This window comes from Curtobacterium sp. MWU13-2055, from assembly GCF_023242305.1.
Lineage (GTDB): Bacteria > Actinomycetota > Actinomycetes > Actinomycetales > Microbacteriaceae > Curtobacterium.
The window spans coordinates 57,672-114,981 of the sequence record NZ_JALLIO010000006.1 but is presented as its reverse complement, the minus strand read 5'-3'; the positions used below and the strand labels follow the sequence as shown (position 1 = coordinate 114,981).

The following is a 57,310-nucleotide window of genomic DNA, read 5'->3' as shown; positions in this document are numbered from 1 at the left end:
ATCAGCAGGAACTCGCTCGGCACGGGCGAGTCGATCGCCCCGAGCGTGTTCTGCAGGTTCGAGGCGAAGCCGAACAGCAGCGCCGCCAGCGTGGCCTTGATCGGGTCCCAGCGACCGAAGATGACGGCGGCCAGGGCGATGTAGCCAGCGCCGGCCGTCATGTCCTTCGTGAACGGCCCGACCGCGTCGAGCGTGAAGTACGCACCACCGAGGCCGGCGATCGCGCCGGCGAGCGACACGTTCCAGAACCGGGTGCTCGTGACGTTGATGCCCACCGTGTCGGCCGCCTGCGGGTGCTCGCCGACCGCGCGGAGGCGCAGGCCCCAGCGGGTCTTGAACAGGCCGAAGGTGACGACCGCGACGGCCACGTACGCCAGGTAGACGATGACGCTCTGCTCGAAGAACACCGGACCGATGACCGGGATCTGGTGCAGCAGCGGGATCTCGAACTTCGGGAACCGGACGCCGACGTTCAGCGTGGTCTCGTTCGGGGACAGCACCTGCGAGTACAGGAAGCCGGTCAGCCCCGAGATGAGGGCGTTGATGACGACGCCGACGATGACCTGGTCGACGAGGTACTTGATGCTGAACGCGGCCAGGATGAACGAGACGAGCACACCGGCGACGAGCGCGCCGACGAGTCCGACCCACGCGGAGCCGGTGAGCGACGCGATGAGCGCCGAGGTGAACGCACCCGCGAGGAACTGGCCCTCGATGGCGATGTTGACCACGCCGACCCGCTCGGAGATGACGCCGCCGAGGGCACCGAACACGAGCGGGACGCTCAGCCCGAGTGCGCCGACCAGCAGGCCGGGCAGCGGGATCGTGGCGCCGGCCGCTGCCCACGTCAGGAAGCCGACGACGAAGACGATCGCGAAGACCGACGTGACCCAGAGCGGGACGTGCCGGTAGGCGCGGACCTCGACGAAGGCGTAGACCGTGGCGATCGCCAGGAGCACGACCACGACGTAGCCGGTCGGCGCCGCCGACAGCGGGACGTTCGGCAGCGCGACGAAGTCGCCGGCGTTCGCGAGCCGGAAGGTGGTCGTGCCGGCGCGGCTGAGCAGGACGAAGAACACGACCGCGAGCAGCGTGAACACCGCGTACCCGATCGGGAGCTTCCAGCTGCGGGTCGTCTCGACCGGACGGTCGGAGAGGGGCGACGCGGGCGCCGCGGTGGGGCTGAGGGTGCTCACGCGGCGACCGCCTTCTTGCTGTTCTTGCTCGTCTTCGTGCGCTGGCGGGCTCCCGGCTGCGGGATCCGGAAGATCGCGCGGACGAGCGGCGGCGCCGCGATGAACAGGACGATGAGGGCCTGGATGACACCGACGATGTCGATCGGGATGCCGTTGGCGGCCTGCATGGCGTAGCCACCGTTCTTCAGCACGCCGAACAGGATCGCGGCCCAGAACACGCCCCACGGCTTCGAGCGGCCGAGCAGCGCGACGGTGATCGCGTCGAAGCCGATGCCGGCGTCGATGCCCGAGGTGAAGCCCGTCGTGACCGCACCCTGCACCTGGTAGGCACCGGCGATGCCGACGAGGGCACCGGAGATGACCATCACCCAGATCGTCAGTGCCGGCACGCTCATGCCGGCGACGCGGGCGGCGCGGGGGTTCTCACCGATGGTGCGGAACCGGAAGCCGAGCGACGACTTGTTGACGAGCCACCAGACCACGACGACGGCGATGATCGCGACGATGAAGCCGAGGTCCACGCCGTACCGCTCGCCGAAGAGCTGCGGCAGGAGGGCACTGTCCTTCGTGGCCGGGGAGATCGGGTTGCTGCTGCCCGGAGCCTGCAGCAGACCGGGGGTCCGTAGCAGGTAGCTGACCAGGTAAAGCGCGACGTAGTTGAGCATGATCGTGACGACCACCTCGTTCGCACCCGTGCGCGCCTTGAGGACACCGACGATCCCTCCCCAGACCGCACCGCCGACGATGCCGGCGACGATCGTGAGCGGGATGTGGATCGCGGCGGGTCCGTCGAACGAGAACCCGACCCAGCCGGCGGCCGCGGCCCCCATCAGGATCTGGCCCTGGCCGCCGATGTTGAACAGCCCGGCGCGGAAGGACAACGCGATCCCGAGGCCGGCGACGACGAGCGGCACCGCGTAGTCGATCGACCGGGTGAGCGGGGCGATCGCCTGCTGGAAGCTGGTGGCGCCGAAGTTGACCACCGAGCCCTGGAACAGCGAGGCGTAGGCGCCGCCGACCGCGGTGCCGATGGCCTGGAGCATGTCGGCGGGACGGGCGAAGAAGTAGCCGGCCGTGGCGCGGACGTTCTCGTCGGTCAGGGCGATGAGGATGCCGCAGGCGACGAGGGCGAGCACGACCGCGAGGACCGTGACGAGCACGGAGCCGTTCAGGATGCTCTGCATCGCGGCGTGCCAGCGGTCGGTACCGGGGGCGCCGTTGCGGCGCTCGGTGTCGTCCGCCGAGTCCGTCATCAGGTGCGGGGTCTCCGGGGCCTCCTGCAGGCGGTCGTCGGTGAGCGGGGCGTCTGCCTCGGTGCCGGCGGTGGGCTGCGTGTTGTCGGGCGTGGGGGTGGTCACGCTGCCAACTCCGTTCCGGTCGTGGATGTGGCTTGGATCTCGCCGGCCGAACCGGTCATGCGGCCAACTCCGTTCCGGTCGTGGATGTGGCTTGGATCTCGCCGGCCGAACCGGTCATGCGGCCAACTCCGTTCCTTCTGGGATCTCGCCGGCCATCATGAGGCCGAGGACGTCTCGCGGGGTGGTCGCCGGCACGATCCCGACGATGCCGCCGCGGTACATGACGGCGATGCGGTCGGCCAGTGCCACGACCTCGTCGAGCTCGGTGGAGACGACGATGACGGGCACACCGGTGTCGCGGGTGGCGACGATGCGCTTGTGCACGAACTCGATCGACCCGACGTCGATGCCGCGCGTGGGCTGCGCGGCGACGAACAGCCGGAGCTCGCGGCTGAGCTCCCGGGCGAGGACGATCTTCTGCTGGTTGCCGCCGGACAGCCGACCGGCAGCGGTCGCGCGGCCCGGCGTGCGGATGTCGAACTCGGCGATCTTCTCGTCGGCGAAGGCGTCGCGCTCGGCGGCACGGATGGTGCCGGCGCGGACGAACGCGTCGTGGTCGGACCGGTCGAGCATGAGGTTCTCCGCGATCGTGAACTCGCCGACCAGGCCGTCCTCCTTGCGGTCCTCGGGGACGAAGCCGACGCCGGCGTCGAGCACCTGCTTGACGCTGCGGCCGGTGAGCTCCTTGCCGTCCAGCGTGATGCGGCCGGCGTGGACGGGCTCGAGACCGAGGATCGCCTCGGTGAGCTCGGTCTGTCCGTTGCCCTGCACCCCGGCGATCGCCAGGACCTCGCCGCGACGGACCGAGAACGACACGTCGTCGACGAGCACGATGCCGGACGGGTCGGTGACGGTGAGGCCCTCGACGACCAGGGCGTCCTCGCCACCGGTCGACGGCGTCTTGTCGACGACGAGGGAGACGGCGCGGCCGACCATCATCGCGGCCAGCTCGTTGTTGGTCGCCGCGGGCGAGGCCTCTCCTACGACCTTGCCGAGCCGGATCACCGTGATGCGGTCGGCGACCTCGCGGACCTCGCGGAGCTTGTGGGTGATGAAGACGATCGCGGTGCCGGCCTCGCGGAGCTGCCGCATGATGCCCATCAGCTCGTCGGTCTCCTGCGGGGTGAGGACGGCCGTCGGCTCGTCGAACACCAGCACGGAGGCGTCGCGGGAGAGCGCCTTGATGATCTCCACACGCTGCTGGACGCCGACGGGCAGGTCCTCGATCTTGGCGTCGGGGTCGACGTCGAACCCGAAGCGGTCGGAGATCTCCTTGACCCGCTTGCGGGCGCCGGCCAGGTCGAGCCGGCCGCCGAAGGTGGTCTGCTCCTGACCGAGCATGACGTTCTCGGCGACGGTGAAGACGGGGACGAGCATGAAGTGCTGGTGCACCATGCCGATGCCGGCGCGCATGGCGTCACCGGGGCCGTCGAAGTCCTGGACCACGTCGTCGAGCAGGATCTCGCCCTCGTCGGCGTCGTACAGGCCGTAGAGGACGTTCATCAGGGTGGACTTGCCGGCGCCGTTCTCACCCAGGAGGCAGTGGACCTCACCCGGCTCGACGGTGAGCGAGATGTGGTCGTTGGCGACCAGGGCGCCGAACCGCTTGGTGATGCCGCGGAGTTCGAGCTTCATGTTCGGGAGTCTATTTCTGTCTCGAGTGCGCCACGCGGGCGCACGACCTCGAGTGCGCCACGCGGGCGCACGGTCTCGCGTGCACCGCTCGGGCGCACGAGAACGCGGGCGAGGGAAGCCCCTCGCCCGCGTTCGTCGGGTCAGGACTGGGTCTTGACCTTGATCGAGCCGTCGATGATGCCGGCCTTGATGTCGTCCAGTTCGCCCTGGAGGCCCTTGTCGACCTTGGACTCGTAGTCGTGGAACGGCGCGATGCCGACGCCCTCGTTCTCGAGCGTGCCCACGTACGGGGTCTTCGAGAACTTCTTGTCGGCCGCCTGCTCGACGACGTCCTTCACGGCCGGGCGCATGCCCTTCTCGACCGAGGTGAAGGCGATGTCCTTGTAGCGCGGGTCGGCCTCGTAGAGGTCGCTGTCCGCACCGATCAGGACGGAGCCGTTGTCGGCGTCCTTGATGGCCTCGGCAGCCGACTGGTAGATCGGACCGCCGACGGGCAGGATCACGTCGGCGTCCTGGTCGAGGAGCGTCTGCGCGACCGACTTGGCCTGCGTGCCTGCCTCGAAGCCACCGGTGAAGGAGCCCTTGCCGGTGTCGACGTTCCAGCCCTTGACCTGGACGTCCTTGTCCTTCTGCTCGTTGTAGTACTTCACGCCGTCCGCGAAGCCGTCCATGAAGATGGTGACGGTCGGGATCTGCATGCCGCCGAAGGTGCCGACGACGCCGGTCTTCGAGTAGGACGCCGCTGCGTAGCCGGCGAGGAACGCGGCCTGCGAGGTGTCGAACGTGATCGGCTTGACGTTCTTCGCGTCGATCGAGCTGTCGTCGATGATCGCGAAGTCGGTGTCGGGGTTCGCCGCGGCCTGCTTCTTCGTGGCGTCGGCGAGGTTGAAGCCGACGGTCACGACGAGGTTGCAGTTCTGGCCGATGAGCTGCTGGATGTTCGAGTCGTAGACGGTGGCGTCCTTCGACTCGGCTTCCTTGTAGGTGGCACCGAGGTCCTTGGCGGCGTCCTTCATGCCCTCGTAGCCGAGCTGGTTGAACGACTTGTCGTCGAAGCCACCGGCGTCGGAGACCATGCAGGGGCGGAAGTCGGTCTTCTTGGCGGTCGTCGTGTCGGACGGCGCCGAGGCGCAGCCTGCGAGGACGGCGGCGGTGCCGAGGAGCGCGAAGCCGCTGAGGACGACGCGTCGGGTACGAGATGTCACGGGTGGGTTCCTCCGGGGAGCGTGCCCGGACCACGTGCGTTCCGGGCGATCGTGGCGACAGTACACGACCGCCCGGCCGGTACAGGACCCGTTCTGAGCACCGGACGGATCAGTTACGGGATCGCGACCGCGCCGAAACGCGCCCGTAACGCGGGGTCACGCTCGGACCCCCAGTTCGAGGGGGTTGTCGGTGGAGCGCTACAGGACGTCGCCGCGGCCGCTGATCTTGAGAGCATCCACGACGCCCTTGACCCGCTGCGCGTTCGCGCTGGTCGTCACGAGCAGCGCATCGGGGGTGTCCACGACGACGATGTCCTCGACCCCGATGAGCGAGATGAGCCGCTGGCTGTGCGAGATCACGATGCCGCTCGACGAGTCGGCGAGGATCCGGGCGCCGTCACCGAGCACGGCGAGGTTGTTCGGACGACCACCGGACTGCAGCTTGGCGAGCGAGGCGAAGTCGCCGACGTCGTCCCAGTCGAAGTCACCGGGCACGACCGCCATGCGTCCGGCCGCGGCAGCAGGCTCGGCGACCGTGTAGTCGATCGCGATCTTCTCGAGCGTGGGCCACACCGCGTCGACGACCGCGCCGCGGGCCGAGGTGTCCCAAGCGTCCGCCAGCTCGTTGATGCCGGCCAGCAGCGTCGGGTTGTTCCGGCCGATCTCCTCGAGCAGCACGTCGGCGCGGGCGATGAACATGCCCGCGTTCCACAGGTACGTGCCCTGTTCGATGTACGAGCGTGCGGTGTCCAGGTCGGGCTTCTCGACGAACGACCGGACGGCGTGCGCGGTCGGTGCGCCCTCGATGTCCAGGGTGTCGCCGTGCGCGTGGATGTACCCGAAGCCGATCGCGGGCTCGGTCGGCGTGATGCCGATGGTGGTGATGTACCCGGCGCGGGCGACGGCGACGGCCTCGCGCACGGAACGGCGGAAGCCGCGGGCGTCGCCGATGACGTGGTCGGCGGCGAAGGAGCCGATGACGACGTCGGGTTCGCGGCGCACGAGGATCGCCGCGGCGAGCCCGATGGCCGCCGTGGAGTCCTTCGGCTCGCTCTCGAGCACCACGTTGTGGTCCTCGACTCCCGGCAGTTGCGACTCGACGGCGACGCGGTGCGCCCGTCCGGTCACGACCATGATCCGCTGTTCGCCCGCGAGCGGGGCGAGCCGGTCCCAGGTCTGCCGGAGCAGCGAGGTGCCGGAGCCGGTCAGGTCGTGCAGGAACTTGGGTGCGTCCGCGCGCGACAGCGGCCACAGGCGCGATCCGATGCCCCCTGCGGGGATGATCGCGTAGAAGTCTTCGAGAGCGTCAGCCACGCGCTCACCGTACCGGTCCTGCCGCGCGGATCCTGGGTGGTCTCCGCACGATTCCCGCATGCGGGCTCCCGCAGGGCAGTGACGCGCGTGCGCGCGGCGACGACGTTGCGTTGTTCACCCGTCGCCTCCGCCCCGTTCACGTCGTCGGCCCCGCGGGGTCACGTCACGCCCGGAGCATGGGAAACACCATGAGCGCACGCAGCGTGGAGCGCGGCACGTCCCCCCGGACCGTCGCCGTCGTGACCGAGAGCTTCCTGCCCACCCTCAACGGCGTGACCACCAGCGTCCTGGCGGTCCTCGACCACCTGGAACGCCGAGGCCACCGCGCGGTCGTGATCGCGCCGGACACCCCGGGGCTCGCGCAGTTCCGGTCGCGCAGCAGTGTCGAGCGCTACCGCTCCTTCGACGTGCACCGGATCCCCGCCGTCGCGTACCGGCAGTTCCCCGTCGCACTCCCCCACCCCGTCCTCGACACGATCCTCGCCGCCTCCGGCGCCGACGTGCTCCACGCCGCGAGTCCGTTCCTGTTGGGTGGGCGCGCGATCACGGCAGCCGGGAGGCTCGGCATCCCTTCCGTCGCTGTCTTCCAGACCGACGTGGCCGGTTTCGCCCGCCGCAACGGCTTGACGGCGACCGTCCCGTTGGTCCGCAGGATCCTCGGCCGCATCCACGCTGGCGCCTCGCTGACGCTCGCGCCGTCGAGTGCGACCGCCGCGATGCTCGCCGAGGACGGGGTCCCCCGCGTCGCACGCTGGGGGCGCGGGGTCGACACCGAGCTCTTCCACCCGGCCCGACGGGAGTCCGCCCACGTCCGAGCGCTCCGACGCCGGATCGCGCCGCACGGCGAGACGATCGTCGGCTACGTCGGGCGACTGGCGCCGGAGAAGGAGGTCGAACGGCTCGCCGAGCTCGGCGGGATCCCCGGCATCCGCGTCGTCGTGGCCGGCGGTGGACCGTCCCGCGCGCTGCTCGAACGGCGACTGCGGCACCTCGACGTCACCTTCACCGGACCGTTGCGCGGCGACGCCCTCGCTGACGCGTACGCCTCGCTCGACCTCTTCGTGCACACCGGTCCGGCCGAGACCTTCGGGCAGACCCTCCAGGAAGCGCACGCCTCGGGGCTGCCGGTGATCGCGCCGGCGTCGGGTGGTCCGCTCGACCTCGTCGCCCCCGGACTCGACGGCGAGCTCTACGACACCGACGCACCGCAGGCCCTGCGACAGGCGGTCCTGCGGCTCCACCACGACCGCGCACTCGCGGAACGGATGGGATCGGCGGGCCGTCTCCGGGTCGAGGGCACCACGTGGGAGGCCGTCGGCGACCAGCTCCTGGGGCACCACGACACGGCCAGGAACATCGGCGCGCCGCCCGTCGGTCGGGGCCTGCGGGCCGGTCGGGACGAGAAGGTCAGCACCCGCGCATAGGATGGGACGTGTTCCACACGAACACGAACGGCAAGGGCTCGCCGATCGGGCGAGCCCGTCCTATGGAAGGACGAGCTCATGGCTGAGCCCACCGGCGGCGGTACGGCGACCGCCGTCCCCGAAGTCACGATCGAGGCGCCCCGCGCCTCTCGGAAACTCGAGGGCACGCTGTACCGCGGATCGACCGGCATGTGGTCGTGGGTCCTGCACCGGATCACCGGTGTCGCGATCTACTTCTTCCTGCTCGTGCACATCCTCGACACGGCACTCGTGCGCCTCTCACCCGAGGCGTACAACGCGGTCATCGGCACGTACAAGACCCCGATCATGAACCTCGGCGAGATCGCCCTGGTGATGGCCATCGTGTTCCACGCGTTCAACGGGCTCCGGATCATCCTCGTCGACTTCTGGTCCAAGGGGCCGAAGTACCAGCGGGCCATGTTCTGGGTCGTCATCGTCCTGTGGGCGATCGCGATCGCGGGCTTCCTGCCCCGCCAGCTCATGAACCTCTTCGCGGACTTCAACTAGAGGGGCACCTGATGACCACGCAGATCGTCGAACCTCCCCGTTCCGCCTCGGCCGCTCGCCGCTCCACCAACTGGGAGAAGTGGGGCTGGATCTACATGCGCGGCTCGGGCGTCCTGCTCGTCGTGCTGATCTTCGGCCACCTCTTCGTCAACATGGTGGCGGGCGAGGGCGTCAAGCAGATCGACTTCGCCTTCGTCGCCGGCAAGTGGGCCAACCCGTTCTGGCAGGTGTGGGACTCCCTCATGCTCGTCCTGGCGCTCATCCACGGCTCGAACGGCATGCGCACGATCGTCAACGACTACGTGTCGAAGCCGGGCATCCGGAAGACGCTCCTCGCCGCGATCCTCATCGCGTGCGTCGTGCTGATCGTCCTCGGCCTGCTCGTCTGCTGGACGTTCGACCCGTGCCCCGCCGGCGCAGCCGCCGCGGACCTGCCCTCCTTCTGCCCGGCGCAGTAGCACCATCGCCGCTGCCGACCGCCTTCCCACCGTCTACGGAAAGACCCCTGTGACCGAGACCACCGTGCACCACCACCAGTTCGACATCGTCATCATCGGCGCAGGAGGCGCGGGCATGCGTGCCGCGATCGAGGCCGGCCCGAAGGCGAAGACGGCCGTCATCTCGAAGCTCTACCCGACCCGCTCGCACACCGGTGCGGCGCAGGGCGGGATGGCCGCGGCCCTCGCGAACGTCGAAGAGGACTCGTGGGAGTGGCACACCTTCGACACGATCAAGGGCGGCGACTACCTGGTCGACCAGGACGCCGCCGAGATCCTGGCGAAGGAAGCCATCGACGCCGTCATCGACCTCGAGAACATGGGCCTGCCGTTCAACCGCACGCCCGAGGGCAAGATCGACCAGCGTCGTTTCGGCGGCCACACCCGCGACCACGGCAAGGCACCGGTCCGTCGCGCCTGCTACGCGGCCGACCGCACCGGCCACATGATCCTGCAGACGCTGTTCCAGAACTGCGTCAAGCTCGGCGTCGAGTTCTACAACGAGTTCTACGCGCTCGACCTCATCATGGTCGACGTCGTGGGCGAGGACGGCGTCACGCGCAAGCAGCCGGCCGGCGTCGTCGCGTTCGAGCTCGCCACGGGTGAGCTGCACGTGTTCCACGCCAAGGCGATGATCTTCGCGACCGGCGGCTTCGGCAAGATGTACAAGACCACCTCGAACGCGCACACCCTGACCGGCGACGGCGTCGGCATCGTGTGGCGCACGGGCCTGCCGCTCGAGGACATGGAGTTCTTCCAGTTCCACCCGACCGGCCTCGCGGGCCTCGGCATCCTGCTGACCGAGGGTGCTCGTGGCGAGGGTGCGATCCTGCGCAATGCCTCCGGTGAACGCTTCATGGAGCGCTACGCCCCCACCATCAAGGACCTCGCCCCACGCGACATCGTCGCCCGGTGCATGGTGCAAGAGGTTGCCGAGGGCCGCGGTGCCGGCCCGAACAAGGACTACGTCCTGCTCGACTGCACGCACCTCGGTGCCGAGGTCCTCGAGACCAAGCTCCCGGACATCACGGAGTTCGCCCGCACCTACCTCGGCGTCGACCCCGTCGTCGAGCCGGTGCCCGTCATGCCGACCGCGCACTACGCGATGGGTGGCATCCCGACGAACACCGACGCACAGGTGCTCTACGACAACACCACCGTCGTCCCCGGCCTCTACGCCGCCGGCGAGTGCGCGTGCGTCTCGGTGCACGGCTCGAACCGTCTCGGCACGAACTCGCTCCTCGACATCAACGTCTTCGGCAAGCGCTCGGGCAACAACGCCGCCGAGTGGGTCAAGACCGCCGAGTTCCTCCCGCTGCCCGAAGACCCCGCTGCCGGCGTCCGGGCGATGCTCGACCAGTTGCGCGCCTCGACCGGCACCGAGCGCATCGCCGTCCTGCGCAAGGAGCTGCAGGACGAGATGGACAAGAACGCCCAGGTGTTCCGCACCGACGAGTCCCTCGCCCGCGTCACCGAGACCATCCACACGCTCCGGAACCGCTTCATGCAGGTCTCCGTGCAGGACAAGGGCAAGCGGTTCAACACCGACCTGCTCGAGGCCGTCGAGCTCGGGTTCCTGCTCGACCTGGCCGAGGTGGTCGTCTACTCGGCCCGCAACCGCAAGGAGAGCCGCGGCGGCCACATGCGCGACGACTACCCGAAGCGCGACGACGAGAACTACATGCAGCACACGATGGCGTACCTGACGGGCGACCCGCACTCGTCACTCGCCGACGACCACATCACGCTGGACTGGAAGCCGGTCGTCGTGACCCGGTACCAGCCGATGGAGAGGAAGTACTGAGATGACCGACACCCTGGTCTCCGACGCACCCCGGACCGACACCACCGACGCGCCTCCCGGGTCCTTCTCCGTCACGCTCATCATCCGGCGCTTCGACCCGGACGTCGACGACGAGCCGCGCTGGCAGGACTTCGACGTCATGATGCTGCCGACCGACCGCATCCTCGACGCCCTGCACAAGATCAAGTGGGACCAGGACGGCTCCCTGACGTTCCGACGTTCCTGCGCCCACGGGGTCTGCGGCTCGGACGCGATGCGCATCAACGGCCGGAACCGGCTGGCGTGCAAGACCCTGATCAAGGACCTCGACGTCTCGAAGCCGATCTACGTCGAGGCGATCAAGGGCCTGCCGCTCGAGAAGGACCTCGTCGTCGACATGGAGCCCTTCTTCAAGTCCTTCCGCGAGGTCCAGCCGTTCCTGCAGCCGAAGACGGCGCCCACCCCGGGCAAGGAGCGCATCCAGTCGGTGGCCGACCGCGCACGCTTCGACGACACCACGAAGTGCATCCTCTGCGCTGCGTGCACCTCGTCGTGCCCGGTGTTCTGGACCGACGGGCAGTACTTCGGCCCGGCCGCGATCGTGAACGCGCACCGCTTCATCTTCGACTCGCGTGACGACGCCGCCGAGGTCCGCCTCGACATCCTCAACGACAAGGAAGGGGTCTGGCGCTGCCGGACCACCTTCAACTGCACCGACGCCTGCCCCCGTGGCATCCAGGTGACGAAGGCGATCTCCGAGGTCAAGCAGGCCGTCATGCGGGGCCGCGCCTGACACTCGGGGTCGTCCAAGACTCGACATCGACTCCACCGATAGGCTCCGCTCCATGACGTTCGCGGCCACCCGCCCCATCCTCGACCAGCTCGGCTACACGATCCGCTACGTGCAGCTCCCCGGAGAGACCCTGCACGAGCCGCCGGTCGAGGGTGCGCTCCGCGTGGTCCCGTCCGAGGCGTCCGACGAGTTCGCGCTCGAGGTCGTCGACTACGGCACGGCTCGTCGCCTCGCCACCGCGCGCGGTGAGGAGGACGCGGTCGAGATGCTCCGTCGGTTCCTGAACCGGCCGTTCCCGGCTCCGCGCGACATCGCCCGGCACGAGCTCGACGGGCTCCGTGACCGTGCGGCGTCGACGTACCCGCAGCTGGCGCAGCAGGTGTCGCAGGCCGGAGAACAGGGGTTGACCATCCAGATCCCCGCGGGCGTCCCCGTCGACCGCATCGGTGGTCCGGACGGCTACCTGCTGCACCCGCTCGACACCCCGCTGCCGAGCCGGTCACTGCCGCCGCACGTCGCCGGCGTCCCGGAGACCCACCGCTACCTGGTCGAGCGCCCGTTCATGGTGAACGTCCGCTTCGTGCAGCCGTGGTTCGAGCAGCCGGGCGGCGCGCTCCGCTTCCAGATCGCCGACCCCACGGTCACCGTGCGCGACCTCGTCGTCGACGGTGCACTGGCTCGACTCCGCGTGGTCTGACCCCGCGCACGCCGCAGATCGGCCCGCACCGCGCTTTCGCGCAGTGCGGGCCGATTGCCGTTGTGTCGAGTTACGCCTGGTCGGGGCGGTCGTACTGCGCGCCGGCCGGGTTCGGCGGCAGGCAGCCGAACACGATCGCGGCGATGCCGACGAACATCCCGATGAGCCAGAGCGGACCGGCGAGGTTCGCGTCGTGCACGCGGCGCCACCCCAGTGCGATGTTCGGGATGAGGGTCGCGAGCCACCACAGGCCGTACAGGACGAGCAGGATGAAGATCCACGCCGGGGGTGCACCCTCGGTCTGGGTGTAGCCGTACTCGTCGGTGGTCGAGGCCGAGACGCTCCACGAGATGATACCGGCGATGAACCCGCCGTACAGAACGAGGGTCACGATCGCGTTCGCCAGGATCCAGTACCAGTACTCACTGCGGCTGGCGCGCCCGTCGAACCGGGCGTACTTCTTGAAGAAGCGCGTGAAGGCGTCGAGGAACCCGGCACCGTAGAAGGGTGCCCACAGCGGCGGAGCTCCGTCGGGCCCGACCGGGATCGGCGGACCGGCCTGCGGGTACGGGTCGGCGTACTGCTGGCCGTACCCGGGCTGCTGGCCGTACTGGGCAGGCTGCTGGCCGTACTGGGCAGGCTGCTGGCCGTACTGGGGCTGCTGACCGTACGGACCAGGCTGCTGTCCGTAGGGTCCGGGCTGCTGCCCGTAGGCACCAGGCTGCTGCCCGTACCCCGGCTGCTGTTGCCCAGGGTCAGGCTGCCCCGACGGCCGGTCGCCACCGGGCTGGCCCCACTGCGGTGTGTCGTTGCTCATCGAGCGCCGGTCGGTCGGTCGTAGCGCTCGCCCTGCGGGTTCGAGGGCAGCAGGCCGAACACGATGCCGACGATGCCGACGAAGATCGCGATGATCCACAGGGCACCGGGCAGGTTCGCGTCGTGCAGGCGTCGCCAGCCGAGGGCGAGCGTCGGGATGATGATCGCGAGACCCCAGAGTCCGAGCAGGATGCCGGCGATCACGAAGAGCGCGGACGGGCTGGTCACCGTCGACTGCACGCTCGCCGAGGTCGCGGTCGACATCGACACCGTCGAGCGCTCCGACGTGGCGAAGCCGATGCCGTACAGGATGCCGAGGACGATGCCGACGATCGCGTTCGCCAGGTACCACCACCAGAACTCGCTGCGGCTCGCGCGGCCGCTGAAGGTCGCGTACTTCTTGAAGAAGCGTCCGACGGCCTTGCCGAAGGAGATCCCGTACCAGGGGGCCCAGATCGGCGGCTCGCCGTTCGGGCCGGTCGCCGGCTGCTGGCCGTACTGCGGCGTTCCGTTGTACGGGTTCGGCTGGCCGCCCGGCTGCTGGCCGGACGGGTTCTGCGGGTACTGGTCACTCACGGTGTCCCCCTCGATCGTTGGCTGGTAGTCGGGTCCGAGTCAACCAGAACCGTCGCGCGGCCGTCGCTCGCTACCCGCGGTGGGGTTCGTCGTACCGCTGCCCCTGCGGGTTCGAGCCCATCAGACCGACGATCAGCGAGAACAGGACGCCGAGCGGCGGGATGATGAAGAGGAAGGCGAAGTACCCGCTCAGGTTCACGTCGTGCAGTCGTCGCACCGTCAGGGCGATGAAGCCGAGGGCGCAGGCCAGGGCCCAGAGCCCGCTCAACCCGTTCGACGCATCGTCGAAGAACGGCAGCACGTTGAAGAACCCGCCGACGATGCCGGTGGCCGCCGAGCCGATGACGTACCAGAGGGCCCAGAACCAGAACTCCGACTGGCTCGCGCGGCCGTCGAACCGGACGTACTTCTTCCAGAACCGCGGGAACGCCTGCACGAACGGGATCCCGTACCAGGGTGCCCACAGCGGGGGCTGGCGCGGGCCGGTCGGCTGCTGGCCGTACGGTCCGGGCTGCTGTCCGTACGGTCCGGGCTGCTGGCTGTACGGTCCGGGCTGCTGGCCGTACGGTCCGGGCTGCTGGCCGTACGGGTTCTGCGGCGGGTACTGGTCACTCACTGGTTCGTTCCTTCCGAGGCCGACTGCGATCACCGTCGAGTCTGGCAGCGGCGGCGACCGGACGCGTCCCCCCAGCGGAGGACAGCGCAGCGACTGCGCTCCGACAGGGCTCCGACCGGCGCTCCGACCGACTCAGGGCAGCAGCGCGAGCTTGCCGCCGGGGTGCCCGGACTCCAGCAGCTCCGCGGCCGTCTTCGCCTCGGCGAGCGGGAACGTCCGCGCCACCGGGACCTCGAGCTGTCCGGCCCCGGCCAGGTCGATCAGTCGCTGTCGCACCGAGTCGCGGAACGCCTTGCTCGCTGGCTGCGCCCCACCGACCGCGGCGAACCCCGCCTCGGCGGCGCGCGCCTGCGCGGCGATCGTGACGATCCGGTCGCGGTCCGCGACCACCGCGAGCGAGACGTCGACGGCCTCGTCGGTGCCCACGCAGTCCAGTGCCACGTCGATGCCGGAGGGTGCGAGCGACCGGACCCGTGCCTCCAGGCCGTCGCCGTACGCGACCCACTCGCCGCCGAAGCGTCGCACGACGTCCGCACCCCGCTCGGAGGCGGTGCCGATGACGCGCGCGCCGAGCAGGCGGAGCTGCTGCAGCAGGCTGACGCCGACTGCGCCGGAGGCACCGTGCACCAGCACGGTGTCGCGCCCCGCGGCACGGGTGACGCGCAGCATGTCGGCTGCGGTGGTGCCCGCGAGCAACAGGTTCGCCGCCTCGGGGAAGCCGAGCCCGACGGGCTTCGCGAAGACGTCCGCGGCCGGGACGGTGAGGGACGACGTCCAACCGCCGGCGATCCGGAACGCCAGGACCTCGTCGCCGACCGCTCCCCCGCCGGACGCGATCGTGGTGTCCGGTCCGACCGCGGTGAGCACGCCGGCGACCTCGTAGCCGACGGGCACCGGCAGGTCGGCCGGGTCGCCTTGCCGCGTGTGCTTCGTGTCGGCGGGGTTCATGCCGGCGGCGCGGACCGCGATGGTGACCTCACCGGGTCCGGGTGCGGCGACCTCGGTGTCCACGAACTCGAGGACCTCGCTGCCGCCGAACCGCGGTGCCACCCAGTGCTTCGTCATGCGGCCGACGCTACGCCCCGATCCGCCGGCGGCGTGCGCGGAGGGTTCGTGCACGGAGCACCATCACGGCGATGCCGCCGAGCAGCATCGCTCCTGCCGCGGCCAGCGGGATCGTCGGGTCGCTGCCGGTGAAGGCCAGTTCCGTCGTACCGCCGCCGTTGTCGCCGCCACCGACCACCGGGACCGCGGGAGCCGTCGAAGCGGGAGCGGTGGGCGTGGGAGCCGAAGCGGTCGGCGTCGGCGTCGCGGTCGGCGCAGGTGCGCGGACGGTCACGACGTAGGTCTCCGTGTCCGGCGGTGCCGTGCCGTTGTCGACCGTGATCGTCACCGTCGTGGTGCCGGGCGTGGTCGGCGTGCCGGAGATGACGCCCGTGTCCGGGTTGATCGTGAGTCCGGGCGGCAGGGTCCCTCCATCGGAGTACGTCGGTGCCGGGTTGCCCGTCGCGGTGACGGGGAACGAGTACGGCGTGCCGGCGGTCGCGTCGGTCGGGGTGCCCGAGGTGATCGTCGGTGCGACGCTCTCGGACGGCGTCCCCGCAGCCGGGCAGTTCGTCGGCCGGGTGATGGTGTTGTCGTCGAGCGTCACCGCTGCGTTCCGGGCGAGCAGTCGGCCCACGACCGTCGCACCCGTCGTGGCGGTCACGGACTGGTCGGCGAGGACGGTGCCCTGGAACTGGGCGGCGCTGCCGAGGGTCGCTGAGCTGCCGACCTGCCAGAACACGTTGCACGAACTCGCGCCACCGGTGATGACGATCCTCGTGCCGGACCCGATGGTCAGGGTCGACGCGGCCTGGAACACCCAGACGGAGTCCGCGCTGCCGGCCAGGGTGAGCTGGCCGGTGTTCGCGAGCTGCAGCGTGTCGCCGTTGTAGACGCCCGGGCTGAGACTGAGCCCGTTGAGCTCCTGGAGGCCGGTCTGCGTCGGCGTCAGCGAAGCGGCCACGTTGTAGGCGGTCGTGGTGTCCGACTGGGCCTGCGCGGCCGCCGCGTCGGTCTGGTGCACGGTGCCGTTCACGGTCCCGTTGCCGGTGCCGCCGAAGCCGGTGATCGAGGTACCGGGCGAGACGCCGAGGTCACCGTTGACCACGGTCGGCCCGGTGTTCGTCACGGTCTGCGCGCCGAGGACGCCGTAGCTCGCTGCGGTCCCGAGACCGACGGGGCCGTCGATGATGGTGGCGGCGGACGCGGCCGAGGAGGCGCCGAGGGCGAGCGCTGCGGCCAACCCGATCCCGGTGCTGACGACGATGAGCGGACGGAGGATGGGCGTTCTGGCCACGGAGGCCCCTGCCTGAGATGGCGAAGAGCCGATCGGGCATCGGAGACACCCGGCGTTCACCGTGTCCCGAGTGTGTCCGGATCGCATGTGTTCCGAGGTCCTGACTCCCAGGTTCGCCCGGATCGGCCGATGGCGGACAGGATCCGTCCGATCTGGACCACGACGGCTGTTCGGTATCGTCCTCACATGCCGCGCGCCGCGATCGTCGTCAACCCCGTCAAGGTCGACCTGCGGGTCCTCCGGAACACCGTCGCGGCCGAGGAGGCCCGGAACGGCTGGGATCCCACGACCTGGTTCGAGACCGCGGCGTCCGACGACGGCCGCGCCGCCGCGGTCGACGCACTCGCCACCGCGCCGGACGTCGTCCTGGTCGTCGGCGGCGACGGCACGCTGCGTGTCGCAGCCGAGGTGCTGCACGGCTCCGGCGTGCCCCTCGCCGTGCTCCCCGTGGGGACCGGGAACCTGTACGCCCGGAACCTGCGCATCCCGCTGAACGACGTCGCCGGCTCGGTCCGAGCCGCCTTCAGCGGAACCGATCGGCCGGTCGACCTCGCGTTCGCCGAGCTCACCGACCCGCAGGGCGCCACAACACGCCACGCCTTCCTGGTGATGGCGGGCATCGGCCTCGACGCGAACATGGCGGCCAACACCAACGCACGCCTCAAGAAGCGGTTCGGGTGGCTCGCGTACTCCGACCCGATCATGCGGTCCGTCATCGGCAACCGGCAGATCGACCTGCGGTACCGCCTCGACGACGGTGACACCCGGACGATGCGGGCGCACACCGTCATCGTCGGCAACTGCGGCACCCTGACCGCCGGCGTCCTGCTGCTGCCCGCCGCGAAGCCGGACGACGGGGTGCTCGACGCGGTCGCGTTCCGCCCCGGTCGGACGGTCGGCTGGGCCGGCGTCGGCTACGGCCTGTCGCTGAACCGATTCTTCCACCGGACCGGCTTCGGTCGCTTCCTGTCGTGGCTCATCCCGGCCACCCGGACGCTGCGGTACACGAGCGCACGGGTCCTCGACCTCGAGCTGGACCAGCCCGAACAGGTCCAGCTCGACGGCGACCCCTTCGGCACCGTGGTGGCGGTGCGGCTGACGGCGGACCACGGCGGGCTCACCCTCCGGGTGGGGCCGTCGCGGTGACCACGTGAAGACGGGAGGCCCGGTGCCAGCTGGCACCGGGCCTCCCGTCTTCACCGGGCCACGTCGAGAGCGTCAGCCGCGCGCGACACGCACCCGGTCCGCGAACGCTGCGTGCAGCGGGTGCTCCGCGGCGAGGCCGGTGATCTGCGTCACCACGTCGGCATCGGACGCGTCCGAGGCCAGCAACGCCTGCAGCTCGACGCTCTGCTCGTCGTCGGCGACGTCGAAGCGGAGCGCCGCGCCCATCGCGTCGAGCAGCGCGGTCGGCTCGGTGCCGTCCTCGGCCAGCGCCGCGGCGGGCGAGACGAAGCGCTCGTCACGCGACAGCTTGCGGAGCGGCTGCCGGCCGACGCGGGTCACCGTGTCGGGCAGGTGCGGGTTCTCGAACCGGGCGATGATCGCCTGGACGTAGGCGCGGTGCACCTCAGGGTCGAGTTCGTGGCGGCGGACGAGCAGGTCGCTCGTCTCGGCGAGGACGGACTCGAGCTCGGAGCGCACCGCGGGGATCGCGATGGCGTCGGAGATCTTGTCGGCCCCGGCGACGAAGCCGTGGTACGCGACGGTGGCGTGCCCGGTGTTCACCGTGAAGAGCTTGCGCTCGATCGAGGCGGCGAGGCCATCGACGTAGTGCGCGCCGGGGATCTCCGGCTCGTTGCCGCCGAACGGCGTGCGGTCGATGGCCCACTCGAAGTAGGTCTCGACGGTGACGTCGAGGCCGGCGCCCTCGGGCTGGGCCGGCACGATGCGGTCGACGGCGGTGTTCGCGAAGACGGCCTTCGCGAGTGCCGCGTCACGGCCCTCGGCCGGGAGCGAGTCGACGATGAACTCGCGCAGACGGTCCGTGGCGTTCAGGGCGTTCTCGCACGCCATCACGGCGATGGGCGCAGCGTCCGCGTCGCGCTGCTGCAGCGCCCGCGCGATCACCGGGGCGATGAACTTCAGGACGTTCGGGCCCACGGCGCAGGTGACGATCGCGGCAGTGGCGATCTCGGCGACGACGCCGTCCTCGTCCTGCGCGCTGTTCAGGGCGCGGAAGTTCGTGACCTCGTGGTCCTGCGCTCCGGTGCCGACCTCGTGCACGGTGTACGAGTCGGCGGCGGCGAGGGCGTCGATGAGCGGCGCGGCGACGTCGGCGAAGACGACCTCGTAGCCCGCTTCGTGCAGGAGCAGGCCGACGAAGCCGCGGCCGATGTTGCCGGCACCGAAGTGGACGGCGGTGCCCCGGTCGGTGGTGCTCACTCGTTGACCTCGCCGAGGATCGACAGGATCGCGCTGGTGTCGGCCGCGTCGGTGAGCTTCTGGACCTCGTCCTCGTCGGAGAACACGATCGCGATCTTGGACAGGATGTCGAGGTGCTCGTTGTTCACGCCGGCGATGCCGACGACGAAGCGCACGGGGTTGCCGTCCCAGTCGATCGGGCTGGCGTAGCGGATGAACGACAGCGCGGACGACTTGATGGCGTCCTTCGCGTCGTTCGTGCCGTGCGGGATGGCGAGGAAGTTGCCCATGTACGTGGACACGCTCTTCTCACGCTCGAGCATCGCCGGGTAGTAGTCAGCGGTGACCGCGCCCGCAGCTTCGAGGATCTCGGCTGCCTCCTTCATCGCCTCCGACTTGGTCGGCGCGGTGTCCTCGGTGTGGATCCGGATCTGGCTCTCCTGCAGGACGGGCATCGTGGTTCTCCTTGGTGTTCGAGGACGTGACGGAGGGGACGGGGATGTCCCCGTCCCCTCCGATACTGCACTTCGTTACTGGTGGTGGCGTTACTGGTTCTTGAGCTGGTCGACGACCTGGTCGTACTGCGGCGCGTTCATGAAGTTGCCGACCGACACGTGCTGCGCGTTCGGGTTCTTCTGCTTGGCGCGGTCCGTCAGTTCTTCCTGCGTGATGATCAGGTCCTCGTCACCGGACAGGTTCGCGATCGCCTTGTTGGTGACCGTGACCCCTTCGATGCCCGCCTTCTTGATCTTGTTGCGCAGGACGCTGGCGCCCATGGCGCTCGACCCCATGCCGGCGTCGCAGGCGAACACGAGGTTCTGGACCTTCGTCGCGGTGGCGGTGGTGCCGGCGGCGGCTGCCTCTTCCGAGTTGGCCGGGGCGGTGCCGCCGAAGAGCCCTGCGGTCGCGGCGTTCGCGTCGCGGCCCTTGGTGGCCTGCATCTTGTCGAACGCTGCGGTCATGTCGCCGCCGCCGTTGGCGAGGTCGCGCTTGCGGCTGGCCAGCAGGAAGAACGACGCGACCGCGAAGGTGACCGCTGCGGACAGGATGACCGACAGGATGACGCCGACGTAGCTGTCCTTCGCCGTCGCCGTCAGCACGGCGAAGATCGATCCGGGCGAAGCCGGGGCGACCAGGCCGGAGCCGAACAGGACGTTCGTGCCGACGCCCGTCGCACCACCGAGGATGACGGCGATGAACAGGACCGGCTTCTGCAGCACGTACGGGAAGTAGATCTCGTGGATGCCACCGAAGAACTGGATGAGGATCGCACCGGGAGCGGTCGAGCGGGCGATGCCGACACCGAAGAAGGTGAAGGCGAGCAGGATGCCCAGACCGGGGCCGGGGTTCGCCTCGAGCAGGAACAGGATCGACTTGCCGGAGTCCTGCACCTGCTGGGCGCCGAGCTGGTCGAGCACACCGTGGTTGATGGCGTTGTTCAGGAAGAACACCTTGGCCGGCTCGATGATGACGCTGGCGAGCGGCAGCAGCGAGTGCTGGACGAGGAAGTTCACCGCGTCACCGAGGCCCTCGGCGATGAGCTTGAACAGCGGGGCGAGCCAGAAGAACCCGACCATCGCCAGCCCGAAGCCGAGGATGCCGGCCGCGTAGTTGTTGACGAGCATCTCGAAGCCCGGCTTGATCTTGCCGTCCCAGATCTTGTCGATCTGCTTGATGAGGTACGCGCCGAGCGGCCCGCAGATCATCGCGCCGAGGATCATGATCGTGCCGTTGGCGCCGAGGATGACGCCCATCGCCATGATCGAGCCGACGACGGCGCCGCGGGTCTCGTAGATCATCCGGCCGCCCTGGAAGGCGATCGCGAGCGGGATCAGGTACGTCAGGATCGGGCCGACGAGACCGATGTTGGCCACACCGTCCGTCTCACCGAACCCGCCGAGGATCCCGACGGGGGTCCATCCGGTCTCGATGAAGAAGGCGGTGATCAGGCCCCACGCGATGAAGATCGCGATGTTGGGCATGACCATGCCGGAGAGGAACGTGCCGAACTTCTGAACGGCGACGCGTGCGCCGCCCCGCGACTTCGCGGGTGCGTCGGGCGCTGCAACGGACGACGTTGTCATGTGCGGTGACTTTCTGTGTGGTGGAGCTGCTGCTGGTGCGGAGGGGGTGTTGGGGATGGTGCGGCTCAGACGGCGTGCGCGGCCGCTGCGGCGGACTTCGCGGCCGCCGCCGTGGACGCGGCGAGTGCCGCCTGGGCCATCTCGCGGGCCTGCTCGAGCGTGTGCTGACCGAGTTCGGCGCGCACGTCGGCCAGGGCCGCGGGGGTCATGGAGAGGGTGGTGGCGCCGAGGCCGACGAGCACGACGGCGAGCAGCGGGTCGGCTGCGGCCTCACCGCAGATGCCGACGGGCTTGCCCGCGTCGGCACCGGCCGCACCGAGCTGCGCGACGAGGCGCAGGACGGCGGGGTGCCACGGGTCCTGGTAGGACGCGACGGTGCCGAGCATGCGGTCGGCGGCCATCGTGTACTGGGTCAGGTCGTTCGTGCCGATCGACACGAAGTCCGCGTTCTGGAACACCTGTTCGGCCATCAGGGCGAGCGACGGCACCTCGGCCATCACGCCGGCGGTGCGGATGCCGAGCTCGCGGGCCAGGGTGACGAAGTACTCGGTCTCCTCGGCGTCGGCGACCATCGGGGCCATGACCCAGAGGTCGGCCTCGGTCGCGGCGTCCGCCTGGGCGAGTGCGACGAGCTGGTCGCGCAGCACCTCGGGGTGGTTGCGCAGCGCACGGAGTCCGCGACGGCCGAGCGCCGGGTTCTCCTCGTCCTTGTCGGTGAGGAACGGCAGCGGCTTGTCGGCACCGGCGTCGAGCGCTCGGACGACGACCTTCTTGCCCGGGAACGCGGCGAGGAGCTGACGGTAGGACTCGGTCTGCTCGTCGACGGTCGGCGCCTTCGGCGAGTCGAGGAAGAGGAACTCGGTGCGGAAGAGCCCCACGCCCTCCGCACCGAGAGCAACGGCGCCCGCGGCGTCGGCGGGGCTGCCGAGGTTCGCGAGCAGGGGCACGACGTGGCCGTCGGCCAGGGCACCGGCGGTGAGCGGTGCGGCGGCCGCGGCGAGCCGGTCGGCGATGCGCTGCTCGACGTCGGCCACCAGGGCCTCGGACGGCTCGGTCACGACGGTGCCGGCGACGGCGTCGACGACGATCGGCTGCCCGTCGGCCAGGTCGTCGGCACCGGTGACGCCGACGATCGCGGTGATGCCCTTGGCACGGGCGAGGATTGCGGTGTGCGAGGTCGGGCCGCCGTCGCGGGTGACCAGCGCGAGGACCTTGTCGAGGTCCAGCAGTGCGGTGTCGGCCGGAGCGAGGTCACGGGCGACGAGGACGAACGGGGTGTCCGACTCGGGGACACCGGGGGCGTGCACGCCGCGGAGCTTCGCGATGATGCGCTGGGCGACGTCGTCGAGGTCGGCTGCGCGCTCCCCCATGTAGCCGCCCATGCCGACGAGCAGGTCGCGGAACTGCGCGAACGCCTCGTACACGGCACGCTCGGCGTTGGTGCCGCCGTCGATGCGCGTGTGCACGTCGTCGAGGAGGGTCGGGTCCTGCGCCATGAGCGCCTGCGCCTCGAGCACGGCCTGGGCGTCGCCGCCGGCGAGCTGTCCGCGCTTGTTGAGGTCCTCGGCCACCGCGGCAAGTGCGTCGTGCACGGCCTGCTTCGCATCGTCCGCCGAACCGGTCAGGGCGTCCTTCGACGGTTCGCCGAGCGGGTCCGCCATGCGGAGCACGGGGCCGTGGGCGACGCCGCGGCCGACGCCGGTGCCGAGCAGTTCGGACATTCGAGACTCCTTCATCTCACACGCGCTTGCGGTGGGGTGTTCGTTCGGTGCGCGCACGGCTGAGACGGGACCTCGCCGGTGCGGCTGAGCAGCACACTACCCCGATCCGCGTTGACAAACAAACACATCCGGGGATAAAAATACAGAAACAGATGCCCGTTTGCGTCTGGCGGCCAGCCGTTCCGGCTCGGTTCCGCCAGGTTCGTGCCCGGTCATGTCCGTTCCGTTCCGACCAGGAGACGACGAGGTCCGATGTACGCACCAGAACGCCACCAGCGCATCGTCGAGCAGGCGCGCGCGCAGGGGCGGGTCGACGTCAAGGACCTCGCTGAGCTGCTCGAGGTCACGCCCGAGACCATCCGCCGCGACCTCACCTCGCTGGAGCGACGAGGATTGGTCCGACGTGCCCACGGCGGCGCCATCCCGGTCGAGCGCATCACGATCCACCCCGGCGTCGGCGACCGCGGCGGCATCAACCAGGCCGAGAAGATGGTCATCGCCGAGGCCGCGCTCGAGGAGCTGCCGGAGAACGGCTCGATCATGATCGACGCCGGCACCTCCACCATCTGCCTCGCCGAGATGCTGCCGACCGACCGCGGACTCACCGTGGTCACCCACTCGCTCCCCGTCGCGATGGCCGTCGCGAACCGGCCGGGCATCGACCTGCACCTGCTCGGCGGCAACATCCGCAGCGACTCCCTGGCCGGCGTCGGCACGTGGACGCACCAGCTCATCGGCATGGTGAGCGTCGACGTCGCCTTCGTGAGCATCAACGGCATCACGCCGGAGCGCGGCCTGACGACCCACAACATGGCCGAGGCCGCGGTGAAGTCGGCGATGATCAAGTCCGCCCGCCGCAGCATCCTGCTCGCCGACCACACCAAGTTCGGCCGTGAGGAGTTCGGCCGCGTCGCACCCCTCGCCGCCATCGACACGATCATCACCGACCCCGCCGTCAACCTCGACCTGGTCCGCGAGGTCGAGGCCGCCGGCACCGAGGTGTTCTGGCCCGGTCGACCCTGACCGCTCGCCCGACCCGACCATCCGGCGCTCGCTAGCATGAGCGCACCACCCATCGACAGGAGTACATCGATGTCCGAAGCCACCCGCACCGTGACCGTCGCCAGCGCGTCCGGCCTGCACGCGCGCCCCGCGTCCCTCTTCGTCCAGACCGTGACGGCCTCCGGCCACCAGGTCACGATCGCCAAGGGCGACAAGTCCGGCAACGCCGGCAGCATCCTCGCCCTGCTCGGCCTGGGCATCGAGAACGGTGATGAGGTCAGCCTCACCGTGACCGGCGACGACGCCGAGACCACCGCCGACAGCCTGGTCGAGTTCCTGCAGACGGACCACGACGCGGCCTGACGCCGCACTGCGACGGACGGGAGGCACGGTGCCAGCTGGCACCGTGCCTCCCGTCCGTCGTGCGGTCCCCCGCACTGCCGGGCCCGGGCCCGCGCCCGCCCCGTCCGTCCGGCCCGCCCCGCCCGTCCGGCCCCGCCGAGGTTCCGAAATCTCGTCATCTCGGCGTCGCCCGGGCCGGTCCACGGAACCCCGGCGAACGGCACGCGGCGAGTCGTGGAACCTCGAACCGGTGCGGTCCGGGGCTGTCGGCGCCCGCCGATAAGGTGGTCGGCATGACACGCCTGCGCCTCGCATCCGTCAACGTGAACGGCGTCCGCGCCGCCTTCCGCAAGGGCATGGGCGACTGGCTCGCCACCCGCGACGTCGACGTGCTCGCCCTGCAGGAAGTCCGTGCGTCGAGCGAGGACCTGGCCGGTCTGCTCGGCGACGAGTGGGACATCGTGCACGACCCCGCGACCGCCAAGGGCCGGGCGGGTGTCGCGATCGCGTCCAGGCACTCGGCCCAGATCCACCGCGTCGCCCTCGGACCGGACGAGTTCGACTCCGCCGGCCGCTGGCTCGAGGCCGACTACGAGATCGGCGGCACCACGGTCACGGTCGTGTCCACCTACGTCCACTCGGGCGAGGTCGACACCCCCAAGCAGGACGAGAAGTGGAAGTTCCTCGACGCCATGACCGAGCGGCTGCCCGCCCTCCGCGCGCACAACCCGCTCGCCGTCGTCGTCGGTGACCTCAACGTCGGGCACGACCAGCGCGACATCAAGAACTGGAAGGGCAACGTCAAGCGAGCGGGCTTCCTGCCGCGCGAGCGTGCCTACTTCTCGCGCTTCTTCGGTGCCGACGGCGAACCGGTCGAGGGCGCTGACGGCTCGACGGGCCAGGGGCTCGGCTGGGTGGACGTCGGGCGTGCGCAGGCCGGCGACGTCGAGGGGCCGTACACGTGGTGGTCCTGGCGCGGCCAGGCGTTCGACAACGACACCGGCTGGCGCATCGATTACCAGATGGCCACGCCCGACCTCGCGGCGAAGGTCACGGAGTACACGGTCGACCGCGCCGCCGCGTACGACCAGCGATGGTCCGACCACGCCCCCGTGGTCGTCGACTACGAACTCTGATCCCCACTCGTTGCGCTCCACCTGACCCACAGGAACACCACCATGACCAAGACCCGCATCTTCTCGGGCATCCAGCCGTCCGCCGGCTCGCTACACCTCGGCAACTACGTCGGCGCGCTCATGCAGTGGCGCGACCTGCAGGACGACTTCGACGCCATCTACTGCGTCGTCGACATGCACGCGATCACCTCGCCGCAGGACCCGGCCGAGCTCCGCGCGAGCACCCGGGCGACGGCCGCGCAGTACATCGCGTCGGGCATCGACCCGACGAAGTCGACGCTGTTCGTGCAGTCGCACGTGCCGGCCCACGCCGAGCTCGCCTGGGTGCTCAACACCCTCACCGGTTTCGGTGAGGCGAGCCGGATGACCCAGTTCAAGGACAAGTCGGCGCGGCAGGGGTCCGAGGCCGCGTCGGTCGGGCTCTTCACGTACCCGGTCCTGATGGCCGCCGACATCCTGCTGTACGACACCAAGGTCGTGCCGGTCGGCGACGACCAGCGCCAGCACGTCGAGCTCACCCGCGACCTCGCCGGACGCTTCAACTCGCGGTTCGGCGACACGTTCGTCGTGCCCGAGGCCCGGATCGGCACCGAGACGGCGCGCATCTACGACCTGCAGGACCCGACGAGCAAGATGAGCAAGTCCGCGGCGTCCGACAGCGGCCTGATCCGGCTGCTCGACGACCCGAAGCGCACCGCGAAGAAGATCAAGTCGGCCGTCACCGACGACGAGCGCGAGATCCGCTCCGACCGGCAGGCGAAGCCGGGCGTGACGAACCTGCTCGCGATCCTGTCCGCCTTCAGCCGGACCCCCGTCGCCGAGCTCGAGGCATCGTTCGCGGGCAAGGGCTACGGGGACCTCAAGGGCGCGGTCGCCGACGCCGTCGTCGCCGAGCTCGAGCCGGTGCGCACCCGCACGCTCGAGCTGCTCGACGACCCGGCAGAGCTCGACCGGCTGCTCGCCGTCGGCGCGGACCGAGCCGAGTCCATCGCGCAGGAGACCCTGGCGCGCGTGTACGACCGGATCGGGTTCGTCCCGCGCTCGCGCGGCTGACCGTGCTGCCGGTCACGCTGGAGTCCGCCCGGGTCCGACTCGACGTCCCGACCCGGGCGGACACCGCGGCGATCACCGACGCCTGTCAGGACTCGGACATCGTCCGCTGGACGACCATCCCCACGCCCTACCGCGAACAGGACGCACGGACCTTCGTCGACGCCCTGGTCGGTCCCGGCTGGGCGTCGGACCGCGAGTACACCTGGGCGATCCGTCGGAGTGGGTCCTCCTGGCTCGAGGGGATCATCGGGTACCGCACCGCCGGCCGCGACCTCGGCTTCTGGCTGGCGCCCTCGGCCCGCGGTGCCGGGTTGATGCACGATGCGGTGGAGCTCGTCGTGGACTGGGCGTTCGAGGATGGTGCTCCGGACGTCTACTGGGAGTGCTACGAGGGCAACACGGCGTCGGCCGCGGTCGCCCGCAGCGCCGGGTTCTCGTTCACCGGCGTCGGGCCCGCCCGGATCCCCGGACGCGACGGCGGACCGACGACCGCCTGGACCGCCCTGCGCCGGGCCGACGGTGCGCTCGCATCGGACCTCCCGTGGCCCGACGCTCCGTGACGCAGCGCTCCGTGACCCGGTCCCGCATGACGCCGCGTTCCCGACGATGACGCGTCACCGATCCGCCGCCGGTAGGCTCGATCCGTGAGCGACACGGCACGACCCACCGAGGTCCGGGCGATGCGCCGCGGGCTCGAACTCGCGGCCCTCGGGCCCGTCGTGGGCGACCACGCTCGGGTCGGCGCGGTGATCCTCTCCCCCGCCGGCGACGTCCTCGCCGAGGGGTGGCACAAGGGTGCCGGAACCCCGCACGCTGAGGTCGACGCGATGGCGAAGGTCGATCCGGCACAGCTCCGCGGCGCGACGGCCGTCGTCACCCTCGAGCCCTGCAACCACACCGGCCGCACCGGCCCCTGCGCCGTCGCCCTGATCGAGGCCGGGGTCGCCCGTGTCGTGTACGCGATCGACGACCCGGGTACGGACGTGCACGGCGGCGCCGACCGTCTCCGCGCCGCCGGGGTCGACGTCGTGTCCGGAGTGCTCGCAGACGAGGCCGAGGCGTTCCTCGAACGGTGGCTCCTGTCGGTCCGACTCGGACGCCCCTGGGTGACCGTGAAGTGGGCCTCGAGCCTGGACGGCCGGGCCGCGGCTGCCGACGGGACGAGCAAGTGGATCACCGGCGCCGCAGCCCGACAGCACGTCCACGAGCAGCGTGCCGCGCACGACGCGATCCTGGTCGGCACCGGCACCGTCCTCGCCGACGACCCGAGCCTGACCGCTCGGGGTGACGCGGGCGAACTCCTCGCCGACCAGCCGCTCGCGGTCGTGCTCGGTGACCGCGCCGTACCCGACGACGCCGCGGTCCGTCGACACCCCCGTGGGCTCGTGACGCTGCCGGGGCACGACCTCGCCGCGTCGCTCGCCGCCCTGCGTGGGCACGGCGTGCACTCCGTGTTCGTCGAGGGCGGCCCCACCGTCGCGTCCGCGCTCATCGCCGCCGGGCTCGTCGACGAGTACCTCGTGTACGTCGCCCCGATCCTGCTCGGCGGACCCCGGGTCGCCCTCGACGACCTCGGGGTGGGAAGCATGTCCGGGCGTCGGCGGTTGGACGTACTATCGACCACCAGCCTGGGCCCTGACCTGCTGGTCCGAGCCCGACCGCAGCGCAGCACGACAGCGCAGCAGCACGACGCAGCACCCGGGTTCGGAGACGACGGGCCCACGAACGACCGGAGCACCCCATGACCGACGCGCTGACCTCCTCCACCCCGGGCAGCCCCGTCCAGTTCGAGGTGTCGACGAACGTCCCCACCACCCACGGCACGTTCCAGATGCGCGCCTACCGCGACCTCGTGACCGGCGCCGAGCACGTCGCGATCATCGGCGCGCTGCCCGACGGGTCCGCCCCGTCCGACGGCGCCCTGGTCCGCGTGCACTCCGAGTGCCTGACCGGCGAGGCGTTCGGCTCGCTGAAGTGCGAGTGCGGGCCCCAGCTCGACGCCGCCCTCGACACCATCGCTGCCGAGGGCGGCGTGGTGGTCTACCTGCGCGGGCAGGAAGGCCGCGGCATCGGGCTCATCAACAAGCTCAAGGCCTACCGACTGCAGGAAGACGGCCTCGACACGCTCGACGCCAACCTGGCGCTCGGGCTGCCGGCCGACTCCCGTGCGTACGGGGGCGCCGCGGGCATCCTCGCCGAACTCGGCATCACCCGCGTGCGACTGCTCTCGAACAACCCCGAGAAGCGTCGCCAGCTCGAGGAGCACGGCATCACCGTCGAGTCGCTCGTGCCGCTGGTCGTCGGTGTCTCGGCGCAGAACGCCGGCTACCTCGACACCAAGCGCGACCGGATGGGGCACCAGCTGCCCGCGCACCTCGAGGCCGGCGCCAGCGCAGGGGCGGGCGCCGGCGCAGGAGCCGCCAGCTGACTCTGGGCTGATTCGCAGGTGGGCGACATCTGTCGTACGATGTTGTCTTCCGTCACAAGCGGTCCCCCACCAACCGAACGCACCCGATCGGTGCCCGCGCCACCCTGCGCGAACCGATCGGTGTCCGCCGTTTCGGGTATCCGTGCTCCCTGCCAGGAGCGCGCACCACGGAAGACCACACGACACCCATGACCGCCGCACCGGCACCCGCAACCCCGACCTCAGCTCCGGCACCAGCAGGCAACCCGCGCTCGCGCGTCGTCATCGCCAGCCTCGTCGGCACCTCGATCGAGTTCTACGACTTCTACGTCTACGCGACGGCCGCGGTCCTCGTCTTCCCGACGCTGTTCTTCCCGAACGAGGACCCCACGGCATCGCAGCTGTCGTCGTTCGTGACGTTCGCCCTCGCCTTCTTCGCGCGGCCGATCGGGTCGATCATCTTCGGGCACTTCGGTGACCGGGTGGGTCGCAAGACGACCCTCGTCGCGTCGCTGCTCGTCATGGGCACCGCGACGTTCCTGATCGGCTGCCTGCCGACGTTCAGCACCATCGGCGTGTGGGCGCCGGTCCTGCTCGCCGTGATGCGCTTCGCCCAGGGCGTCGGCCTCGGCGGCGAGTGGTCCGGTGCGGCACTGCTCGCCACCGAGAACGCCCCCAAGGGCAAGCGCGGCGTCTTCGGTTCGATGCCGCAGCTCGGCGCACCGATCGGCTTCCTGCTCGCGAACGGCCTGTTCATCGCGATCAACGCCGCGATGCCCGCCGGTGCCGACGGCACCCCGAACGCCGACTTCCAGGCGTGGGGCTGGCGCATCCCGTTCCTGCTCTCCTCGGTCCTGGTCATCGTCGGGCTCTACGTGCGCTTCAAGCTCGTCGAGTCGCCGGTGTTCCGCGGCGTGCAGGAGTCCGGCACGGTCGCGAAGATCCCGCTGGGCCGGGTGTTCCGCACCTCGTGGAAGGCGCTCATCGTCGGCACGTTCGGCATGGTCGCGACGTACGTCCTCTTCTACTTCATGACCACGTTCACGCTGTCGTACGGCACCACCGGTGCCGAGGCCGGTCCGCTCGTCCCGAAGGTCGGCCTCGGCTACAGCCGCGGTGAGTTCCTGACGCTGCTCATGATCGGCGTCGTGTTCTTCGGCATCTTCACCCCGATCGCCGGCATCCTGGCCGACAGGTTCGGGCGCCGGAAGACCCTCATCCCGACCACGATCGGCATCGCGCTGTTCGGTCTGACGTTCCAGTTCTGGTTCGCCGCGTCGCAGGGCCCGATCACGGTGGTGACGTTCCTGATCGTCGGACTGTCCCTGATGGGGCTGACCTTCGGGCCGATGGGTGCGCTGCTGCCGGAGCTGTTCCCGACGAACGTCCGGTACACCGGTTCGGCGATCGCGTACAACGTCGCGTCGATCCTCGGTGCCTCGCTCGCGCCGACGATCGCCCTGGCGCTGTGGCAGGCCGACGGCAACATCTTCCTGGTCGGGCTGTACCTGACGATCGCCGCCGTCGTGACGCTCGTCGCGCTGCTCTTCGTCCGTGAGACGAAGAGCAAGGAGTTCGCGGACGCCTGAGGCGTCACCACGGACGGACGGGAGGCCCGGTGCCAGCTGGCACCGAGCCTCCCGTCTGTCGTGTGCGCGCCCCGACTGCCCGGCGCACGACGTCGACGCACCAACCTGTCCGTCAACTCAGGTTGACGGCTGTCAGCGCGTCAATGTAGGTTGACAGCCATGGACCGACCGACCATCACGAGCCTCGCGGCCGGAGCCTCCGGGGACGACCCGTTCTCCGCCCTCGCCAACGTGCGCGAGCTCCGCCGTGAACTCGACCGGACCGAAGAGCTCGCTGCCCGTGCCGCCCGCAACGCCGGGGCGTCGTGGCAGGAGATCGCGACCCTGCTCGGTGTCAGCCGACAGGCAGTGCACAAGAAGTACGGCAGAAACTAGGAACACGATGAGTCTCCCCTTCGCGCGCCCCAAGAAGACCGACGGCCCCCGCGCCACCTTCGGCCGCCTGTTGTCCTACCTGTTCGAGAACAAGCCGGCGATGGTCGTCATCATCGTGCTGAGCATCCTCGGCGCCGGGGCGTCGCTCGCGCAGCCGCTGCTCGTCAACCAGGTCGTCACGGCGGTGCAGCAGGGCAACACGCTCAGCACGCTCGTCTGGCTGCTCGTCGGGCTCGTCCTGGTCGCCGGCGTCCTGAACGGTGTGCAGCACTTCCTGCTGCAGCGTGCAGGCGAGGGCGTCGTGCTCTCCACGCGCCGCAAGCTCATCGCCCGCATCCTCAACCTGCCGATCTCGGAGTTCGACACCCGCCGCACCGGCGACCTGGTGTCCCGCGTCGGCAGCGACACCACGCTCCTGCGCGCCGTCCTGACCCAGGGCCTGATCGAGTCGATCGGCGGCGCCCTCACGTTCATCGGCGCGATCATCGCGATGGCGATCATCGACCCGCTGCTGCTCGTGATCGTGGTCGTCATCGTCCTGGTCGCGATCGTGGTCGTCGGCGGACTGAGTCGGCGCATCCGGATCGCGTCGAAGCGTGCGCAGGAGAAGGTCGGCGACCTGACCGCGGCGGTCGAGCGCGGCATCGGCGCCGTCCGCACCATCCGCGCGGCGGGTGCCACCGAGCGCGAGGTGCACGAGGTCGACGGACACGCGACCGAGGCCTACCAGCGCGGCCTCGACATCGCGAAGATGTCCGCGTTCGTCGTCCCGGTCGCGAGCATCGTCATGCAGGTGGCGTTCATCGCCGTGCTCGGCGTCGGCGGGGCCCAGGTCGCCGCGGGCACCATCACCATCGCCACGCTCATCACGTTCATCCTGCTGCTCTTCATGATGATCATGCCGCTCGGCCAGGCGATGGGCGCCGCCGTCGCGGTCGCGCAGGCGCTCGGTGCGCTCGGCCGGATCGAGGAGATCCTGCACCTGCCGACCGAGGCGCAGGACGACGCCGCTGCGCGCCCCGCCGCCGCGGTCGCCTCCGACGACGCCATCACGTTCGAGCACGTCACGTTCCGGTACGCGGCTACAGCGGACGCGTCCGGTCCGGACGGCGCCGTCGCGTCCGGCGCGGTGGACCGACCGGGAGGCCCGGATCGCCTCGCCGACGAGCGTCCGGCCGACGACGTGGTGCTCCACGACGTGTCGTTCCGTGTTCCCCGCGGCTCGCGGGTCGCACTCGTGGGTCCGTCGGGTGCTGGCAAGTCGACGACCCTCGCCCTGATCGAGCGGTTCTACGACCCGACCGAGGGCGTCATCCGGCTCGGTGGCATCGACGTCCGGGGCATGGACCGCCAGGAGCTCCGCGCCCAGATCGGCTACGTCGAGCAGGACGCCCCGGTACTCGCCGGCACCATCCGCGCGAACCTGTTGCTCGGTTCGCCGGATGCGACCGAGGACGACTGCGTCCGCGTGCTCGAGGCGGTCAACCTCGGCGAGGTGCTGCACCGCGACCCGCGTGGGCTCGACGCCCAGGTCGGCGAGGACGGCGTGATGCTCTCGGGCGGAGAGCGTCAACGGCTGGCCATCGCCCGCGCGCTGCTCGCCGCTCCCCCGATCCTGCTGCTCGACGAGTCGACGTCGTCGCTCGACGGTGTGAACGAGCAGAAGATGCGGCTGGCGATCGATGCCGTCGCTGAGGACCGCACCCTGCTCGTCATCGCGCACCGGCTGTCCACCGTGGTGGACTCCGACGTCATCGTCGTGCTCGAGCACGGCCGGGTCGTCGGCGCCGGCACGCACTCCGAGCTCGTCGAGTCGACGCCGCTCTACCGCGACCTGGCGAAGCACCAGCTGCTGGTCTGAGCCCCGCCGTCGGCCCGTTCAGGCGGCGAACGGGTCCGGGGTGAGCACGTACACGGTCTCGAGGTACTCCTCGATGCCCTCGTGCGAGCCCTCGCGGCCGAGACCGGACGACTTCACCCCGCCGAACGGGAACGCTGCGTTCGACACGACGCCGGTGTTCAGTCCGAGCATCCCGGTCTCCAGGCGTTCGGCGAGCCGCTGCCCGCGCGGGAAGTCCGTCGTGAACGCGTAGGCGATGAGCCCGAACTCGGTGTCGTTGGCGAGCCGGATGCCCTCGTCCTCGGTCGCGAAGCGGGTGATCGACACGACCGGTCCGAAGATCTCGGTCGTCAGGATCTCCGATCCCGGCTGGACGTCGTCGAGCACCGTGGGCGCGTAGTAGGTGCCGGGCCGCTCGACGCGGTGTCCGCCGGTGACGAGCCGTGCGCCGCGGGTGACCGCGTCGTCGACGAGTCCGGCGGCCTTGTCCACCGCACGATCGTCGATGAGCGGACCCATCGTCGTGCCGACCTCGGTACCCCGGCCGATGCGGAGCGCGTCGACCTTCGCGGTGAGGGCGGCCACGAACGCGTCGGCGATGCCGTCCTGCACGAAGAACCGGTTGGCGGCAGTGCAGGCCTCGCCGACGTTCCGGAACTTCGCGAGCATCGCAGCGGTGACGGCGGCGTCGAGGTCGGCGTCGTCGAAGACCAACAGCGGGGCGTTGCCGCCGAGCTCCATGCTCGTCCTGAGCACGTTGTCCGCCGCCTGCTTGAGGAGCGCGGACCCGACCGGCGTCGATCCGGTGAAGGTGAGCTTGCGGAGGCGGCGGTCGGCGATGATCGGCTCGGACAGGCCCTTGGCGTCGAGGGACGGCACCACGTTGAGCACGCCGTCCGGCAGCCCGGCACGGCGGAACAGCTCGACCAGGAACAGCGTGGTCAGCGGCGTGAGCTCCGCCGGCTTCACGACGACCGTGCAGCCGGCCGCCAGTGCGGGGCCGATCTTGCGGGTCGCCATGGCGAGGGGGAAGTTCCACGGGGTGATCGCGTACACCGGGCCCGACCGGACGCTTCAGGACGATCGCGCGTCCGGTGCCCTCGGGGTTGGTGCGGTAGTCGCCGCCGATGCGGACGGCCTCCTCCGAGAACCAGCGGAGGAACTCGCCGCCGTAGACCACCTCGCCGCGGGCCTCTGTCAGGGGCTTGCCCATCTCGAGCGTCATCAGGGCGGCCAGGTCGTCCTCGTGGGCGCGGACGAGGTCGAACGCGCGACGCAGCACGTCGGAACGCTGGCGTGGAGCGGTCGCCGCCCACTCCCGCTGCGCGGCGACCGCGGCGTCGAGCGCGGCGATGCCGTCCTCGGGGGTGGCGTCGGCGACCTCGGCCAGCACGTCGCCGGTCGAGGGGTCGCGGACGGCGAACGTCGCGCCGCTCGCCGACGGGCGCCAGGACCCGCCGATGAACAGGCCGGTCGGCACGCCCTGCACGGTGACGTGGTCGTCGCCCACGGTCGTGGTGAGGTCGCCGGTCGTGGCGCTCGTGTCGGTGCTGGTGTCGGCGCTGGTGTCGGTGCTGGTCTCGGTCACAGCTGTGCTCCTCCGGGGTTCGCGAGCCCCTCGTCCATGTCGCTGCGGTCGACGTGCCCGCCGGCCGATCGGATGTCGTCGAGCGCGCGGGCGCTGCGCTCGACGTCGACGCCGGCGACCAGGTCCTCGTAGACGGCGACGTCGATGCCGGCAGCGCGGGCGTCGAGGGCCGAGGCCCGGACGCAGTGGTCGGTGGCGATGCCGACGATGTCGACGGAGTGCACCCGGTGCTCGGCCAGGATCTCCGGCAACGGCACGCCCGACTCGGTCCGCGCCTGGAAGGCCGAGTAGTCCGGCGTGCCCTGGCCCTTGAAGACGTCGACGTCGATCGGCTCGGTGTCGAGCTCCGGGTGGTACTCGGCGCCCGGTGTGCCGGCCACGCAGTGCACGGGCCACGTGTCGACGAAGTCGGGGCCCTCGGGTCCGGCGAAGTGTCCGCCGTTGTCGTCGTCGCCGTGGTGCCAGTCGCGGGAGCCGACGATCAGGTCGTACTCCTCGGCGTGCCGGCCGAGGAACGCGCTGATCCGTTCCGCGAGAGCCGCACCCCCGGTCACCCCGAGCGCACCGCCCTCGGTGAAGTCGTTCTGGACGTCGACGATGAGGAGAGCCCGTGCCATGGGCCCATCCAACACCCGGTGACTCAGGAGTCGGTGAGCTTGCTCCCGCAGGAGTAGGCCGCCGCGGTCACCGCGTCGAGCGCCGGCAGCGCGGCCGCGCGCGACGAACCGATGGCGTAGAACGCGAAGGTCAGGCGCGATCCGTCTGCGGCGTCGATGTACCCGCCGAGGGTGTTCGCGCTGTCGATCCACCCGGTCTTCGCGTGCACCTTGCCGCGGGCGACGGCGTTCGCGCCGGTGAAGCGGCTGGCGAGGGTGCCGGACTGGCCCGACACGGGCAGGGCGTTCGCGAGGGTACCGAGGCCCTTCGCACCGGCCGCGACCTGCACCATGAGGTGGGCGACGAAGTTCGGCGACACCGCGTTCGCGGCGCTCTCGCCCGAGCCGTCCTTGATGACGATGCCGGCCGGGTCGACGCCGTAGGAACCGAGCGCCGACTGGTACACCGAGGTCAGCGACGCCGCCGACCCGTTCGAGCCGGACTCCTTCGACGACACCCGGGCGAGCATCTCGGCGAGGGTGTTGTCCGAGTTCGGGATCATCTGCCCGATCAGTGTCGACACCGGCTGTGACGACACCGTCGCGATGGTGTTCGTGCTGGTCGTGGCGCGCTTGACGATCTGTGCCGACCCCGCCCCGGCGACCCCGGCGTTCGCCAGTGCCGTCCGGAACGCGGCGCCCGCGCGGCCGACCGGGTCCTCGGACCGGGGCGAGGTCGCCGCGGCCGGGTTCGCCCGGTCACCGTCGACCATGAGCGCCGTCACCTTCGGCTGGTACCCGATGGTGCGCTCGGACACCGGCCACGTGGGGTCCCACGCGTCGGCGTCGCTCCAGTACGTGTCGTCGGTGACGATCGTGGTGACGGGGGTGTCGCCGACCTTCGCCTTGACCTGTTGGGCGAGCTGCGCGAGCGTCGGGGCCCCCGGGTAGACCGTGCCGTTGCCGGCGGACAGGGTGGCGTCGCCGTGCCCGACCAGCGCGATGGTCCCGCCGGACTCCTGCGTGACCGTGGTCGGGATGCGGTGGTCGCCGCCGAGCACCGCGAGCGCCGTCGCCGTCGTCAGGGTCTTCATGACGCTGCCGGTCTGGGCGGCCTTGTCGCCGTCCTTCGAGAACAGGACCTCGCCGGTCTTCGCGTCCATGACGTACCCCTCGAACGCGCCGAGACCACTCGCCGACGCCGCCCCGGCGATCGAGCAGGTGCGCAGGGCGGAGGGGCCGGCCGGGTCCTTCGGCACGGCGCGGGCGTCCGGGGTGGGTGTCGGCGTGCTCGTCGGTCGCTTCGTGGTGGCGGTCGACCGGCTCGGCGTCGAGGTCGCGCGCGACGTGGCCGCCGGCGCGGCTGTCGTGCCCGTGTCCGGTGTCATCGCCGCGGCGACCGCGACGGCCCCGCCCGAACCGATCACGAGCAGGGCCGCGAGGCCACCGGCGATCCAGGGCACCGGGCGGCGCACGGCGGAGGCACGCGCGGCTGCGACGGCGGCGCGGACACGCTCCGGTACGGAAGGCGGGGTGGGCTGCTGCTCGGACATCGCGACCGATCCTACGGAACTGCGGCAGGAGCCTCCAGGCCGGATCGTCCCGATGTGGACGACGCGACCCGGATCAGGGCGCTGTGGAGGCGTCGTCCGCGGGGTAGCGCACGCCGACCTGGCGGCGGGCCTCGTCCATGACGGCCATGATCGCGACCGACTGTTCGGCGTCCATCGGACCGCCCTCGTGCACGCCGGACGTGACCATCGCCTCGAACGCGCGCGCCTCGTGGCCGTAGCCGGCGAGCTCTTCCCGCGCGTCGAACTCCTCGACCACGACGCCGTCGCGGTCCCGGATCCGCCACGTCGTCGGGGTGTACCAGGTCGAGTCGACGTCGATGCGCCCCGACTCGCCGATCACCGAGGCCGTGTTCGGGCTGCGCACGTCCATCCCGAAGTGGATCACCGACTGTGCACCGCCGTCGTGCGTCAGGACGATGCCCATCTGCGTGTCGACACCCTGCTCGCTCAGCGTGCCGGCCGCGACGAGCGAGGTGGGCACCCCCAGCACGTCGACGGCGAAGGACACCGGGTACACGCCCAGGTCCAGCAGGGCTCCACCGCCGAGGGCGGGATCGCGCAGCCGGTGCGACGGGTCGGTGGGCAGGGCCTGGTGGTGCGTCGCCTCGACGAGCACCGGCCGGCCGATGCGCCCCTCGGCCAGGACCTCGCGGATCATCGCCATCTGCGGCAGGAACCGGGTCCACATCGCCTCGGTCACCGCGACGCCCGCTCGACGGGCAGCATTGACCACGGTCCGCGCCTCGGCCGCCGTCATCGTGAAGGCCTTCTCGACGAGGACGTGCTTGCCGGCGCGGATCGCGAGCAGGGCGTCCTCGGCGTGCCGGACGTGCGGGGTCGCGACGTACACGGCGTCGACCGTGTCGTCGGCGACGAGGTCCTCGTAGGAGCCGTGCGCCCGTGGGATGCCGAACTCCGCCGCGAACGCCTCGGCACCGTCGCGGGTGCGGCTGCCGACCGCCGTGAACTCGATGCCGGCGGCGACGCAGTCGCCCACGAAGGACCGGGCGATGCCGCCCGTGCCGATGACTCCCCAGCGAACCGTCATGCGGCCATGTCTACCAGGACTGGCCGCAGCACTTTGGTATGGACTCCACTGGTGATTGCCAGCTAACGTGCTCCACGATCCCCCATCCGGGGGTCACTCCTCCCCGAGTCGAAGGTGTGCAGGTCCTCCATGCGCCGTTCCGTCCTCTCCGTCGTCGCCACCAGCGCCGCGATCGTCCTCACGTCCACCCTCGTCGGCGGTCCGGCCAACGCACACGGGTGGGGCGACCCAGGACACGGACCGGGACACTCGCCGGGGCACTCCGCCGACGCCGGCCTGACGCCGCGGACGCACTTCACGATGGCTGCCGACGGCACGTCCGGTGCGACGCAGGGCGGCGAGGGCATCCCGAACATCGACTCCGTCAAGAAGACCATCGCCACCTACTACGGCGACCCCGGCACGGGCCTCGCGAACCGGACCGACTCCCCCTACATCCGCGAGATGCGATCGATCGTCGCCCGCCAGGGAGCGTCGCTGCAGCGCATCCACGACCGTGCCGTCCGACACGGCGAGAAGCCCGCGATCGTCCTCGACGCCGACGACACCACCCTGTGGACGTACGACATGGAGGTCGCGGACATGCACTTCGTGTTCGACCCCGCACGGCAGGACGAGTGGGTGCAGGACGAGCGCTTCGCCGCCACCCCGTCCATGGTCGGCTTCGTCAACCGCGCCGCCGCGATGGGCTTCACGGTGTTCGGACTGACCGGCCGGAACGACGACCAGAAGACCGCGACCGTGCAGAACCTGTCGAAGGTCGGCTACACCGCCTTCACCGAGGACCGCTTCTTCACGAAGTGGACCGGCAAGGGCGCCTCGCAGCAGCCGTCGTACGTGACCTGCGCCGCAGCGAGCTGCACGACCGTCGAGTACAAGGCCCTGACCCGCAAGCACATCGAGCAGGACCTCGGCTACGACATCACGCTGAACATCGGCGACCAGTGGAGCGACCTGCAGGGCGGGTACGCCGACCGGTCCCTCAAGCTGCCGAACCCCACCTACTCCCTCCCCTCGGCCGATCTGCCCGGCGTCTCCGAGCCGCGGCTCGCGCCCCGCACACAGTTCACGATGGCGGCCGACGGCTCCTCCGGCGCGACGCAGTCCGGTGAGGGCATCCCGAACATCGACTCCGTCAAGAAGACCATCGCCACCTACTACGGCGACCCCGGCACCGGACTCGCGAACCGCACCGACTCCCCGTACATCCGCGAGATGCGGTCCCTCGTCCGGCGGCAGGCCCCCGTCGTCGCCGCCCAGTGCGCCGTCGGCCGCAAGCTGCACCGCAACCCCGCGATCGTGCTCGACGCCGACGACACCACGCTCTGGACCTACGACATGGAGGTCGCGGACATGCACTTCGTCTTCGACCCCGCGCTGCAGGACGAGTGGGTGCAGGACGAACGGTTCCCCGCGACCCCGTCGATGACCTCGCTCGTGTCGATCGCACAGCGTTCCGGGTGCACGATCATCGGGCTGACCGGCCGGAACGCCGATCAGGAGACCGCCACCATCGACAACCTGCAGCGCGTCGGCTCCCCGCAGTTCTCGGCGACGAAGCGCGGCACCGAGACGTACTACACGAAGTGGACCGGGGTCGGGGCGTCGCAGCAGCCGTCGTACATCACCTGCGCCACGGCGAAGTGCACCACCGTCGAGTACAAGTCGCAGACCCGGGCGCACATCGAGTCACGATCGGGCGGCCGGTACGACGTGGTCTCGAACTTCGGCGACCAGTACAGCGACCTGCTCGGGGGCTCGGCGGACCGCAGCGTCAAGCTGCCGAACCCGACGTACTACCTGCCCTGACCCTCAGCGCCGGTGCTTGCCGAGTGCGGCGTCGGGCGCGGCCATCGGGTGGGTGCGGAACCAGCGCAGCAACGCTCGCGCCTTGCTGGTGTCCGCACTCCGGTCGCCGTCGGACAGGAACGTGTCGAAGCCGTCGGGGAGCGCGGTCTCGTGGTCGCGGTCGAACGCCATCGTCCACTCGCCGAACCGCGGCGTGTGGATCCGCTCCTCGACGAGCAGCCCGACGTCGGTGTGTCGGGGGTCCTCGGTGATGCGCTGGTACGTCTCGAGGACCGCGGCCTCCGGACCCTCGAGCAGCTGCATGAAGCGGCCGTCCTTGTACACGAGCAGGCCGGACAAGCCGGATGCGGCGTTCCGGGCTCTGGCGTGTTCGAGGAGCGCGTCGAGGCGGGGCTGGTCGAAGGGTTCGTCGGCGGCGCTCATGTAGACGAGTGACAGGAGCATGACGACCTTTCGAACGGAGAACGTGGCTTCGGTTCGATCGTCCCGCACGACGGCGGTCCGGCGCAGCCCCAGAACGGGGAGCGGGCCGGCGCGGCCCGTCGTCACTGCGCGTCGTAGGTGCGGACCCAGTCGATCTGCAGGTTGCCGGCCTTGCCCCAGTTGCCGACCTGCACCATGTAGCGGTGCGGGGTCGTCGGGACGTTCCGCGCGACCGTGAAGACGAGCTTGCCGTCGAGGTAGTAGTGGATCGCCCGCCCGGGGATCCACTCCGTCGTGTAGGTGTGCCAGTCCCGCCAGGACACCCGGGTGTTGTAGTTGTCCGACGCCTTCTCGTCCCCGGGCAGCATCGAGTGGTGGAACACCCGCGGCGAGCCGTCGAAGTTGCCCTCGGGGTAGTTGAGTTCGCCGTCCGCCCAGTCGTTCGACGTCGGCCAGAGCATGATCGCTGCGCCGTTCTTGTCGCCGCCGGTGGCACGGGCGCGGATGCTGAACGACCCGCCGACGTGCGACCAGGCGTCCTCGGGCGTGCCGAACGTGCCGGCCGATCCGTGCTCGCCGTCGAGGGCGATGTCCATGTACCCGTCGTGCGCGCTGACCATCTTGCTCGACCAGTACTTGCCGCCGGTAGCGTCCGGGTACGGCTGCCACGACTGCGCGTACGTCGCCGCGAACGGGCCGTTCGCCGCAGCCGGCGTGTCGAAGTCCACCGAGAAGGTCGGCGTGCGCCCGATGGTCGGATCGGTTGCCACCGTGGTCGGGTGCGGGGTCGGGGTCGCGCTGCTGCTCGATGCGCCGGCCGGGGCCGCCGATGACGTCGCCCGCGACTCCGGCACCGCGGCGGCCGTGATGGCCAGCGCAGCAGCCGCAGCAGCCACCAGGACGACGGTCGTCGCACGCTTGAACACGGTACCTCCGTCGGTCGTCCGCCGAGGGGGTACGGGGCGGTGCAGGTGGTCGGTCGCGGGGATCCCCGCGTCCTGACGAGGCTAACCCGCGTCCTCCCCCGCTGTCTGGTCCGGAGTCAAGGGGTGCGGTTTCCCGCAGATGCAGAAATCCCCGGTCAGGACCTGTTGCAGATCCGTGACCGGGGATGTGTTCCGAGCCGCCTGTCGGAATCGAACCGACGACCTATTCATTACGAGTGAATCGCTCTACCGACTGAGCTAAGGCGGCGCGCTCGCTCCGAACCCGGAGCGGCACGATCAATGACTATACAGGCTCAGACGAGTGAACGCGAAACGAGCACGCCAAGCTCGGCGAAGGACCTGCGGAGCTCGTCGACCAGGTGCGAACCGGCCTCGGACCCGGACCACTCCCACCACGCGTGCCGGAGCGCACCGAGCGCCACGATCGACGCCAGGCGCGCCCGACGACGGAGCGCGTCGGGGTCCGCGGCGAGCTCGGGGTCCTCGCCTTCGAGCCGCCGGGCGACCGCCGCCTGGATCTCGGCCTGGAACTCCTTCATCGACTCCATGCGTCGGCTGAACAGTTCGGGGTTCGCCCGGAGCACCTGCTGCCGTTCCTCGATGAGTCCGCGTTCCTCGATGAGCTCCTGCGTCGAGTGCACGAGCAGTGCACCGAGGTCCGACAGCAGGTCGCCGTCCGGTCCCCCGTCGACGAACTCCTGCAGCGCGGCGTCGTCGGGCAGCTCCGGGTCGTCCCCGAGGATCGCCTGTTCCTTGCTCGGGAAGTAGTTGAAGAACGTGCGGGGTGAGACGTCGGCTCGACGCGAGATCTCGTCCACGGTGACCGCTCCGAGGCCGTCCTCGATCGCGATGCGGAGCGCGGCCGCCTGGATGGCGCGGCGGGTGGCGCGGCGTTTCCGTTCGCGCAGGCCGGGTTCAGCGTCGGGCATGCCGTGATTGTCCCATGCCCCACTCGTCGCGGGGAGAGTCCGTCGCGGTCAGCGCCGGACGCGGGCGATCGTGACGAGCAGCGCCTCGAGCGCGAGCAACGCCGCCACGTTCGCGGCGATCCGCTGCCGGGCGAGGGCGATCGCGTCGAGCACCTCGAGCGCCGCGGCCGGCGTGACCGACTGCAGGGCCTGGTCGAGGTGGTCGCGCATCGCCAGGTTGACGGGTTCCGCCGGGGCGCCGAGACCGAGCAGGAGCAGGTCGCGGTACAGCGAGGACACGTCGACCAGGATGCGGTCGAGACCGTCGCGCAGGCTGCGGGTCGCACGGCGCTTCTGGTCGTCCTCGAGCAGCCGGAGCTGCGAGCGGAGGGCCGGCGGGATCGTCCCGCCGGGTTCGATGCCGAGCGATCGCAGTGCGGCGTCGCGTTCTTCGGAGTCGCGCTGCTGCGTGATGGCCTTGGCGTCTTCGTCGGCGACGGCGAGCAGGTCGGCGGCGGCCATCACGGCGTCGCCGACGCTCCGGACGCCGAGCACGGTCGTCAGGGTGCGGCGGCGACGATCGCGGGCGTCCTCGCTCGTCGCCAGGCGCTGCGCCATGCCGATGTGGCTCTGCGCCTGCCGTGCTGCGTCCATCGCGAGGGCGCGGTCGATGCCGGTGCGGGCGACCAGCAGGTCGGCGACGGACTCGATGCCGGGGACCCGGAGGCGTACGGAGCGGACGCGCGACCGGATGGTGGGCAGCAGGTCGGCTTCACTCGGGGCGCAGAGGATCCAGACGGTGCGCTCCGGAGGTTCTTCGAGCGCCTTGAGCAGCAGGTTCGAGGTGCGTTCCGTCATGCGGTCGGCGTCCTCGATGATGACGATGCGGTACCGACCGACCGAGGGCGAGTAGTACGACGAGGTCACGAGCTGCCGGATCTCGTCGATCGTGATGATCACGCGCTGCGTCGTGAGCACCGACACGTCGGGGTGGGTCTTCGCGGTGATCTGCTGCAGGGTGTGGTCGTCGTCGGGACCGTTGCCCACGAGGGCTGCGGCGAACGCCGTCGCCACGTTCGACCGGCCGGACCCGGGTGGCCCCGTGATCAACCACGAGTGCGTCATGCCGCCGGTGCCGTCGGTCGACTCCGCGGCGTTCCGGAGGGAGGCGACTGCTTCTTCCTGACCGGTCAGGCCGTCCCACACGCTCACGGGACCATCCTGTCAGCGACCACCGTCATGCGGGCGACCACCACCTTGCGGGCGACCACGGTCACGCCGGGTCGATCGCGACGAGCGGGGCGACCGCGGCACGGATGGCACGCTGCACGTCCTCGGTGGATCCGCCGGCGTCGACCACCAGGAAGCGGTCGGGCTCGGCTGCCGCCATGTCCAGGAAGGCACGTCGCACCGACTCGTGGAACGCCTCGGCCTCGGACTCCAGGCGGTCGAACGTGTCGCCACGGGCCGCGGCGACCCGGGCGCGTCCGACCGTCACGTCGAGGTCGAGCAGGATCGTCAGGTCCGGCGCCAGGCCGTCCGCCGCCCACTCCGACACCGAGCGGATGTGTTCGGCGCCGAGGCCGCGCGCGACGCCCTGGTAGGCGACCGACGAGTCGATGTACCGGTCCTGCAGCACGACCTCGTCGCGGGCGATCGCGGGACGCACGACCGTCTCGACGTGGTGCGCGCGGTCGGCCGCGTACAACAGCGCCTCGGCCCGGGGCGACACGTGCCCGCGCTCGTGCAGCACGATCTCGCGGATCCGGAGGCCCAGGTCGGTGCCGCCGGGCTCGCGGGTGCGCAGGACGGTGCGGCCGTGCTCGACGAGCCACGCCGAGAGCAGCTCGGCCTGGGTCGTCTTGCCCGCGCCGTCGCCGCCCTCGAGCGTGATGAACCGTCCGGTCACTTCTTCTTCGCCGGCGCCCGTCGGGCCGGCGTCTTCTTCTTGACCGGTCCCTTGGCGCGCTTGTCCGCGATGAGCTGGACCGCCCGGGCGTGGTCGACGGCCTCGACGTCCTCGCCCTTCGGGATCGTCGCGTTCGTCTCGCCGTCGGTGACGTACGGGCCGAAGCGGCCGTCCTTCATCTTGATCGGCTTGCCGGACACGGGGTCCGCCTCGAACTCCTTGAGCGCGGAGCTCGCGGCACGGTTCCCGCCGTACTTCGGCTGCGAGAAGATCTCGAGCGCACCGGGGAGGTCGATGTCGAAGATCGCGTCCTCGCCCGGGAGCGTCCGGGTGTCCGTCCCCTTCTTCAGGTACGGGCCGTAGCGACCGTTCTGCGCGGTGATGTCGTTGCCGGTCTCCGGGTCCTGTCCGACGACGCGGGGCAGGTCGAGGAGCTTCAGCGCGGTCTCGAGGTCGACGGTCGCCGGGTCCATCGACTTGAAGAGCGAGGCGGTCCGTTCCTTGGGCGCCGCGGCCTTCTTCGTCGTCTTCTTCGCCGGGGCCTTCTTCGCCGTGGCCTTCTTGCCGGTCGTCGTCTCGGCGGGGGCCTCGGCTGCTGCGGGCTCCGGGGCGGCGGCCGCGGCGTCGACGACCTCGCCGGTCTTCGGGTCGACGGTGGGCTCGGGCTCCGGGCTGCGCTCCGTGACGTAGGGGCCGAAGCGGCCGTCCTTCGCCAGGACCTCCTTGCCCGTGTCCGGGTTGATGCCCACGACGCGGTCACCGATGACGGGGGCGTCGACGAGTTCCTTGGCCTTCTCGACGGTCAGCTCGTCGGGTGCCAGGTCCTCGGGGACGTTGACGCGACGCGGCTTCTCCGGGTCGTCGCTCGGCACCTCGATGTAGGGGCCGTAACGACCGATCCGCAGGGTGAGGCCCGGTGCGAGCTCGACCGAGTTGATCTCACGCGCGTCGATCTCGCCGAGGTTGTCGATGACGGTCCGCAGGCCGCGCTGGTCGTCGTCGCCGCCACCGAAGTAGAAGCCCTTGAGCCAGTCGACCCGGTCCGCGTCGCCGCGGGCGATCCGGTCGAGGTCCTCTTCCATCTCGGCGGTGAAGTCGTACTCCACCAGTTCGCCGAAGTACTCCTCGAGCAGCCGGACCACGCTGAACGCGATCCAGTTCGGCACGAGCTGGGTGCCGCGCAGGGACACGTAGCCGCGGTCGATGATCGTCGGGCTGATCGTCGGGTAGGTCGACGGACGCCCGATCCCGAGCTCTTCCAGCGTCTTGATGAGGCTGGCCTCGGTGAAGCGCGGCGGGGGCGTGGTGTCGTGCCCCTTCGCCAGCACGTCGTGCACCTCGAGGTGCTCGCCCTGCTTGACGTCGGGCAGTGCGACGTCCTGACCGGCACGTTCGCTCGACTCGTGGCGGTCCTCGTCGCGGCCTTCTTCGTAGGCGCTGAGGAACCCGCGGAAGGTGATGACGGTGCCGGACGCGGTGAACTCGGCGTCCGTGCCGTTCGCGGTCGACGTGATGCCCTCGACCGACTCGGTGGACGAGATACCGAGCACGATCGATGCGGTCGACCCCTTGGCGTCCGCCATCTGGGAGGCGACGGTGCGCTTCCAGATGAGGTCGTAGAGCCGCCACTCGACACCGGTGAGCGTGCCCTGGAGCTCCTGCGGGGTACGGAAGGAGTCGCCCGAGGGACGGATCGCCTCGTGCGCCTCTTGCGCGTTCTTGCTCTTGCTCGCGTACAGACGGGGCTTGTCCGGAACGGTCGCGGCGCCGTACAGGTCGGCCGCCTGCTTGCGGGCCGCGTCGATCGCCTGCTTCGAGAGCGAGACCGAGTCGGTACGGATGTAGGTGATGTACCCGTTCTCGTACAGCGTCTGCGCCGCACGCGCCGTCTGCCGCGGCGACAGGCGCAGCTTGCGCGCTGCCTCCTGCTGCAGGGTCGACGTGGTGAACGGCGCCGCCGGACGGCGGGTGTACGGCTTCGAGTCGACGCTGCGGACGGTGGCGTCCCCGGCGCGCTCGAGCACGGTGGTCAGCGAGGCGGCTGCGGCCTCGTCGAGACGCACGACGTCACCGCTGAGCGCACCGCGGTCGTCGAAGTCGCGCCCCGAGGCGACGCGGGTGCCCTGGATCCGGGCGAGTCGCGCCGAGAAGGAGGACTCCCCCGTCTTCTCGAACCGAGCGGAGAGGTCCCAGTAGTTGGCCGAGACGAACGCGAGACGCTCGCGTTCGCGGTCGACCACGAGCCGGGTCGCGGCGGACTGCACACGACCGGCGGAGAGGCCGGGAGCGACCTTGCGCCACAGGACCGGCGAGACCTCGTACCCGTAGAGACGGTCGAGGATGCGGCGGGTCTCCTGTGCGTCGACGAGGGCGGTGTCGAGCTCACGGGTGGCCTCCTGCGCACGCTGGATCGCCTCCTTCGTGATCTCGTGGAAGACCATCCGCTTGACGGGGACCTTCGGCTTGAGGACCTGGAGCAGGTGCCAGGCGATCGCTTCACCCTCGCGGTCCTCATCTGTTGCGAGGTAGAGCTCGTCGGCATCCTTGAGCGCACGCTTGAGCTCGGCGACCGTCTTCTTCTTGGCGTCGGACACGACGTAGTACGGCTCGAAGCCGTTGTCGACGTCCACCGAGAACTTGCCGAGGGAGCCCTTCTTGAGCTCGGCCGGCAGGTTCTTGGGCTCGACGAGGTCGCGGATGTGTCCGACCGAGGCCTGGACTTCGTATCCGTCACCGAGGTATTGCGCGATCGTCTTCGCCTTCGCAGGGCTCTCGACGATCACGAGCTTCTTCGTGCCTGGCACGTGTCTCCTTGATCCGTGGTGCTGGTCGGCCCTGGACACGAACGTGTCCGGGTCGCCCGGGACATCGGTGACCGGTGGCCGACAGGCACACCATACACACCGTGGTCGGGGTGGTCGTCCGCCGGACCGGCGACCGCGGATGCGCCGACGGCGAACGGTCCGGAGCCGACGACCACCCGCACCCGGGCCGTCGCGGCGGCGAGGTCGCAGGCCACGAGGGCCGAGCCGTTCGCCCGTGCGACCCGCTCGGCGACGTCGCACGGCGAGCCGGTCAGGAGTCCGACGGAGGCCGCAGCGGCCGAGGTCGCGGCGGCGTCGGCGGCATCCCCGGCCCGGACTGCCTGCGTGCGGTGTCCGGCGGCGGCGAGCGCTGACGACGCGACGAGCACCCCGACGCCGAGGACGGCGACGACGAGCACGGTCACCGAACCGCGCTCGGGGTCAGCGTCCCCCGGCCGCAGCACACGCCGTCGCCCGGAGCGGCAGCGCCGAGAACGGACCGGCGCCGCCGCGCGTGGCGTCGACGCACACGAGGTCGTCGGTGCGCCGGACGGTGACGGAGGATCCCGGCGCGATCCGCTCGGCGGCGGCGAGTCCGACGGCGTCGTCCCCGCGCCCGACGCCCCGCGCAGCCGCCGCGGCGGCCGACTGCAGGCGTCCCTGTCCGTCGACGACCAGCACGGCCGCGACGAGCAGGGTGAGGACGAGTGCGACGGCGGGCAGCACGACCGCGAACTCGACCGTGACCGAGCCCCGGTCGGAGTCCCGGTCGGGGCGCCGCGCCTGGTCACAGCGAGAGGGCACCGCGGACGAGCTCGGTGAGGATGGTCTGCACCTCGCCCGAGCGCATGACGGCGACGAGCACGCCGGCGAACGCCACGGCGGCGAGGATGACGACCGCGTACTCGGCGGTCGCAGACCCCTGGTCGTCCTGCGCGACGGCGCGGAGCCGGTCGACGACGCGGAGCCGGTCGACGACGCGGCTGGCGCGACGGATTCGGTTCGGGGTGGTGCTCATGGGTTCGTCCCTTCTGTTGCGTTGATCCCAGCGTGGCGCGTGGCCACCGCACGATCGGGGCCTCGAGCGGCATCTGTGGAGAGGTCATCGCGCACCGACGACGGTGGAGGAGAGGACGCCGACCACGACGGGGACCACCCCGACGAGCACGAACGCGGGCAGGACGCAGACACCGAGCGGCAGCACCAGTCGGACGGCCAGGCGCTCGGCTGCGGCGAGGCCGGCGGCAGCAGCATCGTCACGGACGTCCTCCGCGGCGCGGCGCAGCAGTCCCGCCGCGGGCACGCCCGCTCGCACGGCCAGGTCGAGGACCTCGCGCAGGCGAGCCACGTCGGCAGCCGGCGGGACGATCCCGTCGGCGGCACGACGGACCGCCTCGCCGGCGGCGATCCACGAGCCACCGCCCGAGACGGCCACCGCCCAGGCGTCGAGGACGACCCCGGGCACGCGTCCGTCCGGCGTCGCCGACCGGACGAGCCGCGCGGTCCAGGCGCGCCCGGACAGGACGAGCACGGCGGCGAGCGCCGAGCAGACCCAGCCGAGCGGCGAGCCCGTGAGGACCTGCACGGCTCCGGACCCCCACGCGGCCCCGAGTCCGAGGCCGAACAGCGGCAGCGCCAGGACGACGCGGGCACTGGTGCGCGGGCCGGCGAGGGCGACCCGGATCGCCCGGTCCGACGCGGCCGATCGGCGGAGCGCTCCGGCGAGGGCCCCGAGCGTCTCCGCGACGGGGGCGCCGGTCCGGTCCGCGACCCGCAGGACGACGGCGATGTCCGCGGACGCCGGAGCGGTCCCGGCCGGCAGCCTGCCGACGAGCTCCCAGGCCCGCGGTGGCGGGACCCCGGCGGCGACGAGCGTCGCGACACGGTCCAGGGTGCCGGCCGCGCGCGCCGGGTCGAACGGCACAGGGTGCCGGACCCGACGTCCCAGGAGCGACCCCCTGCTCACGGTGTCCCGTCCACCGGGCGCACCCCGAGCCTCCCGTCCGCCCCGACGTGGAACGCGCCCACCGCAGCGAGCCGTCGTCCGCCTGCCCGACGCTCGACGTGGAGCACCAGGTCGAACGCGCTGACCGCTTGTCGGGCCAGCGCCTCGACGCCGAGCCCAGCGAGGGCGCCGAGCGCCTCGAGCCGAGCGGCGACGTCCGCAACACCGTTCGCGTGCACGGTGCCGGCGCCCCCGTCGTGTCCCGTGTTCAGCGCGGACATGAGCTCGCGGACCTCGGCGCCCCGGCACTCCCCCACGACGATCCGGTCCGGGCGCATCCGCAGGGCCTCACGCACGAGCCGGTCGAGGCCGAGCGCGCCGACACCCTCGGCGTTCGCCTGCCGCGCCTCGAGTGCGACCACGTGCGGATGGGCGATGCGCAGCTCGGCGACGTCCTCGACCGTGACGATCCGCTCGTCGGCCGGGACGGCGCCGAGCATCGCGGCGAGCAGGGTGGTCTTGCCGCTGCCGGTGGCACCGGTGACCAGGACGTTGCGGCGCTGGTGCACGGCGGCCTCGACGACGGAGCGCGGCACGTGCTCGAAGGTGCCGGCGCGGTCGAGCGCGGCGAGGGTCGGCCGGGCTGGGTGTGGGAGCCGGATCGAGATCGCCGTGCCACCGACCGAGACCGGGGCGAGCACGACGTGCACCCGGATCCCGTCGCCGTGCCGGACGTCGGCGCACGGAGTGGTCTCGTCGACGTGGCGTCCGCCGAGCGCCACCAGCCGCGTGGCGAGCTCCCGGGTGCGCGCCTCGCTCAGGCGCGGCGCGGCGGCTTCGAGTCCGCCGCCACGGTCGGTCCAGGTGCCGACGCCGCCGACGACCAGGACGTCGGTGACCCCGGCGTCCGTCACGAGGCCGGCGAGTTCCTCGAACTCGACGACACCGTGCGTTCGGCGCCGAAGGGCGGCGGCGGCAGCCCCGGGCGAGACAGGCCCGGCCCCGGGCGAGACAGGCCCGGCCCCGGGCAGAACGGACCCGGCCCCAGGCAGGAACGGTCCGGCCCTGGGCGGAACAGGCCCGGACCCGGGCAGGAACGGCGTGGCACGGTGACGGTGCATGACGCCAGAGCGTAAGAGGAGAGCCGTTTTCGGCATCCGGTGCCACAACCAGCCTGTGGAGAGGTAAGCGCCGATGGCACCAACGGACCGATTTGTCCCCCGAAACGGAAAGCCGTACCCCACTCGGCGAGGAGCGCCCGACGCAGCGCGACGACAGACCACACGAGCAGGTCCCCTCGCTCACGGGCACCGGGACGGAGTAGCAATTGCTACGAGCCCGTCAAACGTTCCATGCGTGAGCATGTACCGGTCTGTCCACTCGACCGGCGTGCCCGTGCGGATCGCCGCCGATCACCGGCGGCCGGCGAGCGCTGATCGCTCGAGCCGGACCCCGGACAAAAGAAGAGGCGGCACCGGTTGGGGGGAACTGGTGCCGCCTGGACATCGAAGGATTGGGGGGAATCCGATTCGATGCCGCCGGAAACGAGTCCAGCAGGAACTACTGTACCCCACGATCCGCCCCTCGGGGCAACCCCCGACCCGACCGCCGGGCGTGCCGCCGCGACCAGGACACACCGGTGTGCGCCGTCGCGGCCCCGCTGCCCCAGACCCGCGCCCGCCGCCGCGGCCTGGCTCCCCCGCACCCGGGCCCGCCGCCGCGGCCTGGCTCCCCCGCACCCGGGCCCGCCGCTCGTCACGCAACCGCGCAGCGCACGGGCCGAGGGGTAGTCTCCGTGGCGCACCCTGAGGACGCAACGACGCGAAAGGACATCGATGTCCACTCCGACCCAGACCGACCACCGCGAGGACGACGGCGCCACCTTCCCGCCGACACCCGAGTTCGTCGCCGACGCCGTCGCGCACGAAGACCTGCACGAGGCCGCCGCCGCCGACCGCGAGGCCTTCTGGGCCGAGCAGTCCCGCAGCCTGCTCGACTGGCGCACGCCGTTCACGCAGACCCTCGACTGGTCCGGCGCCCCGTTCGCGAAGTGGTTCGCCGACGGCTCGCTCAACGTGGCCGAGAACTGCCTCGACCGGCACGTCCGCGCGGGCAACGGCGACCGGGTGGCGATCCACTTCGAGGGCGCACCCGGCGACACCCGCCGGATCACCTACGCCGAACTCACCGCTGAGGTCCAGCGCGCCGCGAACATGCTCACCGACCTCGGCGTCGGGCAGGGCGACCGCGTCGTCGTCTACCTACCGCTCATCCCCGAGGCCGTCGTGACGATGCTCGCCGTCGCCCGCATCGGCGCCGTGCACTCCGTCGTCTTCGGCGGGTTCAGCGCCGAGAGCCTCCGCGCCCGCATCGAGGACGCCGGCGCGAAGCTCGTCGTCACGGCGGACGGCGGCTGGCGCCGTGGCGCGGTGTCAGCGCTCAAGCCCGCGGTCGACGAGGCACTCGAGGGCGAGGGCACCGACAGCGTCGAGCACGTCCTGGTCGTCAAGCGCGGCGGCAACGAGATCGCCTGGAACGACCGTGACCTGTGGTGGCACGACGAGGTCGCGAAGGCCGCCCCGGAGCACACGCCAGAGGCCTTCCCCGCCGAGACCCCGCTGTTCATCCTGTACACCTCGGGCACGACCGGGAAGCCGAAGGGCATCGTGCACACCTCCGGCGGGTACCTGACCCAGGCGGCGTACACGCACAAGAACGTGTTCGACATGCACCCGGAGAAGGACGTCTACTGGTGCACCGCCGACATCGGCTGGATCACCGGGCACTCGTACGTCGTCTACGGCCCCCTGGCGAACGGCGTGACGCAGGTGCTCTACGAGGGCACGCCCGACGAGCCGAAGCCCGGCCGCTGGTGGGACATCGTCGACTCGTACGGCGTCACCGTCCTGTACACCGCGCCGACGGCGGTCCGTGCGGCGATGAAGGCCGGCCGCGAGATCCCCGAGGCCCGCAGTCTCGAGACCCTGCGCCTGCTCGGCAGCGTCGGCGAACCGATCAACCCCGAGGCGTGGAACTGGTACCGCCAGGTCATCGGCCACGACCGCACGCCCATCGTCGACACGTGGTGGCAGACCGAGACCGGCGCGATCATGATCTCCGCGCTGCCCGGTGTGACGAAGCTCAAGCCCGGCGCCGCGCAGACACCGCTGCCCGGCATCGTCGCCGAGATCGTCGACGACGACGGCAACCGCGCCGACCCGGGAGAGAGCGGCTACCTCACGATCACGGAGCCGTGGCCGTCGATGGCGCGCGGCATCTGGGGCGACCCGGACCGCTTCGTCGAGACGTACTGGTCGCGGTTCCCCGGCCGGTACTTCGCCGGCGACGGAGCGCGGCTCGACGGTCAGGGCGACATCTGGATCCAGGGCCGCGTCGACGACGTCATGAACGTCTCCGGGCACCGCCTGTCGACGGCCGAGATCGAGTCCGCCTTGGTCGGGCACGAGGGCGTCGCCGAGGCGGCCGTCGTCGGAGCCGCCGACGAGACCACCGGACAGGCGGTCGTCGCGTACGTCATCCTCACCGCCGAGGCCGCTGCCGACGTCGACCGCGAATCGGCCTCGACCGAACTCCGCAACTGGGTGGGCAAGCGCATCGGTGCGATCGCGAAGCCCCGCCAGGTGGTCATCGTCCCCGAACTGCCCAAGACGCGCTCCGGCAAGATCATGCGGCGCCTGCTCCGCGACGCGGCCGAGGGGCGCCGCATCGGCGACACGACGACGCTGGCCGACCCGACGATCATGGCGACCATCGCGGAACTCATGTAGTCCGTGTCACGCAGGTGGGGCCTCCAGTCCATGTCGGACGGGAGGCCCCACCTGCGTTCGCTTCACTGCTGACGGTCCGTCAGGACGTCAGTTCCACCACCAGCTCGACCTCCACAGGAGCGTCCAGCGGCAGCACCGCCACGCCCACCGCGCTGCGCGCGTGGACGCCGGCGTCACCGAAGACCTCGCCGACCAGGGTGGAGGCGCCGTTCGCGACCCCGGGCTGGCCCGTGAAGGACGGCTCCGACGCGACGAACACGGTGACCTTGACGACCCGGGCGACGCGGTCGAGCGAGCCGGCGACCGACTCGACGGCGGCCAGTGCGTTGAGGGCGGCCACGCGGGCCTGCGCGGTGGCGGTCTCGGCGTCGACCGACGCTCCGACCTTGCCGGTGACGGGCAGTGCGCCGTCGACGAACGGCAGCTGCCCGGCCGTGTAGACGTACTGGCCGGTGACGACCGCGGGGACGTAGGCGGCGACGGGTGCGGCGACCGGCGGGAGCGTCAGCCCCAGCTCGGTCAGGCGGTCCGCGACGCTCATGCGTCGGCCTTCGGGCGCTTGAGGTACGCGACGAGCCCACCCTCGGGGCCGGTGACGATCTGGACCAGCTCCCAGCCCTCGTCCCCGTAGTTGTTGAGGATGGCGGTGGTGTTGTGGATCATCAGGGGCGTGGTGAAGTACTCCCAGCGAGTCATGCGGTTCCTTGCCAGCCTTTCAGTCGTGGGTGTCGTTTAGGCTGCATCCTATGTCTGCCCAGAAGACGTCTGCCTCGCGGACCAAGCCCGTCTCAGCAGTCGGCGCCTTCATCGGATTCGTCGGGTTCAGTGCCCTCGCCGGCCTGCTCGTCACGATCGGGGTCACCCCGGCCATCGCGGTCGCCGGTGTCACGACGACGTCGACGATCGGTGTGTTCGAGTCGCTGCCGGAGTACATCGAGATCGGTGACCTGCCGCAGCGCAACGAGCTGTACGCGTACTCGGGCGGCAAGTCGGTGCACTTCGCGACGCTGTACGACCAGAACCGGCAGGAACTGAAGTTCGACCAGATCAGCGACCAGCTGAAGAACGCCGCCATCGACGGCGAGGACAAGCGCTTCTACAGCCACGGCGGCGTCGACATGACCTCGCTCATCCGCGCCGGCGTGGGCAGCATCGCCGGTGGACTCGGCGACTCGGGCGGTGGGTCGACGTTGACCATGCAGCTCGTCCGCAACATCAAGATGAACGAAGCGCTGAACCTCCCCACGAAGAAGGAGCAGCAGAAGGCCTACAACGAGGCCGTCGAGCAGACCATCCCCCGCAAGCTCGAGGAGATGAAGCTCGCGATCGGGCTGGCGAAGAAGTACTCCAAGAAGGAGATCCTCACCGCCTACCTGAACATCGCCTACTTCGGTGACCAGACCTACGGCGTGCAGGCCGCCGCGCAGCACTACTACAACAAGAGCGCGACGAACCTGACCCCGGCCGAGGCTGCCTCGCTGATGGCCATCGTGCAGTACCCCGAGGCGCGCAACCTGTCGACGCCGAAGAAGTACGACGCCAACGTCGCTCGACGCAACGTCATCCTGCGCTCGATGTACGACCAGAAGAACCTGACCGAAGCCGAGTACCGCACGGCCCGCCTGTCGAAGCCGGCGGACTACGTGCACCTGACGCAGCCGTCGCAGGGCTGCCGGGCATCGGTCGGCGACGGCTCGCAGTTCTTCTGCGACTACGCCAAGAAGGTCGTGCTCGAGATGTCGCAGCTCGGCTCGTCGCAGAAGGCTCGCGACACCGCGTGGCGGAACGGCGGCTACAAGATCCAGACGACGCTGAACATCGACCTGAACGCCGAGCAGAAGCAGCTCCTCAACACGTACGACAACAAGGCCGAGACGAACCTGGCGCTCGGTGCGACACTCAACTCGATCGAGGCCGGCTCCGGCCGCATCGTGACGATGGCGCAGAACAAGGACTTCGACGAGTCGCTGAAGTCGGCACCGACGTCGACCTCGTTGAACTACAGCGTCGACTACAAGTACGGCAACTCCGGCGGGTTCCAGACCGGCTCGACCTACAAGCTCTTCACGCTGCTGGATTGGATCAAGGCGGGCCACGGGCTCAACGAGACCGTCAGCGGTGCTGAACGTGTGGTCACGCCGTGGACCATCTGCGGTCAGACCGACTACACGAAGTTCGACGTCTCGAACGATGCTCCGGGCGAGGGCGGTAACTGGAGCGTGCTCGGGGCCACCGCTGGCTCGATCAACGGCGCGTTCGCATCGATGGCCCAGAAGCTCGACCTCTGCGACATCCGCGACATCGCGCAGTCGCTCGGCGTGCACCGTGCTGACGGCGGCGAGCTGCAGTACCAGAACCCGTCCGCGATCCTCGGCACCAACGAGATCGCCCCGATGACGATGGCCGCCGCGTACGCCGCTGTTGCGAACAACGGCATCTACTGCAAGCCGATCGCCATCGACCAGATCACCTCGCCGTCCGGCAAGCAGCTCGGCGGACAGACGAAGGACTGCCAGCAGGCAGTTGACCCGGCGTTCGCGCAGGCTGCGATCTACGCCATGAAGGGCACGATCACCAGCGGTACCGCGCGCGGTGCACAGACGCCGGACGGCACCCAGATGTTCGCCAAGACGGGCACCACCGACGAGGCGGACCAGATCTGGCTCGTCGGTGCAAGTTCGCGCGTCGCGACCGCCTACTGGCAGGGCAACACCGACGGTAAGAAGAACAACCTCCGGCACTACAGCAACGGCGTGGGCGGGACCTACGCCGGCTCCCGTGCCGACGTCTGGCGTCAAGCGATGACCGCGGTCAACGCCACCTACCCCGCCGGTGCCTTCACGGACCCGCAGCCGACGGCGATCCGAGGCAACGCCAAGGCACTCCCGAACCTGCAGGGGAAGACCGCTGACGAAGCCCGCGCAGCGATCTCCGGCGCCGGCTTCAACTACGTCGACGGTGGCGCCCGCCCCGGCACCGGCAACCCCGGTTCGGTGTCGTCGACCTCGCCGTCCGCCGGTGCGCTCCTGTCCTCCGGATCGAGCGTGACGGTCTACACCTCGGACGGGTCGCAGGCCAACGTGCCCGAGATCGGCGGCGACTCACTCGGCGACGCCCGCTCGGCGCTGAACGACGCCGGCTTCGGCAACGTCAACGTGTCGGACGACTTCGCGAAGGGCGGCGGCAACAAGACCTGCAAGGTCGCAGCCGTCGAACCCGCGATCGGTGCCGCCGCCGACAAGAACGCCGACGTGAACGTCCAGTTGTACGGCGACAAGAACGGCAAGGCGCCCAAGGACTGCAAGTGACCCGCGGTCGCGCCGCGCTCGGGGTCCTCGCAGCCGGCGCGGCCGTCGGCGCTGCCTCGTTCGCCTGGGGCTCGCTCGTCGAGCGTCGACGCTTCGGCATCCGGTGGGAGACCGTCCCGGTCCTCCCGCCGGGGTCGCGTGACGTGACGGTCCTGCACCTGTCCGACATCCACATGGCCCCGTGGCAGGCCGACAAGCAGCAGTGGCTGCGCGACCTGTCCCTGGTGGAGCCGGACTTCATCGTGAACACCGGCGACAACCTCGGGCACCCCACGGCGAACGCGGCCGTGGAGTACGCACTCGAGCCGTTCCGGGGTGTCCCCGGCGTGTTCGCGTACGGGTCGAACGACTTCTTCGGACCGTCGCCGCGCAACCCGCTGAAGTACTTCTCCGGCCCGAGCCGCATGCACAGCGAGGCGAAGCCCGTCGAGCTCGACATCGACCGGCAGACGGCGTTCTTCGAGTCCCTCGGGTGGCTCGACCTGAACGACCACGCTCGCGCCATCGAGCTCCGCGGCTCGCGGTTCGAGCTGTTCGGCACCTCGGACGCGCACCGCGACTGGGACCGGCTCGACCTGCTCCCCACGAACGTCGACGAGATGCGCGGCGAGGTGCCCTGGTCCGAAGACGAGGACGGCCCAGCTCCCGTCGCGATCGGTGTCACGCACGCGCCCTACCGCCGCGTGCTCGACGCCTTCGTCACCCAGGGTGCGGACATCATCTTCGCTGGCCACACCCACGGTGGCCAGGTCCAGGTGCCCGGGGTCGGTGCCCTCGTCACGAACAGCGACCTCCCCCGCCGGTACGTCAGCGGGCTGCACAAGTGGGAGCACCGGAACCACTGGTCGTGGCTCGAGGTCTCGGCCGGTCTCGGCACCTCGATCTACGCGCCGGTCCGGTTCGCCTGCCGGCCCGAAGCGGTCGTCGTCACCCTCACCGCCCGCACCTCCTGACGACGCGCCCGGGAGTTCGCCGGATGGTCGTGAGCACCCCCGATCATCGGATAGTATTGTCGGGTTGCTCCGGTACGGAGTGATCACACCGCGGGGTGTGGCGCAGCTTGGTAGCGCGCCTCGTTCGGGACGAGGAGGTCGCAGGTTCAAATCCTGTCACCCCGACACTGTGTTGAGACAGTACGAAGAAGGCCCTGGTTCTCCGGAACCGGGGCCTTCTGCTTTTCCACGGTCGGGCGCTCGGCACTACACCTCCCGACACACGACGTGGCCGCCGCTCCCCCGGCTGCGACGACGCGGATAGCCTCGACAGCGATGTCACGCGCCGACCGGTCCCGAGCTGACGACCGACGATGGGTCTGCATTTCGAAGGTGCTCGCGCGGACGGCTGCAGCAGTCCTCCTTCCCGTCGTGACCCTCGCCATCGTGTACCTGCTGATCGCCGCACTCACGACACGGACGGAATCGGCCGACCGCACTCTCGACCTCGGCGGGTACCTCGGGTTCGCAGCCGCCACGGTCGTGATCTGCGGGCTCGTCGGTGCGACCGGGAGCGCGCTCTCCCGGTCCGCGAGCGCCGTCCACTTCGGGCTCATCGTGGGATGGCTGATCCTCGGGGCCTCGTTGTTCCTGCTCGTAGTCCTGTCATTCGTTCCCGCAGCACCACCGTGGGTCAGCTGGAGGTCGTTCCGGTCGTTCATCAGCCTGCTCGGCACCCCGCTCGTCTACGCCATCGCCATGACGACCTACACGGTCGGGTTCGCTGTCCGTGATCCGCGACACCGCTGGCTGACCGTCGTCGCGCTCGCGGTCCTGCCCGGGCTGATGATCACGTTGTACGGCTTCTTCGACCCGATGTCGTGACGACCGGACCACGGGCCGCCGTCCTCGCGTTCCTCACCGCACTCGTGCTGAGTGCGGTGAGCGCGCACAGCGCTGCGCAGTTCATCACGCATTCTTCGGGCCGGACAGGACTGCAGCCGCACCTGTTCCTGCCGGTGGTCCTCTGCGCGGTCCT

Annotated in this window: 52 protein-coding genes, 2 tRNA genes and 2 pseudogenes (2 of these 56 only partly in view); 24 read left to right on the top strand and 32 right to left on the bottom strand. The window is 70.6% G+C overall.

Features of this window, described 5'->3' with window-relative positions; translation table 11 throughout:
- The 5 genes from M4960_RS13380 to M4960_RS13360 all read right to left on the bottom strand — a co-directional run.
- Positions 1–1,196, bottom strand: partial view of an ABC transporter permease gene (locus M4960_RS13380; RefSeq protein WP_123338926.1) — the 5' portion only. 94 nt of this gene lie to the left of the window's left edge; 1,196 of the gene's 1,290 nt are visible here — the first part of the coding sequence; its start codon is at positions 1,194–1,196; the stop codon falls past the left edge of the window.
- Positions 1,193–2,554: an ABC transporter permease gene (locus M4960_RS13375; protein WP_248704487.1), complete on the bottom strand. Its 1,362-nt coding sequence runs from the start codon at positions 2,552–2,554 to the stop codon at positions 1,193–1,195. Before M4960_RS13375 ends, M4960_RS13380 begins: the two co-directional genes overlap by 4 nt.
- 114 nt (positions 2,555–2,668) lie before the next feature.
- Complete coding sequence (locus M4960_RS13370) at positions 2,669–4,189, bottom strand: ABC transporter ATP-binding protein (protein WP_123292184.1); 1,521 nt, start codon at positions 4,187–4,189, stop codon at positions 2,669–2,671.
- A gap of 140 nt (positions 4,190–4,329) precedes the next feature.
- On the bottom strand, positions 4,330–5,394 hold the full coding sequence (locus tag M4960_RS13365) for a BMP family protein (RefSeq protein WP_123292183.1): 1,065 nt from the start codon (positions 5,392–5,394) through the stop codon (positions 4,330–4,332).
- 198 nt (positions 5,395–5,592) lie between these two features.
- Complete coding sequence (locus M4960_RS13360) at positions 5,593–6,708, bottom strand: mannose-1-phosphate guanylyltransferase (protein ID WP_123292182.1); 1,116 nt, start codon at positions 6,706–6,708, stop codon at positions 5,593–5,595.
- 188 nt (positions 6,709–6,896) lie between these two features.
- Here M4960_RS13360 and M4960_RS13355 point away from each other — a divergent pair, with 188 nt between their 5' ends.
- The 6 genes from M4960_RS13355 (at position 6,897) to M4960_RS13330 (ending at position 12,430) form a co-directional block, all read left to right on the top strand.
- Positions 6,897–8,132 carry a glycosyltransferase family 1 protein gene (locus tag M4960_RS13355; protein WP_235035928.1) on the top strand — a complete coding sequence of 412 codons (1,236 nt, stop codon included), beginning with the start codon at positions 6,897–6,899 and terminating at the stop codon, positions 8,130–8,132.
- 78 nt (positions 8,133–8,210) lie between these two features.
- Positions 8,211–8,660 carry a succinate dehydrogenase, cytochrome b556 subunit gene (gene sdhC, locus M4960_RS13350; RefSeq protein ID WP_123292180.1) on the top strand — a complete coding sequence of 150 codons (450 nt, stop codon included), beginning with the start codon at positions 8,211–8,213 and terminating at the stop codon, positions 8,658–8,660.
- An 11-nt stretch (positions 8,661–8,671) separates the two neighbouring features.
- The gene (gene sdhD, locus M4960_RS13345) at positions 8,672–9,118 is read left to right on the top strand and encodes a succinate dehydrogenase, hydrophobic membrane anchor protein (RefSeq protein WP_111086628.1); all 447 of its coding nucleotides are present in this window, start codon (positions 8,672–8,674) and stop codon (positions 9,116–9,118) included.
- A gap of 49 nt (positions 9,119–9,167) precedes the next feature.
- Positions 9,168–10,961: a succinate dehydrogenase flavoprotein subunit gene (gene sdhA / locus M4960_RS13340; RefSeq protein ID WP_123338916.1), complete on the top strand. Its 1,794-nt coding sequence runs from the start codon at positions 9,168–9,170 to the stop codon at positions 10,959–10,961.
- 1 nt (position 10,962) lies between these two features.
- The gene (locus tag M4960_RS13335; protein ID WP_123292177.1) at positions 10,963–11,733 is read left to right on the top strand and encodes a succinate dehydrogenase iron-sulfur subunit; all 771 of its coding nucleotides are present in this window, start codon (positions 10,963–10,965) and stop codon (positions 11,731–11,733) included.
- Between the two features lie 52 nt (positions 11,734–11,785).
- Positions 11,786–12,430, top strand: coding sequence for a TNT domain-containing protein (locus tag M4960_RS13330; RefSeq protein ID WP_248704486.1), 645 nt, complete (start codon positions 11,786–11,788; stop codon positions 12,428–12,430).
- Positions 12,431–12,500: 70 nt separating this feature from the next.
- Here M4960_RS13330 and M4960_RS13325 read toward each other — a convergent pair whose 3' ends face one another.
- The 5 genes from M4960_RS13325 to M4960_RS13305 form a co-directional block, all read right to left on the bottom strand.
- A complete protein-coding gene (locus M4960_RS13325) occupies positions 12,501–13,247 on the bottom strand; it encodes a DUF805 domain-containing protein (protein ID WP_248704485.1) in 747 nt (248 codons plus the stop codon).
- Complete coding sequence (locus M4960_RS13320) at positions 13,244–13,822, bottom strand: DUF805 domain-containing protein (protein WP_123292176.1); 579 nt, start codon at positions 13,820–13,822, stop codon at positions 13,244–13,246. Before M4960_RS13320 ends, M4960_RS13325 begins: the two co-directional genes overlap by 4 nt.
- A 70-nt stretch (positions 13,823–13,892) precedes the next feature.
- Positions 13,893–14,438, bottom strand: coding sequence for a DUF805 domain-containing protein (locus M4960_RS13315; protein ID WP_248704484.1), 546 nt, complete (start codon positions 14,436–14,438; stop codon positions 13,893–13,895).
- Positions 14,439–14,570: 132 nt separating this feature from the next.
- Complete coding sequence (locus tag M4960_RS13310) at positions 14,571–15,503, bottom strand: NADP-dependent oxidoreductase (RefSeq protein WP_248704483.1); 933 nt, start codon at positions 15,501–15,503, stop codon at positions 14,571–14,573.
- 10 nt (positions 15,504–15,513) lie between these two features.
- Positions 15,514–16,779, bottom strand: coding sequence for an ice-binding family protein (locus tag M4960_RS13305; protein ID WP_248704482.1), 1,266 nt, complete (start codon positions 16,777–16,779; stop codon positions 15,514–15,516).
- Between the two features lie 186 nt (positions 16,780–16,965).
- Between M4960_RS13305 and M4960_RS13300 the strand changes: the two genes are divergently transcribed.
- On the top strand, positions 16,966–17,925 hold the full coding sequence (locus tag M4960_RS13300) for a diacylglycerol kinase family protein (RefSeq protein ID WP_248704481.1): 960 nt from the start codon (positions 16,966–16,968) through the stop codon (positions 17,923–17,925).
- A 72-nt stretch (positions 17,926–17,997) separates the two neighbouring features.
- Here the strand turns inward: M4960_RS13300 and M4960_RS13295 are convergent, their stop codons facing one another.
- The 4 genes from M4960_RS13295 to ptsP form a co-directional block, all read right to left on the bottom strand.
- Positions 17,998–19,164 (bottom strand): mannitol-1-phosphate 5-dehydrogenase, encoded by a 1,167-nt coding sequence (locus M4960_RS13295; RefSeq protein ID WP_248704480.1) that lies wholly within the window; start codon positions 19,162–19,164, stop codon positions 17,998–18,000.
- Complete coding sequence (locus M4960_RS13290) at positions 19,161–19,598, bottom strand: PTS sugar transporter subunit IIA (protein WP_027466426.1); 438 nt, start codon at positions 19,596–19,598, stop codon at positions 19,161–19,163. The genes M4960_RS13295 and M4960_RS13290 overlap by 4 nt, the downstream gene beginning before the upstream one ends.
- A 90-nt stretch (positions 19,599–19,688) precedes the next feature.
- Entirely contained in the window at positions 19,689–21,227 is a 1,539-nt protein-coding gene (locus tag M4960_RS13285; RefSeq protein WP_165903544.1) for a PTS mannitol transporter subunit IICB, read from the bottom strand.
- A gap of 65 nt (positions 21,228–21,292) precedes the next feature.
- Positions 21,293–22,948, bottom strand: coding sequence for a phosphoenolpyruvate--protein phosphotransferase (ptsP, locus tag M4960_RS13280; RefSeq protein ID WP_123292171.1), 1,656 nt, complete (start codon positions 22,946–22,948; stop codon positions 21,293–21,295).
- 252 nt (positions 22,949–23,200) lie between these two features.
- Here ptsP and M4960_RS13275 point away from each other — a divergent pair, with 252 nt between their 5' ends.
- From M4960_RS13275 to M4960_RS13230, 10 genes and pseudogenes are all read left to right on the top strand, one after another.
- Positions 23,201–23,971: a DeoR/GlpR family DNA-binding transcription regulator gene (locus tag M4960_RS13275; RefSeq protein WP_111086639.1), complete on the top strand. Its 771-nt coding sequence runs from the start codon at positions 23,201–23,203 to the stop codon at positions 23,969–23,971.
- Between the two features lie 69 nt (positions 23,972–24,040).
- Positions 24,041–24,313 carry an HPr family phosphocarrier protein gene (locus M4960_RS13270; RefSeq protein ID WP_111086640.1) on the top strand — a complete coding sequence of 91 codons (273 nt, stop codon included), beginning with the start codon at positions 24,041–24,043 and terminating at the stop codon, positions 24,311–24,313.
- Positions 24,314–24,585: 272 nt separating this feature from the next.
- The gene (locus M4960_RS13265) at positions 24,586–25,428 is read left to right on the top strand and encodes an exodeoxyribonuclease III (protein ID WP_248704479.1); all 843 of its coding nucleotides are present in this window, start codon (positions 24,586–24,588) and stop codon (positions 25,426–25,428) included.
- A gap of 42 nt (positions 25,429–25,470) precedes the next feature.
- Complete coding sequence (gene trpS / locus M4960_RS13260; RefSeq protein WP_111084195.1) at positions 25,471–26,481, top strand: tryptophan--tRNA ligase; 1,011 nt, start codon at positions 25,471–25,473, stop codon at positions 26,479–26,481.
- Between the two features lie 2 nt (positions 26,482–26,483).
- Positions 26,484–27,041: a GNAT family N-acetyltransferase gene (locus M4960_RS13255; protein WP_248704478.1), complete on the top strand. Its 558-nt coding sequence runs from the start codon at positions 26,484–26,486 to the stop codon at positions 27,039–27,041.
- 120 nt (positions 27,042–27,161) lie between these two features.
- A complete protein-coding gene (ribD, locus tag M4960_RS13250; protein WP_248704544.1) occupies positions 27,162–28,226 on the top strand; it encodes a bifunctional diaminohydroxyphosphoribosylaminopyrimidine deaminase/5-amino-6-(5-phosphoribosylamino)uracil reductase RibD in 1,065 nt (354 codons plus the stop codon).
- Between the two features lie 29 nt (positions 28,227–28,255).
- Positions 28,256–28,909 (top strand): annotated as a pseudogene (ribA, locus tag M4960_RS13245) (GTP cyclohydrolase II); the annotation flags it as partial.
- 188 nt (positions 28,910–29,097) lie between these two features.
- Positions 29,098–30,477 (top strand): MFS transporter, encoded by a 1,380-nt coding sequence (locus M4960_RS13240; RefSeq protein WP_248704477.1) that lies wholly within the window; start codon positions 29,098–29,100, stop codon positions 30,475–30,477.
- Between the two features lie 159 nt (positions 30,478–30,636).
- A complete protein-coding gene (locus M4960_RS13235; RefSeq protein ID WP_123292166.1) occupies positions 30,637–30,852 on the top strand; it encodes a helix-turn-helix domain-containing protein in 216 nt (71 codons plus the stop codon).
- Between the two features lie 7 nt (positions 30,853–30,859).
- Positions 30,860–32,713, top strand: a complete 1,854-nt coding sequence (locus tag M4960_RS13230; protein ID WP_248704476.1) for an ABC transporter ATP-binding protein — start codon at positions 30,860–30,862, stop codon at positions 32,711–32,713.
- Positions 32,714–32,731: 18 nt separating this feature from the next.
- Here the strand turns inward: M4960_RS13230 and M4960_RS13225 are convergent.
- The 4 genes and pseudogenes from M4960_RS13225 to M4960_RS13210 all read right to left on the bottom strand — a co-directional run bounded on the left by M4960_RS13225 (position 32,732) and on the right by M4960_RS13210 (position 37,498).
- Positions 32,732–34,202 (bottom strand): annotated as a pseudogene (locus M4960_RS13225) (NAD-dependent succinate-semialdehyde dehydrogenase).
- Positions 34,203–34,276: 74 nt separating this feature from the next.
- On the bottom strand, positions 34,277–34,897 hold the full coding sequence (locus M4960_RS13220; RefSeq protein WP_132100082.1) for an isochorismatase family protein: 621 nt from the start codon (positions 34,895–34,897) through the stop codon (positions 34,277–34,279).
- 23 nt (positions 34,898–34,920) lie between these two features.
- Positions 34,921–36,429, bottom strand: coding sequence for a D-alanyl-D-alanine carboxypeptidase/D-alanyl-D-alanine-endopeptidase (dacB, locus tag M4960_RS13215; protein WP_248704475.1), 1,509 nt, complete (start codon positions 36,427–36,429; stop codon positions 34,921–34,923).
- A 73-nt stretch (positions 36,430–36,502) separates the two neighbouring features.
- Positions 36,503–37,498, bottom strand: a complete 996-nt coding sequence (locus tag M4960_RS13210) for a Gfo/Idh/MocA family protein (protein WP_248704474.1) — start codon at positions 37,496–37,498, stop codon at positions 36,503–36,505.
- 129 nt (positions 37,499–37,627) lie between these two features.
- Between M4960_RS13210 and M4960_RS13205 the strand changes: the two genes are divergently transcribed.
- Complete coding sequence (locus tag M4960_RS13205) at positions 37,628–39,307, top strand: HAD family acid phosphatase (RefSeq protein WP_248704473.1); 1,680 nt, start codon at positions 37,628–37,630, stop codon at positions 39,305–39,307.
- A gap of 3 nt (positions 39,308–39,310) precedes the next feature.
- Here the strand turns inward: M4960_RS13205 and M4960_RS13200 are convergent, their stop codons facing one another.
- The 12 genes from M4960_RS13200 to M4960_RS13145 form a co-directional block, all read right to left on the bottom strand.
- Positions 39,311–39,751, bottom strand: a complete 441-nt coding sequence (locus M4960_RS13200) for a BLUF domain-containing protein (RefSeq protein WP_123938665.1) — start codon at positions 39,749–39,751, stop codon at positions 39,311–39,313.
- A 101-nt stretch (positions 39,752–39,852) separates the two neighbouring features.
- Positions 39,853–40,656 (bottom strand): glycoside hydrolase family 16 protein, encoded by an 804-nt coding sequence (locus tag M4960_RS13195; RefSeq protein ID WP_132100079.1) that lies wholly within the window; start codon positions 40,654–40,656, stop codon positions 39,853–39,855.
- A 195-nt stretch (positions 40,657–40,851) separates the two neighbouring features.
- Positions 40,852–40,924: transfer RNA gene (locus M4960_RS13190), tRNA-Thr, on the bottom strand.
- 46 nt (positions 40,925–40,970) lie between these two features.
- Complete coding sequence (locus M4960_RS13185; protein ID WP_248704472.1) at positions 40,971–41,606, bottom strand: TetR/AcrR family transcriptional regulator; 636 nt, start codon at positions 41,604–41,606, stop codon at positions 40,971–40,973.
- A 48-nt stretch (positions 41,607–41,654) separates the two neighbouring features.
- Positions 41,655–42,797: a DNA polymerase III subunit delta' gene (locus M4960_RS13180; protein WP_111084209.1), complete on the bottom strand. Its 1,143-nt coding sequence runs from the start codon at positions 42,795–42,797 to the stop codon at positions 41,655–41,657.
- Positions 42,798–42,858: 61 nt separating this feature from the next.
- Complete coding sequence (tmk, locus tag M4960_RS13175) at positions 42,859–43,494, bottom strand: dTMP kinase (RefSeq protein ID WP_131845658.1); 636 nt, start codon at positions 43,492–43,494, stop codon at positions 42,859–42,861.
- Complete coding sequence (gene topA / locus M4960_RS13170) at positions 43,491–46,298, bottom strand: type I DNA topoisomerase (protein WP_248704471.1); 2,808 nt, start codon at positions 46,296–46,298, stop codon at positions 43,491–43,493. Before topA ends, tmk begins: the two co-directional genes overlap by 4 nt.
- Positions 46,274–46,723, bottom strand: a complete 450-nt coding sequence (locus M4960_RS13165) for a hypothetical protein (RefSeq protein ID WP_248704470.1) — start codon at positions 46,721–46,723, stop codon at positions 46,274–46,276. The genes topA and M4960_RS13165 overlap by 25 nt, the downstream gene beginning before the upstream one ends.
- Positions 46,724–46,739: 16 nt before the next feature.
- Positions 46,740–47,102 (bottom strand): TadE family type IV pilus minor pilin, encoded by a 363-nt coding sequence (locus tag M4960_RS13160; protein ID WP_248704469.1) that lies wholly within the window; start codon positions 47,100–47,102, stop codon positions 46,740–46,742.
- On the bottom strand, positions 47,086–47,316 hold the full coding sequence (locus M4960_RS13155; protein WP_248704468.1) for a DUF4244 domain-containing protein: 231 nt from the start codon (positions 47,314–47,316) through the stop codon (positions 47,086–47,088). Before M4960_RS13155 ends, M4960_RS13160 begins: the two co-directional genes overlap by 17 nt.
- Before the next feature lie 84 nt (positions 47,317–47,400).
- Positions 47,401–48,264, bottom strand: a complete 864-nt coding sequence (locus M4960_RS13150) for a type II secretion system F family protein (protein ID WP_248704467.1) — start codon at positions 48,262–48,264, stop codon at positions 47,401–47,403.
- Positions 48,261–49,364 carry a TadA family conjugal transfer-associated ATPase gene (locus tag M4960_RS13145; protein ID WP_248704466.1) on the bottom strand — a complete coding sequence of 368 codons (1,104 nt, stop codon included), beginning with the start codon at positions 49,362–49,364 and terminating at the stop codon, positions 48,261–48,263. Before M4960_RS13145 ends, M4960_RS13150 begins: the two co-directional genes overlap by 4 nt.
- 714 nt (positions 49,365–50,078) lie before the next feature.
- On the opposite strand from M4960_RS13145, the gene acs reads away from it, so the two are divergent.
- On the top strand, positions 50,079–52,031 hold the full coding sequence (gene acs / locus M4960_RS13140; protein WP_133938437.1) for an acetate--CoA ligase: 1,953 nt from the start codon (positions 50,079–50,081) through the stop codon (positions 52,029–52,031).
- A 79-nt stretch (positions 52,032–52,110) separates the two neighbouring features.
- Here acs and M4960_RS13135 read toward each other — a convergent pair whose 3' ends face one another.
- Positions 52,111–52,572, bottom strand: a complete 462-nt coding sequence (locus M4960_RS13135; RefSeq protein ID WP_123292150.1) for a RidA family protein — start codon at positions 52,570–52,572, stop codon at positions 52,111–52,113.
- Positions 52,569–52,727 carry a DUF4177 domain-containing protein gene (locus M4960_RS13130; protein ID WP_017888699.1) on the bottom strand — a complete coding sequence of 53 codons (159 nt, stop codon included), beginning with the start codon at positions 52,725–52,727 and terminating at the stop codon, positions 52,569–52,571. The genes M4960_RS13135 and M4960_RS13130 overlap by 4 nt, the downstream gene beginning before the upstream one ends.
- 50 nt (positions 52,728–52,777) lie before the next feature.
- Here M4960_RS13130 and M4960_RS13125 point away from each other — a divergent pair, with 50 nt between their 5' ends.
- The 5 genes from M4960_RS13125 to M4960_RS13105 form a co-directional block, all read left to right on the top strand.
- A complete protein-coding gene (locus M4960_RS13125; RefSeq protein ID WP_248704465.1) occupies positions 52,778–55,339 on the top strand; it encodes a transglycosylase domain-containing protein in 2,562 nt (853 codons plus the stop codon).
- Positions 55,336–56,292: a metallophosphoesterase gene (locus M4960_RS13120; protein WP_123292148.1), complete on the top strand. Its 957-nt coding sequence runs from the start codon at positions 55,336–55,338 to the stop codon at positions 56,290–56,292. Before M4960_RS13125 ends, M4960_RS13120 begins: the two co-directional genes overlap by 4 nt.
- Before the next feature lie 91 nt (positions 56,293–56,383).
- Positions 56,384–56,457: transfer RNA gene (locus M4960_RS13115), tRNA-Pro, on the top strand.
- A 246-nt stretch (positions 56,458–56,703) separates the two neighbouring features.
- Positions 56,704–57,156, top strand: a complete 453-nt coding sequence (locus M4960_RS13110) for a hypothetical protein (protein WP_131845666.1) — start codon at positions 56,704–56,706, stop codon at positions 57,154–57,156.
- On the top strand, positions 57,153–57,310 hold the start of the coding sequence (locus tag M4960_RS13105; RefSeq protein WP_248704464.1) for a hypothetical protein. Its footprint extends 328 nt past the window's final position; 158 of the gene's 486 nt are visible here — the first part of the coding sequence; its start codon is at positions 57,153–57,155; its stop codon lies beyond the right edge, outside the window. The genes M4960_RS13110 and M4960_RS13105 overlap by 4 nt, the downstream gene beginning before the upstream one ends.

What these genes read in the sequence shown, in the direction of transcription:
- sdhC (WP_123292180.1), top strand. Translation starts at nt 8,211, where the DNA reads ATGGCTGAGCCCACCGGCGGCGGTACGGCGACCGCCGTCCCCGAAGTC.
- M4960_RS13220 (WP_132100082.1), bottom strand. Translation starts at nt 34,897, where the DNA reads ATGGCACGGGCTCTCCTCATCGTCGACGTCCAGAACGACTTCACCGAG.
- M4960_RS13285 (WP_165903544.1), bottom strand. Translation starts at nt 21,227, where the DNA reads ATGACAACGTCGTCCGTTGCAGCGCCCGACGCACCCGCGAAGTCGCGG.
- M4960_RS13200 (WP_123938665.1), bottom strand. Translation starts at nt 39,751, where the DNA reads ATGCTCCTGTCACTCGTCTACATGAGCGCCGCCGACGAACCCTTCGAC.
- acs (WP_133938437.1), top strand. Translation starts at nt 50,079, where the DNA reads ATGTCCACTCCGACCCAGACCGACCACCGCGAGGACGACGGCGCCACC.
- M4960_RS13130 (WP_017888699.1), bottom strand. Translation starts at nt 52,727, where the DNA reads ATGACTCGCTGGGAGTACTTCACCACGCCCCTGATGATCCACAACACC.
- M4960_RS13230 (WP_248704476.1), top strand. Translation starts at nt 30,860, where the DNA reads ATGAGTCTCCCCTTCGCGCGCCCCAAGAAGACCGACGGCCCCCGCGCC.
- M4960_RS13270 (WP_111086640.1), top strand. Translation starts at nt 24,041, where the DNA reads ATGTCCGAAGCCACCCGCACCGTGACCGTCGCCAGCGCGTCCGGCCTG.
- M4960_RS13240 (WP_248704477.1), top strand. Translation starts at nt 29,098, where the DNA reads ATGACCGCCGCACCGGCACCCGCAACCCCGACCTCAGCTCCGGCACCA.
- M4960_RS13155 (WP_248704468.1), bottom strand. Translation starts at nt 47,316, where the DNA reads ATGAGCACCACCCCGAACCGAATCCGTCGCGCCAGCCGCGTCGTCGAC.
- M4960_RS13235 (WP_123292166.1), top strand. Translation starts at nt 30,637, where the DNA reads ATGGACCGACCGACCATCACGAGCCTCGCGGCCGGAGCCTCCGGGGAC.
- M4960_RS13335 (WP_123292177.1), top strand. Translation starts at nt 10,963, where the DNA reads ATGACCGACACCCTGGTCTCCGACGCACCCCGGACCGACACCACCGAC.
- M4960_RS13205 (WP_248704473.1), top strand. Translation starts at nt 37,628, where the DNA reads ATGCGCCGTTCCGTCCTCTCCGTCGTCGCCACCAGCGCCGCGATCGTC.
- M4960_RS13135 (WP_123292150.1), bottom strand. Translation starts at nt 52,572, where the DNA reads ATGAGCGTCGCGGACCGCCTGACCGAGCTGGGGCTGACGCTCCCGCCG.
- M4960_RS13290 (WP_027466426.1), bottom strand. Translation starts at nt 19,598, where the DNA reads ATGCCCGTCCTGCAGGAGAGCCAGATCCGGATCCACACCGAGGACACC.
- M4960_RS13370 (WP_123292184.1), bottom strand. Translation starts at nt 4,189, where the DNA reads ATGAAGCTCGAACTCCGCGGCATCACCAAGCGGTTCGGCGCCCTGGTC.
- M4960_RS13265 (WP_248704479.1), top strand. Translation starts at nt 24,586, where the DNA reads ATGACACGCCTGCGCCTCGCATCCGTCAACGTGAACGGCGTCCGCGCC.
- M4960_RS13185 (WP_248704472.1), bottom strand. Translation starts at nt 41,606, where the DNA reads ATGCCCGACGCTGAACCCGGCCTGCGCGAACGGAAACGCCGCGCCACC.
- ribD (WP_248704544.1), top strand. Translation starts at nt 27,162, where the DNA reads ATGCGCCGCGGGCTCGAACTCGCGGCCCTCGGGCCCGTCGTGGGCGAC.
- sdhD (WP_111086628.1), top strand. Translation starts at nt 8,672, where the DNA reads ATGACCACGCAGATCGTCGAACCTCCCCGTTCCGCCTCGGCCGCTCGC.
- M4960_RS13330 (WP_248704486.1), top strand. Translation starts at nt 11,786, where the DNA reads ATGACGTTCGCGGCCACCCGCCCCATCCTCGACCAGCTCGGCTACACG.
- M4960_RS13210 (WP_248704474.1), bottom strand. Translation starts at nt 37,498, where the DNA reads ATGACGGTTCGCTGGGGAGTCATCGGCACGGGCGGCATCGCCCGGTCC.
- M4960_RS13355 (WP_235035928.1), top strand. Translation starts at nt 6,897, where the DNA reads ATGAGCGCACGCAGCGTGGAGCGCGGCACGTCCCCCCGGACCGTCGCC.
- M4960_RS13145 (WP_248704466.1), bottom strand. Translation starts at nt 49,364, where the DNA reads ATGCACCGTCACCGTGCCACGCCGTTCCTGCCCGGGTCCGGGCCTGTT.
- trpS (WP_111084195.1), top strand. Translation starts at nt 25,471, where the DNA reads ATGACCAAGACCCGCATCTTCTCGGGCATCCAGCCGTCCGCCGGCTCG.
- M4960_RS13310 (WP_248704483.1), bottom strand. Translation starts at nt 15,503, where the DNA reads ATGACGAAGCACTGGGTGGCACCGCGGTTCGGCGGCAGCGAGGTCCTC.
- M4960_RS13300 (WP_248704481.1), top strand. Translation starts at nt 16,966, where the DNA reads ATGCCGCGCGCCGCGATCGTCGTCAACCCCGTCAAGGTCGACCTGCGG.
- M4960_RS13125 (WP_248704465.1), top strand. Translation starts at nt 52,778, where the DNA reads ATGTCTGCCCAGAAGACGTCTGCCTCGCGGACCAAGCCCGTCTCAGCA.
- ptsP (WP_123292171.1), bottom strand. Translation starts at nt 22,948, where the DNA reads ATGTCCGAACTGCTCGGCACCGGCGTCGGCCGCGGCGTCGCCCACGGC.
- dacB (WP_248704475.1), bottom strand. Translation starts at nt 36,429, where the DNA reads ATGTCCGAGCAGCAGCCCACCCCGCCTTCCGTACCGGAGCGTGTCCGC.
- M4960_RS13325 (WP_248704485.1), bottom strand. Translation starts at nt 13,247, where the DNA reads ATGAGCAACGACACACCGCAGTGGGGCCAGCCCGGTGGCGACCGGCCG.
- M4960_RS13275 (WP_111086639.1), top strand. Translation starts at nt 23,201, where the DNA reads ATGTACGCACCAGAACGCCACCAGCGCATCGTCGAGCAGGCGCGCGCG.